Source organism: Acinetobacter sp. 22512, assembly GCF_052044755.1.
GTDB lineage: Bacteria > Pseudomonadota > Gammaproteobacteria > Pseudomonadales > Moraxellaceae > Acinetobacter > Acinetobacter pittii.
The window spans coordinates 1-57,510 of record NZ_JBQENP010000003.1 but is presented as its reverse complement, the minus strand read 5'-3'; the positions used below and the strand labels follow the sequence as shown (position 1 = coordinate 57,510).

The 57,510-nt window shown below is 39.2% G+C and carries 57 protein-coding genes (1 of these 57 only partly in view); 34 read left to right on the top strand and 23 right to left on the bottom strand.

Features of this window, described 5'->3' with window-relative positions; all coding sequences use genetic code 11:
• Positions 1-627, top strand: the final stretch of a protein-coding gene (locus tag ACTJJG_RS04665) for an NAD(P)(+) transhydrogenase (Re/Si-specific) subunit beta (RefSeq protein ID WP_017387605.1). Its footprint begins 828 nt before the window's first position; 627 of the gene's 1,455 nt are visible here — the last part of the coding sequence; its start codon lies beyond the left edge, outside the window; its stop codon occupies positions 625-627.
• Positions 628-680: 53 nt separating this feature from the next.
• Here ACTJJG_RS04665 and ACTJJG_RS04660 read toward each other — a convergent pair whose 3' ends face one another.
• The 6 genes from ACTJJG_RS04660 to ACTJJG_RS04635 all read right to left on the bottom strand — a co-directional run bounded on the left by ACTJJG_RS04660 (position 681) and on the right by ACTJJG_RS04635 (position 7,570).
• The gene (locus tag ACTJJG_RS04660) at positions 681-1,502 is read right to left on the bottom strand and encodes an SDR family NAD(P)-dependent oxidoreductase (protein ID WP_032057529.1); all 822 of its coding nucleotides are present in this window, start codon (positions 1,500-1,502) and stop codon (positions 681-683) included.
• Between the two features lie 205 nt (positions 1,503-1,707).
• Positions 1,708-2,109 carry a ribosome silencing factor gene (gene rsfS / locus ACTJJG_RS04655; protein WP_001047580.1) on the bottom strand — a complete coding sequence of 134 codons (402 nt, stop codon included), beginning with the start codon at positions 2,107-2,109 and terminating at the stop codon, positions 1,708-1,710.
• An 81-nt stretch (positions 2,110-2,190) separates the two neighbouring features.
• Positions 2,191-2,985 (bottom strand): hydroxypyruvate isomerase family protein, encoded by a 795-nt coding sequence (locus ACTJJG_RS04650; RefSeq protein ID WP_017387608.1) that lies wholly within the window; start codon positions 2,983-2,985, stop codon positions 2,191-2,193.
• Positions 2,986-2,998: 13 nt separating this feature from the next.
• Positions 2,999-3,868, bottom strand: coding sequence for an NAD(P)-dependent oxidoreductase (locus tag ACTJJG_RS04645; protein WP_017482395.1), 870 nt, complete (start codon positions 3,866-3,868; stop codon positions 2,999-3,001).
• 12 nt (positions 3,869-3,880) lie between these two features.
• Positions 3,881-4,669 carry a crotonase/enoyl-CoA hydratase family protein gene (locus ACTJJG_RS04640; protein WP_069120354.1) on the bottom strand — a complete coding sequence of 263 codons (789 nt, stop codon included), beginning with the start codon at positions 4,667-4,669 and terminating at the stop codon, positions 3,881-3,883.
• A 93-nt stretch (positions 4,670-4,762) separates the two neighbouring features.
• The gene (locus tag ACTJJG_RS04635; RefSeq protein WP_069120352.1) at positions 4,763-7,570 is read right to left on the bottom strand and encodes a GacS-like sensor histidine kinase; all 2,808 of its coding nucleotides are present in this window, start codon (positions 7,568-7,570) and stop codon (positions 4,763-4,765) included.
• A 172-nt stretch (positions 7,571-7,742) separates the two neighbouring features.
• On the opposite strand from ACTJJG_RS04635, the gene cysM reads away from it, so the two are divergent.
• Genes cysM through ACTJJG_RS04615 form a run of 4 tightly spaced genes read left to right on the top strand, consistent with a single transcriptional unit; the run spans position 7,743 to position 13,244 of the window.
• Positions 7,743-8,675: a cysteine synthase CysM gene (cysM, locus tag ACTJJG_RS04630; RefSeq protein ID WP_002117176.1), complete on the top strand. Its 933-nt coding sequence runs from the start codon at positions 7,743-7,745 to the stop codon at positions 8,673-8,675.
• Between the two features lie 12 nt (positions 8,676-8,687).
• Positions 8,688-9,506, top strand: coding sequence for a 3'-5' exonuclease (locus ACTJJG_RS04625; protein WP_005066255.1), 819 nt, complete (start codon positions 8,688-8,690; stop codon positions 9,504-9,506).
• Between the two features lie 9 nt (positions 9,507-9,515).
• The gene (gene rlmD / locus ACTJJG_RS04620) at positions 9,516-10,907 is read left to right on the top strand and encodes a 23S rRNA (uracil(1939)-C(5))-methyltransferase RlmD (protein ID WP_032057525.1); all 1,392 of its coding nucleotides are present in this window, start codon (positions 9,516-9,518) and stop codon (positions 10,905-10,907) included.
• A 30-nt stretch (positions 10,908-10,937) separates the two neighbouring features.
• A complete protein-coding gene (locus ACTJJG_RS04615; protein ID WP_002117181.1) occupies positions 10,938-13,244 on the top strand; it encodes a RelA/SpoT family protein in 2,307 nt (768 codons plus the stop codon).
• A gap of 46 nt (positions 13,245-13,290) precedes the next feature.
• Here the strand turns inward: ACTJJG_RS04615 and ACTJJG_RS04610 are convergent, their stop codons facing one another.
• Complete coding sequence (locus ACTJJG_RS04610; RefSeq protein WP_014208394.1) at positions 13,291-14,064, bottom strand: SDR family oxidoreductase; 774 nt, start codon at positions 14,062-14,064, stop codon at positions 13,291-13,293.
• A gap of 112 nt (positions 14,065-14,176) precedes the next feature.
• On the opposite strand from ACTJJG_RS04610, the gene mazG reads away from it, so the two are divergent.
• The 9 genes from mazG (at position 14,177) to yjgA (ending at position 20,811) form a co-directional block, all read left to right on the top strand.
• Entirely contained in the window at positions 14,177-14,983 is an 807-nt protein-coding gene (gene mazG / locus ACTJJG_RS04605) for a nucleoside triphosphate pyrophosphohydrolase (RefSeq protein ID WP_032057523.1), read from the top strand.
• Entirely contained in the window at positions 14,952-15,356 is a 405-nt protein-coding gene (locus ACTJJG_RS04600; RefSeq protein ID WP_032057521.1) for a ComEA family DNA-binding protein, read from the top strand. The genes mazG and ACTJJG_RS04600 overlap by 32 nt, the downstream gene beginning before the upstream one ends.
• Positions 15,357-15,481: 125 nt before the next feature.
• Complete coding sequence (pcnB, locus tag ACTJJG_RS04595) at positions 15,482-16,945, top strand: polynucleotide adenylyltransferase PcnB (RefSeq protein WP_032057519.1); 1,464 nt, start codon at positions 15,482-15,484, stop codon at positions 16,943-16,945.
• Positions 16,942-17,424 carry a 2-amino-4-hydroxy-6-hydroxymethyldihydropteridine diphosphokinase gene (folK, locus tag ACTJJG_RS04590; RefSeq protein WP_069120349.1) on the top strand — a complete coding sequence of 161 codons (483 nt, stop codon included), beginning with the start codon at positions 16,942-16,944 and terminating at the stop codon, positions 17,422-17,424. Before pcnB ends, folK begins: the two co-directional genes overlap by 4 nt.
• Before the next feature lie 45 nt (positions 17,425-17,469).
• The gene (gene panB, locus ACTJJG_RS04585) at positions 17,470-18,279 is read left to right on the top strand and encodes a 3-methyl-2-oxobutanoate hydroxymethyltransferase (protein ID WP_002117298.1); all 810 of its coding nucleotides are present in this window, start codon (positions 17,470-17,472) and stop codon (positions 18,277-18,279) included.
• A 3-nt stretch (positions 18,280-18,282) separates the two neighbouring features.
• Positions 18,283-19,131 carry a pantoate--beta-alanine ligase gene (gene panC, locus ACTJJG_RS04580; protein ID WP_002117191.1) on the top strand — a complete coding sequence of 283 codons (849 nt, stop codon included), beginning with the start codon at positions 18,283-18,285 and terminating at the stop codon, positions 19,129-19,131.
• 23 nt (positions 19,132-19,154) lie between these two features.
• On the top strand, positions 19,155-20,006 hold the full coding sequence (gene rapZ, locus ACTJJG_RS04575) for an RNase adapter RapZ (protein ID WP_005066272.1): 852 nt from the start codon (positions 19,155-19,157) through the stop codon (positions 20,004-20,006).
• A complete protein-coding gene (locus ACTJJG_RS04570) occupies positions 20,003-20,272 on the top strand; it encodes an HPr family phosphocarrier protein (RefSeq protein ID WP_000567533.1) in 270 nt (89 codons plus the stop codon). Before rapZ ends, ACTJJG_RS04570 begins: the two co-directional genes overlap by 4 nt.
• A gap of 2 nt (positions 20,273-20,274) precedes the next feature.
• Positions 20,275-20,811: a ribosome biogenesis factor YjgA gene (yjgA, locus tag ACTJJG_RS04565; RefSeq protein ID WP_032035266.1), complete on the top strand. Its 537-nt coding sequence runs from the start codon at positions 20,275-20,277 to the stop codon at positions 20,809-20,811.
• A 46-nt stretch (positions 20,812-20,857) separates the two neighbouring features.
• Here the strand turns inward: yjgA and ACTJJG_RS04560 are convergent, their stop codons facing one another.
• Entirely contained in the window at positions 20,858-22,495 is a 1,638-nt protein-coding gene (locus ACTJJG_RS04560; RefSeq protein WP_372552488.1) for an acyl-CoA synthetase, read from the bottom strand.
• Between the two features lie 392 nt (positions 22,496-22,887).
• Here ACTJJG_RS04560 and thrS point away from each other — a divergent pair, with 392 nt between their 5' ends.
• The 4 genes from thrS to ACTJJG_RS04540 all read left to right on the top strand — a co-directional run bounded on the left by thrS (position 22,888) and on the right by ACTJJG_RS04540 (position 26,698).
• Positions 22,888-24,810, top strand: coding sequence for a threonine--tRNA ligase (gene thrS, locus ACTJJG_RS04555; protein WP_002117224.1), 1,923 nt, complete (start codon positions 22,888-22,890; stop codon positions 24,808-24,810).
• A 5-nt stretch (positions 24,811-24,815) separates the two neighbouring features.
• Positions 24,816-25,367, top strand: a complete 552-nt coding sequence (gene infC, locus ACTJJG_RS04550; RefSeq protein ID WP_075383312.1) for a translation initiation factor IF-3 — start codon at positions 24,816-24,818, stop codon at positions 25,365-25,367.
• A 228-nt stretch (positions 25,368-25,595) separates the two neighbouring features.
• Positions 25,596-26,216, top strand: coding sequence for a glutathione S-transferase N-terminal domain-containing protein (locus ACTJJG_RS04545; RefSeq protein ID WP_002117212.1), 621 nt, complete (start codon positions 25,596-25,598; stop codon positions 26,214-26,216).
• A gap of 53 nt (positions 26,217-26,269) precedes the next feature.
• A complete protein-coding gene (locus ACTJJG_RS04540) occupies positions 26,270-26,698 on the top strand; it encodes a YqaA family protein (RefSeq protein ID WP_019767966.1) in 429 nt (142 codons plus the stop codon).
• A gap of 40 nt (positions 26,699-26,738) precedes the next feature.
• On the opposite strand, the gene nreB is transcribed toward ACTJJG_RS04540, so the two are convergent.
• Complete coding sequence (gene nreB / locus ACTJJG_RS04535; protein WP_002117292.1) at positions 26,739-27,989, bottom strand: nickel resistance MFS transporter NreB; 1,251 nt, start codon at positions 27,987-27,989, stop codon at positions 26,739-26,741.
• Positions 27,990-28,027: 38 nt separating this feature from the next.
• On the opposite strand from nreB, the gene ACTJJG_RS04530 reads away from it, so the two are divergent.
• From ACTJJG_RS04530 to ACTJJG_RS04510, 5 genes are all read left to right on the top strand, one after another.
• A complete protein-coding gene (locus ACTJJG_RS04530; RefSeq protein WP_017482380.1) occupies positions 28,028-28,216 on the top strand; it encodes a hypothetical protein in 189 nt (62 codons plus the stop codon).
• 11 nt (positions 28,217-28,227) lie between these two features.
• On the top strand, positions 28,228-28,422 hold the full coding sequence (gene rpmI, locus ACTJJG_RS04525; RefSeq protein ID WP_002054552.1) for a 50S ribosomal protein L35: 195 nt from the start codon (positions 28,228-28,230) through the stop codon (positions 28,420-28,422).
• Positions 28,423-28,433: 11 nt separating this feature from the next.
• Positions 28,434-28,793, top strand: coding sequence for a 50S ribosomal protein L20 (gene rplT / locus ACTJJG_RS04520; RefSeq protein ID WP_000124858.1), 360 nt, complete (start codon positions 28,434-28,436; stop codon positions 28,791-28,793).
• Between the two features lie 91 nt (positions 28,794-28,884).
• Positions 28,885-29,442 carry an NADAR family protein gene (locus ACTJJG_RS04515; RefSeq protein WP_017482379.1) on the top strand — a complete coding sequence of 186 codons (558 nt, stop codon included), beginning with the start codon at positions 28,885-28,887 and terminating at the stop codon, positions 29,440-29,442.
• Between the two features lie 57 nt (positions 29,443-29,499).
• Entirely contained in the window at positions 29,500-30,003 is a 504-nt protein-coding gene (locus ACTJJG_RS04510; RefSeq protein ID WP_025468544.1) for a GNAT family N-acetyltransferase, read from the top strand.
• 3 nt (positions 30,004-30,006) lie between these two features.
• Here ACTJJG_RS04510 and ACTJJG_RS04505 read toward each other — a convergent pair whose 3' ends face one another.
• Positions 30,007-30,999, bottom strand: coding sequence for a hypothetical protein (locus ACTJJG_RS04505; RefSeq protein ID WP_032070382.1), 993 nt, complete (start codon positions 30,997-30,999; stop codon positions 30,007-30,009).
• Between the two features lie 158 nt (positions 31,000-31,157).
• Between ACTJJG_RS04505 and pheS the strand changes: the two genes are divergently transcribed.
• The 3 genes from pheS to ACTJJG_RS04490 are packed head-to-tail and all read left to right on the top strand — an operon-like array spanning position 31,158 to position 34,845.
• Positions 31,158-32,138 (top strand): phenylalanine--tRNA ligase subunit alpha, encoded by a 981-nt coding sequence (gene pheS / locus ACTJJG_RS04500; RefSeq protein ID WP_069120342.1) that lies wholly within the window; start codon positions 31,158-31,160, stop codon positions 32,136-32,138.
• 32 nt (positions 32,139-32,170) lie between these two features.
• On the top strand, positions 32,171-34,552 hold the full coding sequence (pheT, locus tag ACTJJG_RS04495) for a phenylalanine--tRNA ligase subunit beta (RefSeq protein WP_017482376.1): 2,382 nt from the start codon (positions 32,171-32,173) through the stop codon (positions 34,550-34,552).
• Positions 34,549-34,845, top strand: a complete 297-nt coding sequence (locus ACTJJG_RS04490) for an integration host factor subunit alpha (RefSeq protein ID WP_000126166.1) — start codon at positions 34,549-34,551, stop codon at positions 34,843-34,845. Before pheT ends, ACTJJG_RS04490 begins: the two co-directional genes overlap by 4 nt.
• Positions 34,846-34,984: 139 nt before the next feature.
• On the opposite strand, the gene ACTJJG_RS04485 is transcribed toward ACTJJG_RS04490, so the two are convergent.
• Positions 34,985-35,227, bottom strand: coding sequence for a hypothetical protein (locus tag ACTJJG_RS04485; protein WP_002117215.1), 243 nt, complete (start codon positions 35,225-35,227; stop codon positions 34,985-34,987).
• Between the two features lie 94 nt (positions 35,228-35,321).
• On the opposite strand from ACTJJG_RS04485, the gene ACTJJG_RS04480 reads away from it, so the two are divergent.
• Complete coding sequence (locus tag ACTJJG_RS04480; RefSeq protein WP_002117184.1) at positions 35,322-35,447, top strand: hypothetical protein; 126 nt, start codon at positions 35,322-35,324, stop codon at positions 35,445-35,447.
• A gap of 191 nt (positions 35,448-35,638) precedes the next feature.
• Here the strand turns inward: ACTJJG_RS04480 and rho are convergent, their stop codons facing one another.
• Both rho and trxA read right to left on the bottom strand, forming a co-directional pair.
• The gene (rho, locus tag ACTJJG_RS04475; RefSeq protein WP_002117304.1) at positions 35,639-36,907 is read right to left on the bottom strand and encodes a transcription termination factor Rho; all 1,269 of its coding nucleotides are present in this window, start codon (positions 36,905-36,907) and stop codon (positions 35,639-35,641) included.
• 322 nt (positions 36,908-37,229) lie between these two features.
• Entirely contained in the window at positions 37,230-37,556 is a 327-nt protein-coding gene (gene trxA / locus ACTJJG_RS04470) for a thioredoxin (protein ID WP_002054512.1), read from the bottom strand.
• Positions 37,557-37,831: 275 nt separating this feature from the next.
• On the opposite strand from trxA, the gene ppx reads away from it, so the two are divergent.
• The 5 genes from ppx to ACTJJG_RS04445 are packed head-to-tail and all read left to right on the top strand — an operon-like array spanning position 37,832 to position 42,931.
• On the top strand, positions 37,832-39,352 hold the full coding sequence (ppx, locus tag ACTJJG_RS04465) for an exopolyphosphatase (protein ID WP_014208409.1): 1,521 nt from the start codon (positions 37,832-37,834) through the stop codon (positions 39,350-39,352).
• Between the two features lie 18 nt (positions 39,353-39,370).
• Positions 39,371-40,192 (top strand): acetyl-CoA carboxylase carboxyltransferase subunit alpha, encoded by an 822-nt coding sequence (locus ACTJJG_RS04460; protein WP_005066304.1) that lies wholly within the window; start codon positions 39,371-39,373, stop codon positions 40,190-40,192.
• Positions 40,193-40,248: 56 nt separating this feature from the next.
• Positions 40,249-41,529, top strand: a complete 1,281-nt coding sequence (gene tilS / locus ACTJJG_RS04455; protein ID WP_017482375.1) for a tRNA lysidine(34) synthetase TilS — start codon at positions 40,249-40,251, stop codon at positions 41,527-41,529.
• Positions 41,504-42,340, top strand: coding sequence for a pyrroline-5-carboxylate reductase (gene proC, locus ACTJJG_RS04450; RefSeq protein WP_005804294.1), 837 nt, complete (start codon positions 41,504-41,506; stop codon positions 42,338-42,340). The genes tilS and proC overlap by 26 nt, the downstream gene beginning before the upstream one ends.
• Before the next feature lie 21 nt (positions 42,341-42,361).
• Positions 42,362-42,931, top strand: coding sequence for a YggT family protein (locus ACTJJG_RS04445; protein WP_000501183.1), 570 nt, complete (start codon positions 42,362-42,364; stop codon positions 42,929-42,931).
• A gap of 54 nt (positions 42,932-42,985) precedes the next feature.
• Here ACTJJG_RS04445 and polA read toward each other — a convergent pair whose 3' ends face one another.
• The gene (polA, locus tag ACTJJG_RS04440; RefSeq protein WP_005078979.1) at positions 42,986-45,757 is read right to left on the bottom strand and encodes a DNA polymerase I; all 2,772 of its coding nucleotides are present in this window, start codon (positions 45,755-45,757) and stop codon (positions 42,986-42,988) included.
• A 154-nt stretch (positions 45,758-45,911) separates the two neighbouring features.
• Between polA and ACTJJG_RS04435 the strand changes: the two genes are divergently transcribed.
• The gene (locus ACTJJG_RS04435) at positions 45,912-48,716 is read left to right on the top strand and encodes a DUF2339 domain-containing protein (protein WP_069120336.1); all 2,805 of its coding nucleotides are present in this window, start codon (positions 45,912-45,914) and stop codon (positions 48,714-48,716) included.
• Here the strand turns inward: ACTJJG_RS04435 and ACTJJG_RS04430 are convergent.
• Together ACTJJG_RS04430 and ACTJJG_RS04425 are read right to left on the bottom strand one after the other, a co-directional pair.
• Positions 48,706-49,623: a mechanosensitive ion channel family protein gene (locus tag ACTJJG_RS04430; protein WP_005066312.1), complete on the bottom strand. Its 918-nt coding sequence runs from the start codon at positions 49,621-49,623 to the stop codon at positions 48,706-48,708. The two genes, ACTJJG_RS04435 and ACTJJG_RS04430, sit on opposite strands and share 11 nt — an antisense overlap.
• Before the next feature lie 9 nt (positions 49,624-49,632).
• Positions 49,633-50,454 (bottom strand): hypothetical protein, encoded by an 822-nt coding sequence (locus ACTJJG_RS04425; RefSeq protein WP_002117309.1) that lies wholly within the window; start codon positions 50,452-50,454, stop codon positions 49,633-49,635.
• A gap of 96 nt (positions 50,455-50,550) precedes the next feature.
• Here ACTJJG_RS04425 and gspE point away from each other — a divergent pair, with 96 nt between their 5' ends.
• The gene (gspE, locus tag ACTJJG_RS04420) at positions 50,551-52,041 is read left to right on the top strand and encodes a type II secretion system ATPase GspE (protein ID WP_005066314.1); all 1,491 of its coding nucleotides are present in this window, start codon (positions 50,551-50,553) and stop codon (positions 52,039-52,041) included.
• 56 nt (positions 52,042-52,097) lie between these two features.
• On the opposite strand, the gene ACTJJG_RS04415 is transcribed toward gspE, so the two are convergent.
• From ACTJJG_RS04415 to ACTJJG_RS04385, 7 genes are all read right to left on the bottom strand, one after another.
• Complete coding sequence (locus ACTJJG_RS04415) at positions 52,098-52,529, bottom strand: organic hydroperoxide resistance protein (protein ID WP_005066315.1); 432 nt, start codon at positions 52,527-52,529, stop codon at positions 52,098-52,100.
• Positions 52,530-52,617: 88 nt separating this feature from the next.
• Positions 52,618-53,055, bottom strand: coding sequence for a MarR family winged helix-turn-helix transcriptional regulator (locus ACTJJG_RS04410; protein ID WP_005804299.1), 438 nt, complete (start codon positions 53,053-53,055; stop codon positions 52,618-52,620).
• A gap of 165 nt (positions 53,056-53,220) precedes the next feature.
• Positions 53,221-53,595 (bottom strand): DUF4951 domain-containing protein, encoded by a 375-nt coding sequence (locus tag ACTJJG_RS04405; protein WP_005066318.1) that lies wholly within the window; start codon positions 53,593-53,595, stop codon positions 53,221-53,223.
• Positions 53,596-53,609: 14 nt separating this feature from the next.
• Positions 53,610-54,434 (bottom strand): carbon-nitrogen hydrolase family protein, encoded by an 825-nt coding sequence (locus ACTJJG_RS04400; protein WP_005066320.1) that lies wholly within the window; start codon positions 54,432-54,434, stop codon positions 53,610-53,612.
• 29 nt (positions 54,435-54,463) lie between these two features.
• Positions 54,464-54,985 carry an anti-anti-sigma factor GigB gene (gigB, locus tag ACTJJG_RS04395; RefSeq protein ID WP_002117273.1) on the bottom strand — a complete coding sequence of 174 codons (522 nt, stop codon included), beginning with the start codon at positions 54,983-54,985 and terminating at the stop codon, positions 54,464-54,466.
• A gap of 102 nt (positions 54,986-55,087) precedes the next feature.
• The gene (gene gigA, locus ACTJJG_RS04390; protein WP_002117221.1) at positions 55,088-56,056 is read right to left on the bottom strand and encodes an RsbU family protein phosphatase GigA; all 969 of its coding nucleotides are present in this window, start codon (positions 56,054-56,056) and stop codon (positions 55,088-55,090) included.
• Positions 56,057-56,166: 110 nt separating this feature from the next.
• Positions 56,167-57,045 (bottom strand): MlaA family lipoprotein, encoded by an 879-nt coding sequence (locus tag ACTJJG_RS04385; protein ID WP_002117157.1) that lies wholly within the window; start codon positions 57,043-57,045, stop codon positions 56,167-56,169.
• Between the last annotated feature and the right edge of the window lie 465 nt (positions 57,046-57,510).

The window sequence follows — 57,510 nt, the reverse complement described above, 5'->3', positions numbered from 1 at the left end:
ATGAACCGTTCGATCATCAATGTATTGTTTGGTGGAGCAATGGGTGGTGCAGCAGTTGCATCTGCAGATAAAGGTGAACAAGTTCAACGTAACTACCGTTCAGGTTCTGCTGATGATGCTGGCTTCTTAATGTCAAATGCGGACAGCGTTGTGATTGTACCTGGTTATGGTATGGCGCAAGGTCGTGCACAAAATGCTGTAAAAGAGTTGTGTGAACTTTTGAAAGAGCAAGGTGTTCGCGTTCGTTTTGCAATTCATCCGGTTGCAGGTCGTATGCCTGGTCATATGAACGTACTACTTGCTGAAGCAGACGTAGCATATGAAGACATTTTGGAAATGGATGAGATCAACTCAGACTTCCCTGCAACAGATGTAGTACTTGTAATTGGTGCAAACGACGTTGTAAACCCAGCTGCAAAAGATGACCCAAGCTCACCGATTTATGGTATGCCGATTCTTGAAGCTCATAAAGCGCGTACAATCATGGTGATTAAGCGTTCTATGGCAACTGGTTATGCTGGTCTAGACAACGATTTGTTCTATAACGAAAAAACAATGATGATCTTTGGTGATGCTAAGAAAGTTGTTGAAGATATGACAAAAGCAATTAACGGTACAGGCCACTAATTTGCTTTGAAATAAAAAACCACCTTCGGGTGGTTTTTTATTTGGGCTGATTTTTAAAGAAATTTTTCTACAAGATCCATAGATTGTTGATATAAGTCACGTGCCAGTTGCTGATTTTTAGCATGTGAGGATTTCCAGTCTGGCATATGTGCACTCACATATTCACCATTACGCTTCTGCCATGCATCTCCAGTTGCCATTTCTGTAATGAGTTTGGCTGGAACTGAAGTTGGTACTAGGCCTAATTTCATCGCCGCATAGACAGGTTTGGGTAAGTCGCGATAAATATCAGAAGCAACACCACCCGGGTGTAATGCATTATTGGTAATTGAACTTCCAGCTAGCTGTTCTGCTAATGCATTACTAAATAATAAATTTGCAAGCTTCGATTGCCCATAATAGAACAGGGGATTGTAAAAACCTTCTGCACGAAACTTGTTGGGTTTAATTGAGCCCACCCAGTGGGCAATAGATGCAAGATGGATAATGCGCGCTTTAGGAGATTGTTGTAAAACTGGGAGTAGTTTTTGAGTTAATAAAAAATGACCTAAATAATTAACCCCAAATTGTTGCTCAAAGCCTTCACTGGTCAACTGTTTGGTTTTGGCAAATAAACCTGCATTATTAATAAGTACATCAAGGTTGCCATAGCGATCAGCAATTTCATCGGCGGCTTTTCTAGTTAATTCAAGACTATTTAAGTCGATAGAAACGACATCGACTTGTCCTTGGTTAAGTGAGCTTAGTTTGTTTTGTGCCTCTTGCGCTTTTTGAGGATTTCGACATGCCAAAATCACATGTTGTCCTTGTTTAACGAGTTGTTCTGCTGTGGCGAAACCTATGCCCGTATTAGCACCTGTAATTAATATCTTCACTTTCTGTACTCTGGTTATGCTATTTATTGGTGGGGACTTCAAGAATTTGTATAGTGCTGTAAATTTGACAATTTGTCATGTCAAATTTAGATATATGTGATGATTGGTGTTTTGGGATAGGGTATGGTATTTGAAAGTGCTTAAAATAGATGTGGATAAATAAAAAAAGCAGCTCAAAAGAGCCGCTTTTTTTAAAAGCAAAATTTTAAGCAACCGACTCTGGAGCCGTACGCCATAAGCTTTCTAAATCATAGAATTTACGAGCTGTTGGTAGCATTACGTGTACTACAACAAAGCCGAGATCAATTAAGATCCATTCTGCATCTCGTTCACCTTCAACGCCAATCGGGCGGAAACCGGCTTTTCGAGCTTCTTCTGCAACATTGTCAGCAAGTGCTTTGACATGGCGAGTAGAAGTACCACTTGCAATTACAATAGCATCAGCGACATTGCTAATTGAGCTAACATCTAACTGGAGAATATCTTTTGCTTTTACATCAACTAAAGCATCGTGGACGACTTTGAGACAAGCTTGTACGTCTTTATTTGAGGTGTTCATTGCGAAATCGTGAGAATTAGACACGCTGGGCGATGGTTCTAAATTCATATAGGGTATATTTTCCTGACAATTACTCACTATCTAATATAGTGGTTTTCGCACTAAATTTCAAACAGAAGTCGTAACAGTTTATATATTTACATCATCAGAAAAGTATTTTTTCTTCCATGTAAACGACTGATTTGAACCATTTTCAGGTTTATATTCCGCTGCAATATAGTTCTGATATGAACTTTGCTTTAACCAAGAAAAAATTTGTTCATAAGGAATTTGAGCTGTATCAGGCTCATGGCGGCCCGGACAGTCTGCAAATTGAATATGTCCAATTAAGTTAATATTCTCTTGCAAACCCTCAAGTACATCTTCCCCCATCATGGCCATGTGATAGCAGTCATATTGCATTTTGAGGGCAGGATGATTGACTGCTTCTAGCATTTCTTGGCCCTGCGCAATGTTCTGCACCAAAAAGCGAGGCATATCCGTGCCATTAATCATTTCAAAAACGGGTTCTATATCATGTTCACTGAGTAAGTTGCAGGCAAGTTTTAAATTGGCTGCTAGTGTTTTTAAACAAGGAAGTAAGTCAGCATCTAGTGGTTGCTTACCCGCCAAAATATTAACACGAGGAACGTTTAAAGCCGTGGCATAGCTAATAGCCAATTCTAATGCCTCATGGAATGCTGTTTCTTGGCCGGGAATGCCTGCTAAACCGTTTCCGCCTTGCATAAGATCACCTGCAGGCACATTAATTAAACAAAGGCTGAGGTTATAGCGTTCGAGTTGAGTTTGAATATCTGCAATAGACAATTCATAAGGGAATTGAATTTCGACATATTCAAAGCCCTGAGCATGGGCCAGAGCAAAGCGTTCAATTAAAGGAACTTCGGTAAAAATCATGGATAAATTGATTGCAAGACGACCCATACTCAAACTCCGTTTATTTTTGCTCTATTAATTGAATCATAGTAGCTAAATCTTTCTCGGCAAAGCCATTTTTTTGGTGAGTTTGTAGCTGTAATAGAGCTTTTTGTGCAACTGGGATATCTAAATTAACATTGTTAGCCAATGTTACTGCGTTGTTAAGATCCTTTGATAATGTTTGAACTTTCCATTGAACAGGTTCAAAGGTATGAGTTGCCATACGTGGGGTGAGAATTTGAAAAGGTTTTGAATCTGCAAATCCACCTGCTAAGGCTGGAGCGAGCAAAGTCGTATCTACACCAGCTCGGTCTGCAAGAGCAACAGCTTCTGCAATAAGAGCACTGTTGGCTGCAACAATGAGTTGATTGCAGATTTTGGTGGCTTGGCCAGTTCCTGTGTCTCCCATTCGTGTTACACGTTGAGATAAGACATTATAAACAGGCGTTAATTCTGTAATGGTTTGAGCATCACCACCTGCAAAAATAACAAGTGTGCCTTGTTCGGCACCAGCTGTTCCACCTGATACGGGTGAATCAATCCATGTAACGTCATGCGCGGAAGCTGCTTGAGCAAGTGTTTTTGTTGCAGCAACAGATAAGCTTGAGAAATCCACAATAACTTGTTTAGCTTTTAAGTTGGGCTGAATTTTTTCAAATACTGCCTCTACGGCTTTGTCGTCTGCTAGACAGATTAAAATAACAGGATATTCGCCAATATTTATAAGATCTAGAGGCTGTGCGCCGATATCAATCAGTTCTTCACATGCAGAAGGGGTTCGATTCCAAACCGCAACTTGAAAGCCAGCTTGAATAAGGCGGGTTGCCATGCGGCTCCCCATAAGCCCTATACCTAAAAAAGCAATAGGGGTGTTGCGATCAAAATTCATAATCTAAGCTCTTTATTTATATTGGCGTGGTAAAAAATTAACTTCTGGATGTTTGTCTTTTTTACGAGCAAGTTTGCTATTTTTACCAAGTAATAATTTAAGTTGCCAGATTTTTTCTAGACGCAATGACTTTTCAGGTTGGTGTTCCATTGCATCAAGTACACGTTTTGCAGCAGTGAGAGCATCAGGTGAGCGTTGTAACATTTCAGTGGCAATTTCATTTGCTTTTTCTAGCGGAGAGTCGCTTAAATGAGTTACAAGACCAATTTCTTTTGCATAATTTCCATCAAAAACCCGAGCGGTTAAGGTGAGTTCTTTTGCAAGATCAACGCCAATTAAGCCTTTTAATGAACGAGTAAGTCCCATATCTGGAACTAAGCCCCAACGGCTTTCCATAATCGACATTTTTGTGTGTGGATGAGAAATTCGAATATCAGCTGCTAAGGCAAGTTGCATTCCGGCACCAAAACAATATCCTTCAAGTGCCGCAATTACAGGTACAGGTAAATTTTGCCAAATAAGAAATGCTTTTTGGAATAAGCTTTGTCCAGGTTTAACAAGCTCCCAAATGGCAAAGGCAGAATTTTTTGGATTATTCAGATCAGATAAATCAATTCCGGCACTAAAAACTTGTGCTTCACCTGTCAAAATCACACAGCGGATATCTCTATCTTTTTTAATGGCTTTTGCTGTTGAAACGAGTTCTTTGAGAAGGACAAAACTCATGGCGTTACGTTTATCAGGACGGTTTAGATAAACTGTTGCAATGCCATTATTCTTTTCAATACGTAAAAGTGCCATGAAATTCCCGCTTATTTTTTTATCGATAAGCGGAGCATAACATGGCTGTAATTTGGAAACATGACAGCTCAGTCATACCATTTGGTAGATATGCTAGTCAGGAATCACCAAGATTTGATGAGCAGCACTTTCAACTTCTTTAACAACAAGTCCTAACTCATCAAAGCGTCTCATAACTTCTTCAATAAAGCTTTCATCTGCTATACGGCGTTCTTTGCGTAGTGTTGAAATAAATTGCTCAAAATCACCTGTCACTTGTTGCAGTTTTGGAGTACCTACATAGCGGGTAGCACCATAAAGACGATGTAAAACATGCTCAAGTTGAGGGAAGTCTTCAAGCTCGATGAGCTGCTGCATTTCGTCTAGCTCAGTTGGGAAACTATCAACTAACATTTTAAGTAAATCTTGAGCAAGATCTTCTTTATTTGCTGCAAGCTGCAAACTTTGTTGCCAGTTTAGAATTTCTGGGTCTAATGCTTCTACAACGACATGATGGTCTTTATCAGAAGCTTTTGCTGTAAAGTTGTTTTTAGTCCATTGCGTTAAAATCTGGATAATTTGTTCCATTTGAATTGGCTTGGTGACATAGTCATTCATGCCGACTTTGAGGAGTTTTTGTTTTTCATCGGCAAGGGCATGGGCTGTTAATGCAATAATTGGAAGCTGCATTTCTCCATCTAAAGTCGACTCTAATGAACGAATAGCACGCGTGGTATCAATACCTGACATGACAGGCATTTGAATATCCATGAATACTAGATCAAATGGTTTGAGTTTCTGATCGATTCGCTCTTGAATCAGATTAAGAGCTTCTTGACCACTGATTGCTTTAGTTGTTCTAACGTTGAGTTCACCCAGTAGGGCTTCTAAAACAATTAGGTTAGGTAAATGGTCATCCACTGCCAGAATGTGTAAACCCTGACCATTAAAGTCTTGTTGTTCTTCTTCAAATACAGGTTGATCGCTCAACAGTTGAATAAGACCACTTCGGCTGAGTGGTTGATAGAGAGGACGAGCACGATATTCAGTGAGCATGTTTGGCTCAAGCGTCATTTGATAGCCATAAACTGCCAAATTACCTTGATAACGACTACGAATTTCTTTTAATAACGCTTCAGTATCACCACTATGGTCAACAATGAGCCATGTATTATCTTTCTGATCAAGATGTTTTAAACGACTAAATAAGTCCAGAATCGATTGTGTCTCGATATGAGGAACATGATAGTTTTCAAGGTAATAACGTAAAACACTTGCTGTAGCAGGGTGGGCAAGATAAGACACCACTTGTAAATGCTCAAAGTGTGGGTGTTCGATCTCGTAATCTTCATCTACCACAAATTGTGCTGTAAACCAGAAGGTCGAGCCTTTTTCTGTTGGAGCGCGTTCTTGGTTGTCCTCAAAGCCAATTTGGCCATGCATGAGATGGACAAGCTGTTTAGAAATAGCTAAACCTAAACCTGTACCGCCAAATTGGCGTGTAACAGATGCATCACCTTGCGAGAATGATTCAAATAATTTTTTACGATCTGTGCCGCTTAAACCAATACCACTGTCTTGAACACTAAAATGAAGTAGGCATTGTCCGATATCATCATGTTCCATACGAACACGAACAATAATTTCGCCATCTGGAGTGAACTTAATCGCATTTGAAATCAAGTTAGTTAGAATTTGTTTAAAGCGTAAAGCATCACCAATCACTTGTTGTGGAATATTGTCCGCATAATAAAAAGCCATTGCGATATGCTTTTGAGCAGCCAGTGGAGACAGCATATCCATGACATCAAAGACAGCTTCTTCTAAATCAAATGGTGCTGTTTCGAGCTCTAATTTACCCGCATCAATTTTGGAGAAATCTAATACATCATTAATTAACGCTAATAAATGAGCAGATGACTTGCGAATGGTTTGTAGGTAAAGGTTTTGTTCGTTATTTAGATTTTGCTGACGAAGTAATAAATGAATAAAGCCATCAATACTGTTTAGAGGTGTTCGAAGTTCATGACTAATATTAGCAAGGAAAACTGATTTGGCTTGGTTTGAAGAAATCGCTTGGTCACGTGCTTGACGATAGGTAATGTTTTGAACTTCTAAGGTATCCAGCGTTCTGCGTAAGTCTTCTTCGGTTTGTTCGGTGTGTTCTTTTAACTCTAAAAAGCTAAAGTGCAATCGTTTAACAACGTTTGCAATATCACGCTGTAATAAGCGCAATTCACCCGTACTGTTAATGACCATATGCTGGTCCAACGTGTCTGCATTTAAACGTTGCAACTGCATGCGAATTTCGTACATCGGTGCAATCCACCGACGCGAATAAAAATTCAAGCAAAGTAAAAGTAACAGTAAGGTCATTAAGCCAGTAATGACGAGGGCAATCAAAATACGGTAACGTGCCAATTCTAGTGGCTGATTATCCATTTCAATCACAAGCCAGACAGGTGCTTTTCCGGGTGTGTCGCTAATCCGCTGTCCATAAATATTGTTGTGGTTATAAGAGATTGGACCAAAAAAATTATTTTTTTCAGTAAAGTTTGGCCAATAACGATTGTCTCGATAACCGATACTTAAATAAGTCTGACCATTGCTATCAATTAACGCAGCACGTTTTAGATTTTTTTCATTAAACATGCTTTGCATGATGTGCTGAGCATGGTCATATTCATCGGGCTGTAGTTCAACTAGGTGGTATAAATCTAGTGCGATTTGATTATAGCGGGCTAAAATTGCTGAGGCATGATGTAGCTGTTGTTGTTTTACTGAATGCGAGGTTTCAGTTAAAACCAGAAAAGCACCAACACACGTTAAAATCATAATGGGCACAAAAATAAGAGCAATCAATTGCCCATATGCGTGATTCAGACGTAAGCGTTTCGATAAGGTTTTATTGAAATTAGACATGGCTACATCAGATTTATCTCTCTGTAGGGCATCTTATCACGCTTTATTTTAAAACAGACGGCATTTTATAAATGACCGAGCTTTAATCGCTTTCATGAAAAAGCATATTGAAATGGGTGCAGTACCGAGCATTTTTTCATACAATAGGCCCACCTCGATATAGGTGTTGATCATGAGTAATACACAACCTGATTTTTTAGCCGACGAATTTTTGTTAGATCACTATGTAGGTAAGACGCCTCTAGTTCGTTTGCAGCGATTAGCTTCTCATACGCAAGCGATAGTTTTAGCAAAATTGGAAGGTAATAATCCGGCAGGTTCTGTAAAAGACCGTCCTGCATATAACATGATTATGCAGGCAGAAAAACGTGGTCAAATTAAACCGGGTGATACATTAATTGAAGCAACCAGCGGTAATACAGGTATTGCTTTGGCTATGGTTGCGGCAATGCGCGGCTATAAAATGAAACTTATTATGCCGAACAATATGAGCCAAGAGCGTAAAGACGCAATGTTGGCTTATGGCGCAGAGCTGATTGAAGTGACACCACAGCAAGGAATGGAAGGTGCACGTGATTTAGCCTTACAAATGGAAAAAGAGGGTAAGGGGCACGTTTTAAATCAGTTTGGTAATCCTGATAATGTTGAAGCTCATTATCTAACGACTGGTCCTGAAATCTGGAAACAAACAGGCGGTAAAATTACCCATTTTGTGAGTTCAATGGGCACAACCGGTACCATTATGGGTGTTTCTAAATATTTAAAAGAACAAAACCCAGATATTCAAATTGTTGGTTTACAGCCTGCAGACGGATCAAGTATTGCCGGTATTCGCCGTTGGCCAAAAGAATATTTGCCTACTATTTTTGATAGTAGCCGTGTTGATCGTATTATCGATATTCCACAAATTGAAGCTGAAAAAACTATGCGTAAATTAGCTCGTATGGAAGGTGTTAGTGCTGGTACATCTTCAGGTGGTGCAGTTTGGGCATCAATCAAAATCGCAGAAGAAAATCCGGATGCTGTTATTGTTTGCATTATCTGTGACCGTGGCGATCGCTACTTGTCTACAGGTCTGTTTTCAGTACAGGACGATAACTCATAATTGAGAGAAATAATGCGTTTCCCTACCTTAGTTTTTGATATTGAAACTTTAACTGATTTAAAAGCGGGTGCGCATTTATATCATCTTGATTTACCTGAGGCCGATGTAGAGCAAGCATTGACGAAAATCCGTCGCCAAGAATCAGGTATGGATTTTCAGCGTTTGCCTTTACATGAAATTGTTTGTATTTCTGGCCTATGGATCGATGAGTCTGGTTTTAGATTATTTTCTTTTAGTCGAGAACAATATTCTGAAGCCGAAATTTTACAGAAATTTCTATCTATTTTTGATAAGCGCCATCCGACTCTAGTAAGTTGGAATGGTTCACAATTTGATTTGCCAGTTATCCTATTTCGCGCTATGTATCATGGGCTCTCTGCACCCGGTCTGTTTGATCAAGGTGAGATTGATAGCCAGAAGCGTTTTAATAATTACCAAAACCGTTATCACCATCGCCATATAGATTTAATGGACGTGATGGCAATGTTTAATGGTCGTAATTTTCAAAAGCTTGATGATATTGCCTGTATTTTAGGTTTACCGGGTAAGCGTGGTGAGTCGGGTTATCATGTGCCTGAATATGTTCGTAATCAACAGTGGTTAAAATTGACGAGCTATTGTGAAGGGGATGTGCTCAATACATGGTTTATTTATTTGCGTTGGTTAGTACTAAAAGGCCAATTAAATGCAGATGAGCATAACCATTGGATCAGTTCGAGTATTGAATATTTACAGACTATGCCACAGCAGGCCGACTTCCTTGAAGTATGGGAACGTACTTCGAAACATACTGAATTTACTTCTCACTATTTTAATTCTTCAGATTTTTAGGTTCATTCTTTGAAACAACAAGCCAAATCTCGCAACCTTCAACAGCCTGAATATATTTTTCAGGTTGAAACACTTTCTCATGAGGGGCGTGGAATTGCGCATTATGGTTCTCATCCTGAGCACCCTGCAGATAAGCATGGCAAAAAAGTTTTTATTCGTTATGCATTGCCAGGAGAAACTGTAAAGGCTCAGATTACCCATCAAGCGAAGCGTCTTGAAGAAGCTGAAATGTTACAGTTGTTAGGAGAACCTTCAGCACATCGTATAGAGGCAATTTGTCCTCATTATGGTATCTGTGGTGGATGTAGCATGCAGCATATTCATCCTGATGAACAAATCCGTTTAAAACAAAATGTACTCCAGTCACATTTACAGCATTTTGCAGGTATTCAACCTGAACAGTGGCTAGAACCGATTCGATCTTTACAAAGTGATTATCGTCGTCGTGCTCGAATAGGCGTGCGCTATTTGCCAAAACCAGATCGCTTAATCATGGGTTTTCGCGAACATCATAGTAATCGTTTAACTTCGATCCATAGCTGTAGTGTTTTGGATAAAAACTTATCAAATAGTCTGCCTGAGTTACGCACTTTACTCCAAAGTCTAAAAGGCAAAGCGCACATTGGTCATGTAGAATTAGCAAAAGGTGATAATGAAATTTCTTTATTGGTTCGTCATGTAGAAAAATTAAATAATTCTGATGTCAACCAATTAAAGCAATTTGCGTTACACAAAGGGTGGCAGTTGTATTTGCAACCTAAAGGTCCTGAAAGCATTCGTCGTATTGATGATGAACAAGGTGCTTTACGTTTACATTATGCCTTAGAAAGGTTTAATGTAAATTTTGCTTTTTCGCCATTGGATTTTACTCAGGTCAATGCCACAGTAAATGAACAGATGGTTCAATTGGCATGTGAATTGCTTCAGTTGCAACCAGGTGAAAAGGTACTTGATCTATTTTGCGGTTTGGGCAATTTCTCACTCCCGTTAGCACGATGTGTTGGTGAGAGTGGTCAGGTTGTCGGTGTTGAAGGGAGTGAAGAAATGGTGCAGCGAGCAACAGCTAATGCGAGATGCAATAGTTTGGTGCAAGCAACCTTCTTTTCACAAGATTTAACAAAAGATTTTTCGCATCATTCTTGGGCAAATCAAGGATTTGATGCATTATTGATTGATCCTCCTCGTGCTGGTGCATATGAAATTATGCAGTATGTATCAAATTTTGGAGCAAAAAGAATCGTTTATGTATCATGTAATCCAGCTACACTGGCAAGGGATGCGGGTGTTTTGGTCCAATATGGTTACCAGTTAAAAAAAGCAGCAGTGATGGACATGTTTACGCATACCGAACATGTTGAATCCATTGCACTATTTGAAAAAATTCAAGAGATAAACGATTAAAAACATGAGTTACATATTGAGGAGAATGGTATGGTCACAGTACGTGAACAGTTACCTGAACAACTAACCGAGTTGTCAGAGGAAACGACTGTAGAGCATGCCGCCGAAACGCAAATCGGTTTAGCCTCATGGTTGGATCGGGTGCGTGAAATATTAGATGGGGCGGAGCTTGAACAACTTGAAAAAGTCGCTCATTTAACCCTGCAAAAAGAGTTAGATTCAACGGTTAATCATCGTTCCAATACTTTTGCTACAGGCGTTGGAATGGCCGACATTCTGGCACATCTCCATGTAGATGAAGATACTTTATCAGCAGCAATGCTTTATCGTAGTGTGCGTGAAGGCATTACCGATATAGAAGAAGTAAAACAGAAATTCGGGGAGCAAGTTTACAACCTTGTCAAAGGTACTTTGGCAATGGGTAAACTCTCAGAACTTATTGAAAAAAATAAACGGTTAGAAGATCACTTTAATAATAATCAACGAGAACATCTAAGCGGCATTTATAAAATGCTGATTTCGGTGACCGAAGATGTTCGTGTTGTTTTAATTAAACTTGCTGAACGTACTTATTCTTTGCGAGAGCTTGCAAATTCCTCTCGTGAACGCCAAGAACGTGTAGCGCGTGAAATTCTTACTATTTATTCGCCGTTGGCACATCGACTTGGTATTGCTCAGCTTAAATGGGAGCTCGAAGATCTAGCATTTCGCTATTTGGCTCCAGATCGCTATAAAGAGATTGCTTCATTACTCAATGAAAAGCGTTTAGAGCGTGAGCATTATATTCAGTTCGTCATTGACCGTTTGAAAAATGAGTTAGCGTCTTACGGCATTGAAGCTGAAATTACAGGGCGTGCAAAACACATTTATTCGATTTATCGAAAAATGAAGAGCAAAAACCTGAGCTTCGACCAACTTTATGACATTCGTGCTTTGCGTGTGTTGGTCAATAGTGTGCCAGAATGCTACCACTCTTTAGGTATCGTACATCAAATCTGGCGTCATATTCCGCATCAGTTTGATGACTATATTACAAACCCGAAAGCCAATGGTTATCGTTCTTTGCATACGGCTGTAATTGCTGAAAACAAATCTCTTGAAGTGCAAATTCGTACTCATGAAATGCATGATGAAGCAGAGTTAGGTGTATGTTCACACTTTAACTATAAAGAAGGTTCAAAGAATACCGACCATTCCTTTAACCATCGTTTGCATTCATTACGTGCTGTTTTAGAACACTATCAAGAACGTAATGAAACGACGGTACATCAAAACGAAGATGAAACAGAAGGCTTTGAACAGTTACAAGACTTTGAAGGCTTTGAGAAGATTTATGTTTTCAGTCGTGATGGTGATATTAAAGAATTGCCGCGTGGCTCAACAGTTTTAGATTTTGCCTATCATGTGCATACAGAAGTAGGGAATAAGTGTTATGCCGCGCGGGTCAACCAGCGTTATGTGCCACTGACCTATACTTTAAAAACGGGTGAGCAGGTTGAAATTTTAACTAAAAAAGATCGTGAACCAAACCGTGACTGGTTGGTGAACTCTTTGGGTTATATCAAAACCTCTCGTGCACGTGATAAGTTGCGTCATTGGTTTAGACAGCAAGACCGTAGTAAGAATCTTGAAGTAGGCCGAGAACTGCTTAATAAAGAGTTGGCTCGTCTTGCGATTCACCCAAAAAGTATCGACCTAAATGATTATTCATCACATTTTAATGTGAAGACTGGCGACGACATTTTGGTGAATCTGGTCAGTGGCGATATTAGCTTACATGCCCTGATTAATCAGGTGAACCGCCAAATGCATCTAGATCAGGATGAGCCTGAACTAGTACTTAAACCAACGTTAAATCCGCGTGCTAGCCATACGCTATCAGCACATGGCATTTTAATTGATGGCTTGGATAATGTAGAGCTGCACATTGCTCAGTGCTGTCAGCCGGTGCATGGTGAATCAATCGCTGGATATATTACTTTGAACCGTGGTGTCAGCATCCATAAAGTCATTTGTTCTGACTATCAGCGTATGATTAAGCAAGAGCCAGAGCGTGCTGTAGAAGCTGATTGGGAAATGCAGCCAACACGTGGTCAAAGCGTTCAAATTGTGGTGGAAGCTTATGATCGTCGTGGTCTGCTTAAAGATTTAACTCAAGTGATTTTCTCTGACCAAATCAATATTCGGCAGGTTAATACAATTTCTGAGGCAGATGGTATTGCTAATATGAAGTTGCTCATTGAGGTTAAAGGTTTAGCACAGCTTTCTCGCTTATTGGCACGCTTAGAGCAGCAACCTGGAATTATTAGTGCGCGACGCATGATTCAAGGCGTTTAATAAATTGAGTAAAAAGGCTGTCAAATGACAGCCTTTTTATTGCAAATTACTTTCTAGATAAATAAATATTGGTTAGTCGATTTAGAAATTGTGGGCTCAATGTTGAGAGCTGATAAAGCAGTTTGGTTTTTATACCCACTGGAGTATGGGTAGGCATCCAGAAATGAGCCTTTTTCTTTACAAGCGTAAGCACCTGCTGAGCAATATCATTTGGGGTTAAATCTATCCCCATATTTTGAATAGTGCCTGCATCCATATTGTTAACCATTGCAGTTTTTACAAATAGCGGCATCACATCTAAAACGCGAATACCATATTTTTTCCATTCCACATCTAAACCTTCAGTAATCCCGCGAACAGCAAATTTACTGGCTGAATAAGAGATTAAATCAGCTTGACCATAAATTGCAGAAGCCGAAGAGAGGTTGATAACGCGTGCAAAAGACGCTTGCTTTAAGTAGGGTAGAGCAGCGTGACAGCCATTGATTACGCCGTTTACATTAATATTTATTGTTCTTTGGTGAGCTTTAATATCAGTTGCTTCAAATGCACCAGAATATAAAATACCGGCATTATTTACCAAGATATTAAGTTCACCAGCCCATTCGGTAAATTCTTTTAATATGTGTTGCCACTGGCTGTAGTCACTTACATCTAGATAGCCGGCACGGGCATTTGGCCCTAAGTCATTTGCTAGTTCCTGAGCAAGCGATTCATTAATATCATAAATACCTACTTTATATCCTTGTTTGTAGAATACGCGTGCAATTTCAGCCCCAATACCTTGAGCGGCACCACTAATCAGAATACTGTATCTCATCTTTTTTCTCTTTGTCAGTACAATAGTGCGACTGATTTAATCGCTTTGATTTTGATCATAACAAATTAAAATCTTAGTTTGACTGACCGACTTTTTAAACTTGAGGGTTACCATGGATAAATTGCTTAAAATCATGCAAGAGTTACGTGAAAAATGTCCGTGGGATCAACAGCAAACTCCAATGTCACTGACTAAATATGCGATTGAAGAAGCATATGAAGTCGAGGCGGCCATTCGTCAGGGTGATATTAATGAAATTAGAAATGAACTAGGCGATTTGTTATTGCAAGTTGTGTTTCAATCACAAATGTTTAGTGAGCAAGGCGCTTTTAACTTTCAAGATGTTGTTGAGGCAATAAGTGAAAAGTTAATACGCCGCCATCCACATGTTTTTCAGGCAGATCAATTTAATAATTTAAGCCCAGAACAAGTAAGTGAGCTTTGGAAACAAATTAAACAACAAGAAAAACAAGGCAAGCCGCAATCAAGATTAGATGAAATAAAGCATGGGCCAGCATTGTTACAGGCACAAGAAATTCAAACAAATGTAGCTAAGGTTGGGTTTGATTTCGAAACGGTAGAAGATGCCTATGAAAAACTAGAAGAAGAGTTGGATGAGTTTAAGCAGGCCCTAAAAAATCAAAATATTGATGAAATTCAAGAAGAATTTGGAGATTGCCTGTTTTCATTAGTCAATGTTGGACGTAAACTTGCGATTTCAAGTGAAACATCACTTTTATCGACAATACATAAATTTAGAAGCCGTTTTGCTTTTATTGAAGATCAAGCGCAAAAACAGCAAAGAACATTAGAGGACATGACCCTGTCTGAAATGGATGAATTGTGGAATCAGGCAAAGCGGCAGTTAAAGTTAGGGGAAAAAACACATGCAGCTCAGCATGAATCTTTGGAAGAATAAGCACAATATTTTCATTGTTTTATTTTGGAGCCTGATTTCTTCAACCTTTATTCAGGCTCAATCTTTTGATCAAAATTTTAAGGAGTGGAAGACTAAACAGCAGAGGTATGATCAGAAGTTGAGCATGCAGCATTCCTCTCATTCTAACAGTCCAAAAAGTTCAGTTATGACTGATTCGTCAGGGCAAATTCACTTGAATCAAGCCAATATTGATGAGCTCCAAAAGCTAAAAGGTATTGGTGAGAAAAAGGCTCAGGCAATTGTGGAATACCGTCAAAAGAATGGTGGCTTTAAAAATATTGATGAATTTAAAAACGTAAAGGGCATTGGTCCCGCCATTTTTGAAAAGAATAAAACGCGTTTGACTTTATAAATCATCTGTCTGTCAATTATCATTTCATGCGCAAACTACAGAGAATCAAATTGCCCTTTGTGTGCGTTAGAGCTATGATTAGCGACAACTTGTTATTTACGTCCTGACGTAGGAGACAGCGTCTTTTGCAAACCTTGCGAGCGTCAAAATGTGGTTTGTCCACAGCCCAACTTCCTTCTTCGATTTTAGATGTGATCGATAGCCTGACTAAAGCTGGCTATGAAGCTTATATTGTTGGGGGTGGTGTCCGTGATTTAATGCTAGGGCTTAATCCTAAAGATTTCGATGCAGTCACTAATGCAACACCTTCCCAGATTAAAGAAGTTTTTGGTCGACGTTGTCGAATCATTGGCCGTCGATTTGAATTAGCACATGTCTATTCAGGGCGTGAGCTTATTGAAGTTGCAACTTTCCGTGCTCCTCCAAAAAAAGCAGTCACTAGTGCTTCAGGCATGATTTTACGTGACAATAACTGGGGAACCATCGAACAAGACTTTGCTCGCCGTGACTTTTCAATCAATACGCTATATTACCAACCGCGTAAGAGTATTGTGCTTGATTTCTGCAAAGCAATTGACGATGTAAAAAATAAAACTCTACGTTTATTAGGCGATCCGGCACAGCGCTTTGAAGAAGACCCTGTGCGTATGCTGCGGACTTTACGTTTTGCAGCGAAGTTAAATTTTAAAATTGATTCAGATATTCTCGATATATTTGATGCAGAGATGACGCAACTATTGCGTGATGTTTCTCCGCATCGTTTATATGATGAATCTCAGAAGCTCTTTACAATGGGACATTTGGCGCGTGTTTTGCCAATGTTGATTGAGTTTGGTGTTTGGAAACAACTCTTTGCTGATATTCAGCCTAACCTCACTCCATTTATTTTAAGAGCAGCAAAGAATACAGATCAGCGTATTCAAGTGGGTAAAACAATTAACCCAGCATTTTTCTACGCAGTCTTATTGTGGCAACCATTTTTAGAGCGTTGTGAATTTTATTTATCTAAAGGTGTGGTACCAGCTGAAGCGCGTGCACAAGCTGGTTTAGATGTCTTAAAACGTCAGGCAACCCGCACTGTGATTCCTCGTTTTGCAGAAACTTTTATTCGTGAAGTTTGGGAAATGCAGACCCGTTTGCTTAACCCGAAACCACAGCAAATTGAAGCATTGGCTGGACATGCGCGTTTCCGTGCTGGTTTTGACTTCTTGTTACTTCGTGAAAAGTCAGGTGATGACACAACACAGGGGATGGGAAGCTGGTGGGAAGCCTACCAAGAAATGTCGAATGACGAAAAAGAAGCTGCAATTAGCCAGTACAATCGTCAGAAAGCTAGAAACCGTCGTAAAGCCGTTGCTGAACCTGTTGAAAACAATAAAGTTGAGACGGAAATCGAACCTTTGGTTGATATTCCTGAACCACGCAGCCGTCGTGGGAAAAAAGAACGTGCTCGACAAGAACAATCGATGGGTCGTTTCGTTGAAAAAGCCTCTGCTACAGAAACTGGGGTGATGAGCGACCATCCGATTTTGAAGCGTAAGCGTGTACAACGCGATTTAAGCCAAGTTATTTTTGGGCCAACGCAATGACAACGAAGACCTATATTGGTTTAGGAAGTAATTTGGGTGATTCACGCCAAATCTTATCTGAAGCCATTGCTAAGCTTAAAACTTTAGGTGGAGTGAAAGTTTCTAAACTTTATCAAAGTCCACCTATGGGTCCTCAAGATCAACCAAATTATTTAAATGCAGTTGCAGAGCTAAATACCGATCTCACTCCTTTAGATTTGTTAGATCAGTTACAGCGATTTGAGCAAGAAGCTGGTCGTGTACGCCTTCGTCGTTGGGGAGAGCGTACCTTAGATCTGGATTTGCTTATATATGGTGATGAAAAAATTCAAAATGAGCGCTTAACTGTGCCACACATTGGAATTATAGAGCGAGATTTCGTTGTAATTCCTTTATTAGATTTAGACGCTGATTTACATATTAACGATCAGCCACTTAAAAATTTAGAACTCATACAGCAGCCCACGCTGACTGTACTTGCTGATGAGTCTTGGGCTTAGAGCCTGACTTATTACGTTCTGCAAACTCCTGTAGAGGATACCATCATGATTAGTCTAAGTGACTTAAGAAAATTTAAAGCCGAAGGACGTAAGTTCTCTTGTCTAACTTGTTACGATGCGAGTATGGCAAAAGCAATGGAACTTGCTGAAATTGATACAATCTTAATTGGTGATTCTCTTGGAATGGCAATTCAAGGTCGTGACTCAACTTTACCTGTAACTGTTGAGGACATGGCTTATCATACGGCGGCGGTGCGTCGTGGTAACCAGCATGCTTTGATTATGACTGACTTACCATTTATGAGTTATGCCACCTTAAATGATGCTTTGCAAAACGCAAGAACAGTTATGCAAGCTGGTGCTCAGATGATCAAAATCGAAGGCGGCGCTTGGCTAAGTGAAACTGTACAAGTGTTAACTCGTAATGGTGTACCTGTGTGCGTACATTTAGGTTTAACTCCTCAATCTGTACACGTATTTGGTGGTTACAAATTACAAGCTAAAACACGTGAAGCAGCTGATCAACTTATTGCTGACTGTACGGCAGTGGTTGAAGCAGGCGCGGCAGTCCTATTGCTTGAATGTGTTCCTGCTCAGTTGGGACAAGAAATTGCTGAGTTATTTCCAAATACACCTGTGATTGGTATTGGTGCGGGTAATGCGACTGATGGTCAGGTACTTGTAGTACAGGATATGTTGGGTTTAACTTTTGGTCGAGTTGCGCGTTTTGTCCGTAACTTTATGAAAGAACAATCTGGCGAAACAGCAATCCTAGACGCTTTTAAAGCTTTTCATGCTGCTGTGCAGGACCAGTCATTTCCAGCCAAAGAACATACTTTCCACGTTGAGCTGTAATTCATGAAAACAGAAACCACCATACAAGGTCTTGCAGCTTCTTTAAATCCTGCTAGAGCTGCGCGTAAAATTATTGGTTTTGTCCCAACAATGGGAAATCTACATGAAGGACATCTCACACTTGTTCGTGAAGCGAAAAAGTTATGTGATGTTGTGGTTGTTAGTATCTTCGTAAACCCAACTCAATTTGGACCGGGTGAAGATTTTGATAACTATCCTCGTACTTTAGAACAAGATAGTCGTCTATTAGCTGATGTAGGTTGTGACATTATTTTTGCACCATCAGTTGAGCAAATGTACGGTACTCAGCCACGTTTAACCAACATAAGTGTCAGCCAAATTACCGATGCTTTATGTGGTAGTTCACGTCCTGGGCATTTTGATGGCGTAGCTTTGGTGGTCACTAAACTCTTTAATATTGTACAACCTAACTATGCTTTCTTTGGTCAAAAAGATTACCAGCAGTTAGCAGTGATTCGTCAGTTTGTACAAGACTTAAATATCCCGCTAGAAGTAATTGGTGTGCCAATTGTTCGTGCAGCAGATGGCTTGGCTCTTAGTTCAAGAAATGGTTATTTAAGTCCAGAGCAACGTCAGGTCGCTCCGGTTATTTATCAAAGTTTAAAGCAAGCTGAGCAGCAGTTACATCAAGGCAAAGATTTACAACAAGTTTTAGAAGATATCAAAACTCAGTTGACAGATAATGGGTTTGTTGTGGATTATGTCGAAGCTCGTCAGTCAAATCTGTTACCTGCTACTCAGTTTGATCGTGATATTGTGTTGTTCATCGCGGCAAAATTGGGTGCAACTCGTTTGATTGATAATTTAGAAGTTGCCTTTACACCCCAATAAACAGATCAAAGGACAGCCATGCCATGAAGCGTATACTTATCGTGACAGGACAGTCTGGTTCAGGAAAATCTTCGGCTCTCCAAGTGTTAGAAGATTTGGGCTATTACTGTATTGATAATTTGCCTTTGGCATTGCTGCCCGAAATTGTGGCAAAGCTAGATCATGAAAATAATCTAGAGCAGTTGGCATTAGGTGTGGATGTTCGAAGCACTCGTGCAGATATGCAAGAGTTCGATCATGTTTTTGAGCAACTACAAAAACATGGCACAGTTGATGTGATTTATCTGACTACGCAAGATCAGGATTTGATCGCACGTTTTAGTGCATCACGTCGTCCGCATCCATTGGCCAATCGTTTTAAAAGTCTGTTGCAATGTATTCATGAAGAAAAGCAGTTACTGCTGCCAATTCAGTTCCGCGCTACGGTTCATATTGATACAACAGATAAAAGTGTTCATGATCTAAAGCATATTTTACTGTCTAAATTGGGGCAGTCGGATAAGCTTATCGTGATATTGCAGTCATTTGGATATAAACATGGCATTCCTTTAGATGCTGATTATGTTTTTGATGTACGGCATTTACCAAATCCGCATTGGGATTTAGAATTGAGACGTTTTTCTGGTTTGGATGAGCCAGTAAGACAATTTTTAGAAGCAAGTCCGCAAGCAAACGAAATGTTTGATGATATTCTTCACTTCTTAAAAAAATGGCTTCCAGCATTTGCTGAAGGACATCGTCACTATATGACGATTTCTATTGGTTGTACTGGCGGTCAACATCGTTCCGTTTATATCGTAGATAGACTAAAACAAGCACTTGAGGCAGAATGGTCTGTTCAGGTCTTACACAGAGAAATGAAGCACTGGTCATGATAGACACAACTGTTGATGTAATTAATAAACTCGGTTTACATGCTCGTGCATCAGGAAAACTGATAGAGGTCACTACAAAATTTCGTTCGTCGATCCAAATTGGAAAAGGCGATCATTTAGTAGATGCAAAAAATATTATGTCTTTGCTGATGTTAGGTGCAGGTAAAGGGACCACTTTACGATTGGTCATTGATGGTACCGACGAAGAGCAGGCATTAAATGAAGTACAGGCGTTATTCGCCGCAAAATTTTATGAGGCAGATTAATCGTGGCACGTCGTCCCCAACGTTATACTGAAGAAGATTTTGGCTCTTTAGAAGGACGTGCAAGTAAGACAGAGCAGAAAAAAGCAGTTCAACGTATGGCTGCTTTAGGTGAGCAATTAGCACAACTTTCTGTTAAACAGATTCAAAAACTCCCAGTTGATGAACGTTTAATTGATGCGTTAATGGAAGTACAGAACATTAGTTCTTTTGAAGCTCGTCGTCGTCAGTTTCAACGTATTGGTAAATTATTGCGTAATGAAGATGAGACCGTTATTTTGTCTTATCTAACTCCGCAGCAAGGCGCAAAAAAGCAGGCTCAATTGATGCGTTGGGTTGATCGTATGATCGAACAAGGCGACCCTGCAATTAATGAATTTAGTAAAATTTATAATGCTTCGGAACGTCACACCTTGCGTCAGCATGTGTTGAGAATCAACCGTGATAAGAGTCAGCAAGTGAGTGAAGCAGAGCTTGAGGTATCAAAAGGTAAATTTGTAAACTATGTACAGCAAATTGCCCTATTGTCTGATCAAGGCTAAATGCTCTTCTATAAAAAAGCGACGCTCAAGGCGTCGCTTTTTTTATTTATACATTTTCAGCCCGTTCTCTTGCCCATTCACGCAAGATAAATTTCTGTAATTTACCTGTCGATGTTTTCGGAATTTCTGTAATAACCACATCTTTAGGCACTTTAAAGCGCGCTAATTCTTTTTGGCAGTGTGCAATAATTTCTTCAGGTGTTGCTGTAGCACCCATCTTTAGCTCAATAAATGCGCATGGTACTTCTTGCCAACGTGCATCGGGTTTGGCGACTACCGCAGCGGTTAATACAGCAGGATGTTTATATAAAACATCCTCTACTTCTAAAGATGAAATATTTTCTCCACCGGAAATAATGATGTCCTTCGAGCGATCAGTAATTTTTGCATAACCATCTGGGTGACAAACGGCTAGGTCGCCTGTGTGAAACCATCCGCCAGCAAAGGCTTCTTGAGTCGCTTTAGGGTTCTTTAAATAGCCTTTCATGACAATATTACCACGGAACATGATTTCTCCCATGGTTTGACCATCATTAGGCACAGGTTCCATAGTCTCGGGATCTAACACACGCATGCTGTCTTGCAACGGGTAGGGTACGCCTTGACGGGAATGAAGTTGGGCTTGTTCAGCAATTGATAGTTCATTCCATCCAGATTGAGAAGCGCATAGTGCAGAAGGTCCATAAGTTTCTGTTAGGCCATATACATGGTTTACGTTAATCCCCATGTTTCGCATCCCTTCAATAATGGCAACAGGTGGAGCTGCCCCAGCAACCATGACTTCAACATGATGATCAAAGCTCGTATGTTTTTCTTTAGTTAAGTTAAGAATCATTGAAAGAACAATAGGCGCACCACAGAAATAATCAACTTTATGTGCTGCAATCAATTGCATGACTAATTCTGGATCGACTTTGCGTAAACAAATATTGGTTCCACCACTTGCTGCTATGCTCCACGCAAAACACCAGCCATTACAATGAAAGAGGGGTAGTGTCCATAAATACACAGCACGCGGTTTCATTCCACAAGCCAAGATATTGCTTGCAGCATTAAGATAAGCCCCACGATGATGATAGACTACACCTTTAGGATTACCTGTAGTTCCAGATGTGTAATTTAAGCTAATCGCATCCCATTCATCTACTGGTAAATGCCAAGAGAAGTTAATGTCGCCTTGAGCGATCCATTCTTCATATTCAAAAGAACCTAAAAACTGATTTTCACCTTCATATTCTGTATCGGCTACATCAATTACAATAATGTGCTGGTTAGGAATAAGTGAGAGGGCTTCTCTTGCCAAATTCACAAATTCAGGATCAACCAACAGCACTTTACTTTCAGCATGTTCCAACATGAAAGCGATTGTTTTTGCATCTAAACGTGTATTGAGGGTATTAAGTACCGCACCCGCCATAGGAACTGCAAAATGTGCTTCAATCATGGCTGGAATATTTGGCAATAAGACAGATACCGTATCATTTTTCTCAATTCCCAGTTGCTTGAGCTGAGATGCAAATTGACAGCAGCGCTGATAAGTTTCTTTCCATGAAATTTGACGCTTACCATGAATAATTGAAGCTTGATCTGGGTAAATATAAGCCGCACGCTCTAAGTAGCGTAGAGGTGATAACGCAACAAAGTTTGCGGGTGTGCGTGGTAACTCATCATAAGCACTAACCATGTGAAACAACTCCGTGTTCTATTTTTAATTCATTCTTTGAACATATGATTTAATATTAATCAAAGCATCTATGCTTTAGTCTTAAAGAGCGATACCCTCCAGTCAAAAAATGAGCAGAAATGCTATTTTCTTCATCTTAAACCACTTGTGTTAAACATGTTTAAAAATCATCTCAATATATTTTTAAGTCATTTATTGCTGTTTACGCGATAAGCAAAATGTATTTATGATTTTATGGACTCAAAGGTTTTCACATTGCTTGAACAAGTGTAAAATCTTTCAGGTTTTTTAACTTTGATTTACACCGTTTTTATATTTTGAGGTTCGCCTCGATCATAATCTCGCGGTGAAATGCTCCTTCGTATAGGGCATCACTCCTTAAGGATTTTTTTATGCCAATTATCACATTGCCAAATGGCGATCAAAAGAGTTTTGATCACGCTGTATCTGTTATGGAAGTTGCCCAAAGTATTGGGCCTGGTCTAGCAAAAAATACTGTTGCTGGCCGTGTAAATGATCGCTTAGTTGATGCATGTGACTTAATTACCGAAGATTCGACCTTACAAATTATCACTCCAAAAGATGAGGAAGGTCTTGAAATTATTCGCCACTCTTGTGCACACCTTGTAGGGCATGCTGTTAAACAGCTTTTCCCGGAAGCCAAGATGGTGATTGGTCCAGTCATTGAAGAAGGTTTTTACTACGACATCTGGATGCCACGTCCTTTTACATTAGATGATATGGCAGCTATCGAAGAGCGCATGAAAAAGCTCATCGATCAAGATTATGATGTCGTTAAAAAAATGACACCACGTGATGAAGTTATTGCTGAATTTACTGCGCGTGGCGAAGAATATAAATTACGCTTGATTGCAGACATGCCTGAAGAAACACAAATGGGCTTGTACTACCATCAAGATTATTTGGATATGTGTCGTGGTCCACACGTACCGAATACCAAATTCTTAAAATCGTTCAAGCTCACTAAAATCTCTGGTGCATACTGGCGTGGTGATGCGAAGAACGAACAGCTTCAACGTATTTATGGTACAGCTTGGGCAGACAAAAAACAGCTCGCTGCATACATCAAACGTATCGAAGAAGCTGAAAAGCGTGACCATCGTAAAATTGGTAAAGCTTTAGATTTGTTCCATATGCAAGAAGAAGCACCGGGTATGGTGTTCTGGCATCCAAATGGCTGGACTATTTACCAAGTACTTGAACAATACATGCGTAAAGTTCAGCAAGACAACGGTTACCTTGAGATTAAAACACCACAAATTGTAGACTTTACATTGTGGGAAAAATCAGGACATGCGGCGAACTATGCTGACAACATGTTTACGACTCATTCTGAGAATCGTAACTATGCAGTTAAGCCAATGAACTGCCCATGTCACGTGCAAGTTTTCAACCAAGGTTTGAAGTCTTACCGTGATCTACCGATTCGTTTAGCAGAGTTTGGTTCTTGTCATCGTAACGAACCATCAGGTTCTTTACACGGCATTATGCGTGTACGTGGTTTTACACAAGATGACGCGCACATCTTCTGTACTAAAGAACAGATCGGTCAAGAAGTTGCAGACTTTATTAAGCTGACTTTAGAAGTTTATAAAGATTTTGGTTTTGAAGAAGTGCAAATGAAACTTTCTACACGTCCAGAAAAACGTGTGGGTGATGATGCACTTTGGGATATGGCTGAAAAATCTTTAGCAGATGCTTTAGATGCAGCGGGTCTCGAATGGGAATTACAACCTGGTGAAGGCGCGTTCTACGGTCCGAAAATTGAATTCTCATTGAAAGACTGTCTCGGACGTGTATGGCAGTGTGGTACTATTCAGTGTGACTTCAACTTGCCAGAACGCTTAGATGCGTCTTATGTGACTGAAGACAATGATCGTGATCAGCCTGTGATGTTGCATCGTGCAATTCTTGGCAGTTTTGAGCGTTTTATTGGTATACTAATTGAACACTACGCTGGTTTCATGCCACCTTGGTTGTCGCCGTTACAAGCATGTGTCATGAATATTACGGACTCTCAAGCTGAAGCTTGTGAGAAAGTCGTAGCAAAACTCAAAGAAAATGGCCTTCGTGCTATTTCTGACTTGAGAAATGAAAAAATCGGATTTAAGATTCGTGAGCGTACTCTAGAGCGTATTCCTTACCTATTAGTTCTTGGTGATCGAGAAGTTGAAGAAGGTACAGTGAATGTGCGTACCCGCTCAGGAAAAAATTTAGGTACTATGTCAGTAGATGCATTCATTGACTTAGTGAAGTCTGCCGTCGCCGAACGTGGCCGGTATATTGTGGAGTAAGAAAGATTAAACAGCCTGACCGTAACCAACAACAAGGTGCAAAAAGCAACCGTCCAGCAATTAACGACGAGATCCGTGCAAAAGAAGTACGCCTCGTTGGTGCTGACGGTGAGCAAAAAGGAATTGTTTCATTAAATGAAGCACTGCGCGCTGCTGAAGAGGCAGATCTTGACCTAGTTGAGATCGTTGCAAACGCCGAGCCGCCTGTTTGTAAAATTATGGATTACAACAAGCACTTGTTTGACCTTAAGCAGAAGCAAAAAGATGCGAAGAAAAAACAGCATCAAGTGCAAGTGAAGGAAATCAAACTGCGCCCTGCAACTGATGTTGGTGATTATCAAGTTAAGCTTCGTGCTATTTTGAAATTCCTTGAAGAAGGAAACAAAGTGAAAATCACTTTACGTTTCCGTGGTCGTGAAATGGCTCACCAACAACTTGGCTTAGCTCAATTACAAAAAATTGAAGCTGATGTTGCTGAGTTTGGGGTTGTGGAACAAGCACCTAAAATGGAAGGCCGTCAAATGGGTATGTTACTTGGACCTAAAAAGAAAAAGTAATACTCAAAAAAAGCACTGCAAAAGCAGTGCTTTTTTATATCCTTATCATAATAAAAAAGATGATTTAATTTTCTCTGTTCAGTTTTATTTAAGACAATTGCTATATCTTTTAAAAGAAATTCAATTCTTGAATTTTATGTATTTTTTAGTGTTGGAAATCTCATCGCCTCTCTTAAAACATGCTATAACGCAAGACGCAGTCATGATAACGATGAATAGGAAAATAGAATGATTGATCTATATTATTGGGGAACTCCCAATGGACATAAAATCACAATTGCCTTAGAAGAAATGGGACTGGACTACACTCTTTACCCAATCAATATTTTAGAAAATGATCAATTTCAACCAGACTTTCTGAGAATTTCTCCAAATAATAAAATTCCGGCAATTGTTGACCAAGATGGACCTCGTGGTGAGCCAATTTCAATATTTGAATCAGGCGCGATCTTGCAATATCTAGGTCGAAAAACTGGATTATTTTATCCAACTGATGAGCAAGAGCGAGTTGAAGTTGAACAATGGCTCATGTGGCAAATGGGTGGGCTAGGGCCTATGCTAGGGCAGAACCATCATTTTAACCGTTTTGCACCAGAAAAAATTCCATACGCTATAGACCGCTATGTAAATGAGACTAAGCGCTTATATGGTGTGCTGAATAAGCAGCTCATTGGCCAGAAGTTTGTTGCAGGTGAATACTCGATTGCTGATATGGCAATTTTACCTTGGATTTTGCGCTATGAATGGCAAGGTATTCAGTTAGAGGATTATCCTTATGTACAAGAATATATTGTTCGCTTGACGGCACGTCCTGCGGTACAAAAAGCACTATCAATTAAAGTCATCTAACTTTTATTGGTCGCGTAATGAATAAAGTGAAAGGTGATTTGGTCTAATTTAATATGCTAAGTTACTTTTTACTTTTTTTGAGCGCGTTTGGGGCGGCTACATTATTACCGTTACAATCAGAAGCTGTACTCGCCACCTTATTATTAAAAAAAGAATATTCTGCTTTTCTTCTAATTTCTTTCGCCACTTTCGGAAACGTACTGGGCTCGTGTGTGAACTGGTGGCTTGGTTTAAAAATAGAGCACTTTAAACACAAAAAGTGGTTTCCTGTTTCTGAAAAGCGTTTAGAGCAAGCTCAAAGCTTTTATCATAAGTATGGGTTTTATTCGCTGTTGCTAAGTTGGACACCTGTGATTGGTGACCCAATTACTTTAGTTGCAGGTTTATTCAAAGAAAATTTTTGGCGCTTTTTAATTATCGTTTTGATTGCTAAAGCAGGGCGTTATATTTTTATTTATTGGGTAATTACAGGTTTTATTTAAAATAAAAGCATCCGAAGATGCTTTTAATAAAATGGTCTAACTAGTCTTCTGAGCTTTTGGTAATATCGACTTTAAATAGATCATTGGTTTTTAGCCAACAGAAGGTGACCACTGCAAGTGTCATACAACCCCCAAAAATAGTGGCTGCAATTGTTCCTAAATATTTGGCTGCTAAACCTGACTCAAATGCACCAAGCTCATTACTTGATGAAACGAACATTCCGTTTACAGCAGCAACGCGACCACGCATATTTTCTGGTGGAAAAATTTGCAAAATGGTTTGTCTAACCACAACTGAAATACTGTCACAAGCGCCTGTCATAGCCAACGCAAATAGTGATAACCACATGTTGTTTGAGAATGCGAAAAGAATCGTGAAAACACCAAATCCTGCAACAGCAAGTAGCATGTTACGCCATGCATGTTGAGTTGGCGGGAAGCGAGTCAAAGCAATCATAGTGACGAGCGCTCCAATAGATGGCGCCGCACGCAAATATCCCAGTCCTTCTGGGCCGACTTTTAAGATATCTTCTGCAAAAATTGGCAATAATGCGATGACTCCACCAAATAAAACAGAAGCTAAATCAAGAGAAATTGCCCAAAGAACAATTTTAGTTTTCCAGATAAAACGGAATCCATCTCCTAAACTTTCTAAAACATTAGCAGTTTCAATTTTAGGAAAAGTACGCTTATGCAATAGGTTAATTAAGATGAAACAAATACCAAGTAAAACCGCAACACTAAATAGACTTGTTTCTCGGCCTAAATAGGCAAGCATGAAACCACCAAGCATTGGCCCGATAATTACTCCACTTTGCCAACCGATTGTCGTCCATGTTGCACCATTTGCATACAGTTCACGAGGTATCAAAAATGGTTTTAAAGACGTTGCAGAGGGATTATAAAACCCACGTATAGTACCTAAGCCAAAAATAACAGCATAAATACCCCAAGAAAGGAAATTTACGCTGATATGACCTAACCCATGCAGATGGAACAGCGACCACAGCACTAAAGGAAGAGGAACCGAGAAAAACAAACAGATTTTCATAATAATCTGTTTATTAAATCTATCTGCAAAATAGCCACCCCAAAGCGATAGGGCAATAAATGGAATGGCTTCTGCTAATCCAATTAAGCCTAAAGTTAGAGGATCTTTGGTAATTTGATAAAGTGAATAAGCAACAATAATTTCTTGAATCAAAATTGCTAACGTTAAGCAAAATTGATTAATCGTAACAATTGAGAAATCTCTGTAGCGTAAGGCTGCAAATGCATCATGTTTCTGCATTAGAAATATCGTATGTTGATAATTTGATCGTATTATAAATGGAAAAAAGCATAGGCGCTTTATTTATTATTGATATTGCTGACAAGGTTGAATTTGGAAAAGTCTTTCTTGCAACCATAAAAACAGTAACTAATAGTTTTAATTTTGCTCAGGTTGCTATAAAATACGCGCTTCCTTACCTGCAGGTCGATTTTGCAATGGTGCAATCGCGCCGAACAGGTGCCTAAAAGAGGTTACTATGGCTAAGTTAAAAACTCGCCGTGGTGCAGCTAAACGCTTCAAAGCGACTGCAAACGGTTTTAAGCGTAAACAAGCGTTCAAGCGCCACATCTTGACCAAAAAATCTGCTAAACGTATCCGTCAATTACGCGGCTGTGTAATGGTTCATGTTTCTGACATGAATTCAGTTCGTCGTATGTGCCCATACATCTAAGGAGATTATAAATGGCTCGTGTAAAACGTGGTGTAGTGGCTCATCGTCGTCACAAAAAAATTCTTGCTCGCGCTAAAGGTTACTACGGTGCTCGTTCACGCGTTTACCGCGTAGCATTCCAAGCGGTAATCAAAGCTGGTCAATACGCTTACCGTGACCGCCGTCAAAAGAAACGTCAATTCCGTGCTCTATGGATTGCGCGTATCAATGCTGGTGCTCGTCAAAACGGTTTGTCTTACAGCCGTATGATCGATGGCTTGAAAAAAGCTCAAGTGATCATCGACCGTCGCGTATTAGCTGACATCGCTATGCATGATGCAGTAGCATTTGCTGCTTTAGCTGAAAAAGCTAAAGGTGCATTAGCTGCATAAGCTTAGAGATTTAAAGAAAGACCGCTTTTTAGCGGTCTTTTTTATTTTTAGCGGTTCTATTTTAAAAAGAGATAACAATCAGAGATAAAAGATGAAAGACGAAAAATTTCTTAATGATTTAATTAAAAAAGTACAGCAAGGTCACCAGTTCAAATATTTATATTTCTGGGGGCATACTCCTAAGAAAGCTGATCTTGTTGATAAGAGTTGTTTTAGCCAGTGGTTTCCTGCGCAATTTGAAGTAGAGAGTATCGAGTACTTTACTGCTGAGCACTATATGATGGCGCAAAAAGCAAAAATATTTAATGATGAAGAAATTTTTGCACGGATTTTGCAAGTTAAACATCCTAATGAGGCGAAACAACTAGGTCGCAAAGTACGTAATTATGAGGAACAGATATGGCAAGAAAAACGGTTTGATATTGTCGTACAGGCGAATTTTGCCAAATTCTCACAGCATCCTGAGTTGAAGAAATTCTTATTAGCAACGAAAGACCGTATTTTAGTTGAAGCATCTCCAGTCGATAAAATTTGGGGAATTGGTATGGCGCAGGACCATCCATATATTCAAGATCCATCTCTATGGCAAGGACTAAATTTGTTGGGTTTTGCTTTAATGCATGTTCGAGAGCTACTTTTAACTGAGTAGGTTGGTGTGAGACCAATCAATGCTTCACTTTAAAAGTAGTGACGTGAGGGAAGTAAATTGAAATCATTAAATGATATGGATATTCGTATAGCATCACTCAAGGATGCATTATCTATTGCAGAAGTACATATACAGGGGTGGAAAGAAACCTATACAGGTATAATTAAGCAAGAAATATTAGATGAGCTTAAAATCCTAGATAAGGAGTTATTATGGAAAGAAATAGCAAAAAGCCCTGATCATAAGTTATTTGTCTATACTGAAAATGGGGCAGTGAAAGGCTTTCTCGATGGTTATTTAAACCCAGAAAATAATATTGCTGAAATTATGGCTTTTTATCTTTTAAAAGAAGTTCAAAAGCAAGGCATGGGACGTGAGTTATTTCAAAAGTTCTACCAATGCGCTTTAAATCAAGGATACAGTTTTATTCGCTTAGAAGTTTTTAATAAAAATCCAAGTCGTTTCTTCTACGAAAAAATGGGAGCTAAATTAATTGGGGAAACCGAACTACTTGAGTTCGGTCCCGAAATAACAGAGTTACTTTATCAATGGGAACTCTAATCTTTAAAGTCCAAAATAATAAGCCAAAGCACAAATAATAATCGTTAGAATAACCAGTTTAATAACGCCTGAACCAGTGCCTTTATGGTGCTGAGACTTGAGATGCTGTGGATTTTCATTTGATTGCTCAAATGGAGATGCTTTAACTACAGGCACCATCTGAGCTGTCTGATAATGGTTGGCAACTTTCACAATAAGCTTGGCAAACAAATCATCAGTTTTTTGTGTAAAGTTTCTTAAATTGATGAGTTGCTCTTGGTCTAGTTCTTCTCCCAAAGGATCATTTGCAATACGTTTCTTTTGTTCTAAGTAGTCAGCTAATGCTTGAGTGCGAGATAAAAGTTGATGGGCATAATCTGCGGGATAATTCTCTGGAATTAATGCAAGTTTTGGCTCTAAGCTTTTAATATTTGTACCATCAAAAAGAGCATTTTGAAGTTCTGGCTCCTCAAAGCCTGCTGCATATTTACTATGAAATAATTCACTATCCATAAAATCAGCTATTTCTTGCCATGGCGGATTTTTTAAATCAGCTTCAATTTTTTTTGATAATTTTTCATTGAGTTCAAAACGCCAGAAAGTTTCTAAACGAAGCTCACAGGTTTGTGAAGCAGGAGCTTCAAACTCATTATCATTGTTATACCATTCGGCAAGCTCATGGCCAAAAATCCAAGCAAATTTCTTATCATTTTGATGGGTCACGATAAAATGAGTATAAGGTAAGAGCTCGACATTGCTATTTGGATTTTGTTCTTCATTGAGAAGGCTTGATAAATGTAAGCTGAGCTTTGAGGTACCTTGTTTTTTTAATGCTTCTAGCCAAACTTGGAAGTGTTGGGCCAACAAATGTTGAGAAGTTAAGTCACGAAACTGAAAACTATGATGGTCGAAAATATGATGTTGTCGCCATTGGTTAAAGCTTAAATTCTGACGGAGGTATTCATTACCATATGTCACAAGCGTAAGTTGTTGTTTCCAAATCTGATTAAGCGCCATAATAGTTGATCTCATTGACGATACTACTATCTTATACGTTTTATCTTTTTGTTGCCTAATACATTTTTCATGATGGATAAACTTCATCAATTCAATGAAAAACTGTTAGAATGCAGTGTTTTATTATATTTTTTAAATTTGTTGCTTTGAGAGTTAATATGTCACTGGAAGCCCTGAACACAGAAGCGCTTGCTGCCATTGCAGCAGCTCAAGACCTTGTTGCACTTGATCAGGTGCGTGTGCAATTTACAGGGAAAAAAAGCCAGCTTGCAGAACAATCGAAAGCATTAGGGAAAATGGACCCTGAAGAACGCAAAGTACAAGGTGCTGCGATTCATGCTGTTCGAGAAACAATTAATACTGCATTAACAGAACGTCAAGCGGCACTACAACAGGCAGCACTTGCACAAAAGCTAGCAAGTGAAACGATTGATATTACATTGCCGGGCCGTGGTCAACGTATTGGTACAGTTCATCCTGTTACTCAGGTACAAGAGCGAATTTGTCAGTTCTTCACTAAAGCTGGTTTTACAGTTGCAACCGGTCCAGAAGTTGAAGATGACTATCACAATTTCGAAGCATTAAATATTCCTGGTCACCATCCGGCACGTGCTATGCACGATACTTTCTACTTTGATGCTACTCACTTGCTACGTACGCATACCTCTGGGGTACAGATTCGTACAATGGAGACGAGTGAGCCGCCAATTCGTATCGTATGCCCTGGCCGTGTTTACCGTTGTGATTCGGATCAAACGCATTCACCAATGTTCCACCAGATCGAAGGCTTATATGTTGCTGAGAACACAAGCTTTGCTGAATTAAAAGGTTTATTGATTAACCTACTGAATGAATTTTTTGAGAAAGATTTAAAAGTACGTTTCCGTCCTTCATATTTCCCATTTACAGAGCCTAGTGCAGAAGTAGATATCATGGATGAGCGTGGACGTTGGTTAGAAGTTTTAGGCTGTGGCATGGTACATCCAAATGTATTGCGTGCTGCGGGTATTGATCCTGATAAATACAAAGGCTTTGCTTTTGGTTTAGGGGTAGAGCGTTTTGCAATGTTGCGTTATGGCATTAATGATTTGCGTATGTTCTATCAAAATGATGTGCGTTTCTTACGCCAATTTGCCTAACATTTTTTCAGGATTAAAAAAGGTTTATAAAGATGAAGATTAGCGAAAATTGGCTACGCACATGGGTTAACCCGGCAATTGATAGTGAGACATTGTCTGATCAGTTAACTATGCTTGGTCTTGAAGTTGATGAACTTGCACCTGTTGCTAAGCCATTTACTGGCGTCGTGGTCGGCGAAGTTTTAACAGTTGAGCAGCATCCAGATGCAGATCGTTTGCGTGTAACGACAGTTAATATTGGTTCGGGCGAGCCTTTACAAATTGTTTGTGGGGCACCGAATGTTCGTGCTGGCATGAAAGCTCCAGTTGCAACGATTGGTGCTGTATTACCGGGTGATTTCAAAATCAAAAAAGGTAAACTTCGTGGAGTTGAGTCACAAGGCATGCTTTGTGGTGCTTCTGAAATTGATCTTGAAGATAAAATCGATGGTTTGCTTGAGTTACCTGCTGATGCTCCAGTAGGGATAAATATCCGTGAATACTTAAAACTCGATGATAACGTCATCGATATCAGTATTACACCAAACCGTGGTGACTGTTTCAGTATCCGTGGTATCGCTCGTGAGATTGCAGTAATTAACCAACTGCAAATGAATGAACCTGATATTAAATCAGTTGAAGCGACAATTGCTGATGAGAAGAAAGTAGTGATCAGCACTGAAGGTACTCCACGCTATTTAGGACGTGTAATTAAAAACGTTAATGTAAAAGCTGCTACTCCTGAGTGGATGGAGCAGGCTTTAGCTCGTTCAGGAATTCGCACGCACAGTATTTTGGTTGATGTGACGAACTATGTCCTTATGGAACTGGGTCAGCCAATGCATGCTTTCGATTTAGCTAAAATCGAAGGGACTGTACATGTGCGTCAAGCTCAGCCACAAGAAAAATTACAACTCCTTAATGATCAAGAAGTTGAATTACAAGAAGATATTATGGTGATTGCTGATGACCAGAAAGCTTTGGCAATTGCTGGAATTATGGGTGGTTTAGCATCAAGCGTAACTGATGATACTACCGATATCTTCCTAGAAAGTGCTTTCTTCGCGCCACTTGCTATTGCTGGACGTGCTCGTCGTTTTGGCTTGCATACTGATTCTTCACAGCGTTATGAACGTGGTGTAGATTTTGAGTTGCCGTTAATTGCCATGAACCGTGCTTCGCAGCTTATTCAAGAGTTGGCAGGTGGTGAATTTGGTCCAATTACTGTGGCTGAAAAAACTGAAATTTTACCAAAGCGTGAAGCAATTGAACTGAAACAAGCTCAGGTAGACCAATTGTTGGGATATCAATTGACGGCTGATTTCATTGCAGATGCTTTAACTCGACTAGGGTGTGAAGTAACTGTTAAAGCTGAAGGTGAGTGGAATGTAGTACCTCCATCACATCGCTATGACATGGCTATTTATCAAGACTTAATTGAAGAAGTGGCACGTATTGATGGTTATGACAATATCCAAATTAGCTTACCAAGCATGGATGTTCAATTAGCTAAATATCAAGACCGATTTGAAATTGCAGAGTTACGCCAAACTATCGTGACTTTAGGTTATCAAGAAGCAATTAGTTTTAGCTTTGCTGATGCAAAACTTGAAAAGCAATTGAACCCGCAAGTAAATCCGTTAATGCTAGCAAATCCAATTTCAAGTGATTTGGCTGCAATGCGTAGTACTCTACTTTCAAGTTTAATCCCTTGCGTACAATATAATCTCAATCGTCAACAAAGTCGTGTTCGTTTCTTTGAATTAGGACTTCGTTTTGATTATCAAAATGCTAAGAGTATTGAAGATCTAAAACAGATTCCGACTTTAGCTCTAGTGGCAGTTGGCTCGCAACAACCAGAATCTTGGCATGTGAAGCCTCAACCAATGGATTTCTTTGACTTCAAAGGAGAGATAGAAGAGATTTTGGCTGCTGGTCGTGTCAAAGTTGAATATGTACGTTCTGAGCGTGCATGGTTGCATCCGGGGCAGTCTGCTGAAATTTTAGTTGATGGACAATCAATTGGTTATTTAGGACGTTTGCATCCATCTCTAGAAAATGAGCTTGATTTAACAACAACGTGGGTTGCTGAACTCGATCAAACAGCCGTTTTGCAATCTTATGTATCTAATTTTACAGAATTATCACGTTTTCCTTCGATCAGACGTGATATTGCGCTTTTAATCTCTGATAATATAAATGTTAGAGATATTCAGCAGTTAATCGAAAAAACTGGTGGAGAGCTTTTAGACTCTACATGGTTATTCGATGTGTATACGGGGCAGGGTGTCGAAGAAGGTAAGCGCTCATTGGCGTTTGCATTATTATGGCAACATCCTTCACGTACGCTTGAAGATGCTGAAATTAAATCTGGTATGGACAATATAATCCAAGTGTTGGAAAACACTTATCAAGCGACATTGAGGGCCTCATGACAGCATTAACTAAAGCAGACATGGCTGATCATTTAAGTGAGTTAACCAGCTTAAATCGCCGTGAAGCAAAACAAATGGTCGAGTTGTTCTTTGACGAGATTAGCCAAGCACTTATTGCAGGGGAGCAGGTTAAGCTTTCTGGTTTTGGTAATTTCGAGTTAAGAGATAAACGCGAACGTCCAGGACGTAACCCTAAGACAGGTGAAGAAATTCCAATTTCAGCACGTAGGGTAGTGACCTTCAGAGCGGGTCAGAAGTTTAGACAACGCGTTGGAAATGAGCAGATCGATTGATCTGCTTTTTTTATATTTTAAATAGCTTTATATAGTTTATTGGGCAGCAATATAGGACCGCTTAATCTTAGAAAATCAAAATTTAGATATAAAAAAGAGGACAAAATGTCCTCTTTTTTTATCTAATCTAGAATATAGATTAGTGTGCAGCAGAAGCAGCAGCAACGTCAGAAGCAGCAGCAGCAACGTCAGAAGCAGCGGCAGCAGTTTCAGAAGCAGCAGCGTCAACAGCTACAGCAGCTTCAGAAGCAGCTTCAGTAGCTTCAGAAGCAGCAGCTACAGCTTCAGAAGCAGCAGCAGGAGCTTCTTCTTTCTTAGAACAACCAACGAAAGCTAAAGTAGCAGCAACAGCAGCAGCAACAGCGAATTTTTTGAATAACATGGCATCACTCTCACAAAAAAGATTTGAGATTAAAAAAACCTAAGTTGGACTGTTTTGCTTTTATTATTCCTAAAACGTAGCTAGGTAACAACGCATGGAGCAGTCTAACTGGTCTGCCGCTATGCTATCACTGCAAATGCTGAAATACTACTGTCGTCTGTCAAAAAAACGTATGAAAAAGAGAAAAACAGACTGTTTTTTAACAGAAAAAAACAATTAATCAGCTCGTGTATATTGGAAAAGGTAGAGGTAAGCTACTAAAAAAACTAAGCTTTTTTATGCAAAAATATTTATTATCAAAAGCTTATAAATAATTTTACATAAAAATAAGCAAAATGTATTTTTGTGTAAAGCTTGTCAACCAAATAAAAAGCCACTCAAAAGAGTGGCTTTTTTTGAAGGCTTAATTACTTAAGTTGAAGCTTTACGTTTCATTTGATCAAAGAAATCATCATTTGTTTTGGTTTCTTTCATGCGGTCAAGTAAGAATTCCATTGCTGCCAATTCATCCATAGGGTGAAGTAGCTTACGAAGAATCCATACTTTACGTAATTTATCTTCATCCATTAAACGCTCTTCACGACGTGTGCCAGATTTTTTGATATTCATAGCAGGGAAGACACGTTTTTCAGCAATACGGCGATCAAGCGTAATCTCTTGGTTACCTGTACCTTTGAACTCTTCATAAATTACATCATCCATTTTACTGCCTGTTTCAATCAAAGCAGTAGAGATGATCGTAAGTGAACCACCTTCTTCGATATTACGTGCAGCACCAAAGAAACGTTTAGGGCGCTCTAATGCATGAGCGTCTACACCGCCAGTTAACACTTTGCCTGATGATGGGATTACTGTGTTGTAAGCACGTGCAAGGCGGGTAATAGAGTCAAGAAGAATCACAACATCTTTTTTATGTTCAACAAGACGTTTAGCTTTTTCAATTACCATTTCTGCAACTTGTACATGGCGAGCTGGTGCTTCATCAAAGGTTGACGCAATAACTTCCCCGCGAACAGTACGCTCCATTTCGGTTACTTCTTCTGGACGTTCGTCAATTAATAGAACGATCAGGAATACTTCTGGATTGTTTCTAACAATCGATTGAGCAATATTTTGAAGTAACATTGTTTTACCCGCTTTCGGCGGTGCAACAATAATAGAACGTTGGCCTTTACCAATTGGCGCAACTAAATCAACGACACGAGCAGTTAAGTCTTCTGTCGTACCATTACCTAATTCCATAACCAATTGTTCGGTCGGGAAAAGGGGAGTTAAGTTTTCAAATAAAATTTTATTACGAGAATTTTCTGGCGTGTCGTAGTTAATCTGGTTAACTTTGAGCAACGCAAAATAACGCTCACCTTCTTTTGGAGGGCGAATAGTACCTGTGATGGTATCACCTGTACGCAAGTTAAAGCGTCGGATCTGTGAAGGACTCACATAAATATCATCCGGACCTGCTAAATACGAACCTGCGGCAGAACGCAAAAAACCAAAACCATCAGAGAGAATTTCGAGAACGCCGTCACCAAAAATTTCTTCGCCATTCATCGCATGGCGTTTCAAAATGGCAAAAATAATATCTTGCTTTCTGTTACGAGCCATACCTTCCAGGCCCATAAATTCAGCAATTTTAATTAGTTCGCCGATTGGTTTTTTCTTGAGTTCAGTTAAATTCATAAGGGTCAGAATTAGGAAAGAGTAGAGTGTGGTTTAAAAAGGAGAAAAATCGCTCGCATACAAAAAAGATTATCGCAATTGTATTTACACAATAACAATTCAGAAGTCTGATTAATTGTTTCGAAGAGAAATGTGAAAAAACAATTTCTGTTGCCGAGTGGCGATCTTTATGTTTGTGTCTTGTAAGAAGCCGGACGAAGATGATTCCCTTCAGTGCCTCTTGAGCATGCAATATAAGCCAGCCTAGCAAATTTGTCAATTTATAGGCGAAAAAAATACGCTATAAAAAAGTATAGCGTATTTTCTTTTTTAGCATTTTGACTTAAACGTTTTCATCAATAAAGCTAACAAGTTTAGAGCGAGGTACAGCACCAATTTGTTGAGCTACAACTTCACCATTTTTGAAAAGTAGTAAAGCAGGAATGTTACGGATGTTGTATTTCACTGCTGTATCTTCGCAAGAAGTCACATCAACTTTAACAATTTTTACTTTACCAGCATATTCACTTGATAGGTCTTCAAGAACAGGTGCGATCGCTTTACAAGGTGCACACCATCCTGCCCAGAAGTCAACAAGTACAGGGGTTTCAGCATCTAAAACATCTGCTTGGAAGTTATCATCAGTTGTATTTACAATAGTCGCAGACATGGTACGGCTCCAATTTTTAGAAAAAAGTGCTATTACAGGAGAAATTATCTCTATCAGTATTACATAGCTACTTAGTTCAATGTAAGGGTTTGATGCTATTATTCAAGGCTTAACTAAATTTGTCTAATGGATGCTCACGATATTCATCATCGACTTGTACAATCAACTAATAAATAGAAAAATTTAAATCACAGCTAATTGTTGATGAAAATGGCTTTTCAATTGCATTCTTGTGAATTACTCTAGGCGTGAATTGTTATGGGTTTAGTTCAATAATGTCTGATTTTCTGATTGATGAAGAATTACTTGCCGCCATAGATATGGGGTCGAACAGTTTTCACCTTGCAATTGCACGGGTAGATCATGGCGAAGTTAAAAAAGTTGCTTCGATGTCAGAAAAAGTACAGCTCGCAGCTGGTTTAGATGAGAATAAAAACCTAACAGAAGCCGCTCAGCAACGAGGCTTAGCCTGCTTGGCTCGTTTTGTAGGGAGATTAAGTTCTGTTCAACCAAATCGCTTACGAATTGTGGCGACCAATGCTTTGCGTCAGGCAAAAAATGGCCATGAATTTATTCAAAAAGCAGCAGAAATTTTGCCTAAACCTATTGAAATTATTGCTGGGCGAGAAGAAGCACGTCTGATTTATCTTGGCGTATCGCATACCATGGCAAATGGTGGTCGACGTTTAGTTGTAGATATTGGTGGTGGTTCTACTGAGTTCATTATTGGTGAAGAGTTTGAACCTATTTACACTGAGTCATTGCAAATGGGATGCGTGGCTTATACAAAAGCTTACTTTGCCGATGGCGAAATCACACAAAAAGCCTTTGATAAAGCAGTAGTTGCTGCCCGTAAAGAACTTTCAGCTATTGCAACAACGTATAAAATGGAAGGTTGGGATACTGTAGTTGGTTCTAGTGGAACCATTAAAGCTTGCCGCCAAATTATGGTGAATATGGGCTTGAGTGATGAACAAGAAAACGTTACTCGAGAAGGCTTATATAAACTCAAAGATAAATTACTTAAGTTTAAAAATATTTCTGAAATTGATTTTGAAGGGTTAAGAGAAGACCGACGAGCAGTTTTGCCAGCCGGATTGGCAATTTTGTACGCAGTTTTCGAAGTTTTAGAAATTGATCGTTTGGCATATTCTGATGGTGCATTACGTGAAGGAGTCATGTATGACCTATTAGGTCGTTTTAAACATGAAGATATCCGCGATCGCAGTGTACAAGCTTTAATGGGACGTTATAACGCTGATCCAAAACAAGCAGAAAGAGTCGTAAATACAGCACAACAATTATTTGATGGTGTTGCAGAATCGCTTAATTTAACGAGTGAAGACAGTGACTTACTGCGCCGAGCTGCCTATTTGCACGAAATTGGTTTGGCGATTAGCCATGGTGGGTATCACCGTCATGGTGCTTATTTATTGCAGCATTCTGATATTCCGGGCTTCTCACAAATTGATCAAAATCACCTTTCACATTTGGTCGCTCACCACCGTCGTAAATTGCGAAATGATGTAAAAAATGAAATTTTGAAGGCTGGTGGTAATAAATTACTTTATCTATGTTTATTACTTCGCCTAGCAGTTTTACTCAACCATAGTCGAAGTGATCAGATGCTTCCTGCCATTGAACTGACCATCATAAATGATCAACAATGGCAACTTAGTGTTTCTGGTGATGCCAAACAATGGCCATTGTTAGTTGCCGACTTGCATGATGAGCAAGAGCAGTTTAAGCATTGGGACATTGAATTGAATATTCAGTCGGAAAAATTTATCGATTAAAGGGATAATATTCGACCTATGAAAAAAGCTACTCAGTCCAAAGCGTGGACAACGGTTCAAATTGCACGTCATCCTGATCGTCCGCAGTTTCTAGATTATGTCGGTGAAATCTTTACAGAGTTTGATGCCTTGCATGGTGATCGTTTGTTTGGTGACGATGGTGCGATGGTAGGTGGTCTTGCTCGTTTTGATGGTCAGCCTGTGATGGTTATTGGCCAACACCGTGGTCGTAGTACCCGTGAAAAATTAAAGCACAACTTCGGTATGGCTAACCCAGAAGGTTACCGTAAATCTCAACGCCTATTAGATATGGCAGAGCGTTTTAACCTTCCGGTCTTCACATTTATTGATACTATGGGTGCTTATCCAGGTGTTGGTGCTGAAGAACGTGGACAAGCTGAAGCAATTGCAACTAGCCTTGCTCAGCTTTCAAGTTTGAAAGTTCCTGTTGTCGCAACAGTACTTGGTGAAGGCGGTTCTGGTGGTGCTTTAGGTATTGGTGTTGCTGACCGAGTAATTATGTTGTCGCATAGTATTTATTCTGTGATTTCACCAGAAGGCTGTGCATCTATTTTGTGGAAAACTGCTGAAAAAGCGGCTCAAGCAAGTGAAGCTTTAGGTTTGACAGCAGATAAATTACAATCTCTAGGTATTGTTGAATACGTAGTAGATGAAGGCGAAGGGGCTCATTTAGACCCTGAGCAAGTTATGCAAAACCTAAAAGTAGTTTTGAAGCAAGCTTTGGATGAGTTGCTACCAATGGATGCAAATGAACGATGCGAAGCACGTTATCAACGTTTAATGAAGTTTGGCAGCGAAAATTTAGGCATTGCGTCTTAAAACAGGCTCAAGAGTTTTCAGAAAATAGTACTTTTCTTATTGGATGTAGTGGCGGCATGGATTCAATGCTGCTACTACATTTGATGTCTCAAATTTTCCCTCAAAAGATCCGAGTAATTTATATAGATCATCAACTGCAATCAAAAAGTGTAGAGTGGGGCGAACTCGTTGCTAAACAAGCGACTCGTTTAAATATTCCTTATACCATTCAAAAAGTTCAAGTTACTGACGGTAATTTGGAAGCTCAAGCACGTCAGGCACGTTATCACGCTTATCTACAACATTTACAAGCCAACGAAATTTTATTGCTTGCTCATCACCAGCAAGATCAAGCTGAAACAGTAATATTGCGTTTATTGTCGGGTGCGGGTGTTGATGGGCTTGCTGCTATGCAGTGTATTGATCATCGTGTAGATATGACAATTTGGCGCCCTTTTTTGGATTTAACCCGTGAGCAGATTGCCGAGTGGACTACTCAACTTGAAATTGAGTATATAGATGATCCTACAAATTACGATATCCATTATGATCGGGCGTGGTCGCGTGAAGAACTTTGGCCCTTCTTACAAAACCGTTTTCCAAAAATGCAGCAAGCACTTAGTCGTACCAGCTATCTGATGCAAGATGCTTCTGAAATTTTAGAAGAAGTTTTAAAAGTTGATTTGCAAAATTGTGGTACGGACGAATGTTTGGACTTAAATCAGCTATTAAAACTATCTTCTGCCCGTCAGCGTCAATTGCTTTCGGTTTGGATGAAAGGTGATGGGCAATATCGACCTGCATTTGAAATGGTTGAGCGTTTAAAAAATGAAGTAATTAATTCGAAGTCTGATGCACAAGCGGCATTACACTGGAACCAGTTTTATTATGTTCGTTATCAACATCATCTTTATAGGTTGAGTAAGCAAGTTTTTCTTGTTGAAAAATTAAATCCAGTTGAAACCGAGACAGAGCATTATTTCCAAATGGGGGAAATAGTGCATTGTGCTTCAGGATATTTTCAAATTACTCAAAAAAATATGGGTTTGTCTGCATCTTTATTAAATAAAAAATTAAAAATTATTCGACGCCAAGGTGGTGAAAAGGTCCATTTATATGGTCGTGTTGGGCAATGGCCATTAAAAAAAGCAATTCAAGAAGCACATATTTTGCCTTGGCTTCGTCATACAATTCAAATATTAGTCATAGATAATGTTATGCTTGGGGTTTTTACACCGAAAGGATTTTGGTTGGCTCAGTCTCCGTATTGTGAGCAAGGAGGATGGCAACCAGATTTAATTTCTTATTCTTGTAATCTGGTAAATGGCGAAGATGGTTATGACAAGTGCAGTAAATAGTAATATCTGTTTTATTGGTGGTGGTAATATGGCCCAAGCTTTGATTGGTGGGCTCATTTCAAGAGGTTTACCGCCAACACGTATTACCGTTTCAGATCCTGTTGAGCAAATACGTCAATTATTGCAAGAAAAAGAAGTCCATGTGACACAAGATAATGTAGCTGCAATTAAAAATGCTGATGTCGTTGTACTGGCAGTAAAACCACAAGTTTTGGCGACTGTTTTACGTCCTTTAAAAGGACTGTTATCAGATAAATTGGTTATTTCAATTATTGCTGGTGCTGAAATTCAAACGATATCAAACTTAATTGATAGCAATCGAATTGTTCGAGTTATGCCAAATACGCCAGCTCTAGTTCAGACGGGTGCGCATGGTATCTATGCAAATGATGTAGTAGGTACTTCGGATCGTGAATTAACAAGTCAGATTTTAGCAGCCACAGGCTTAACAATTTGGGTAAACTCCGAAGCTCAAATTGATGCGGTAACAGCGGTTTCTGGCTCAGGTCCTGCATATTTCTTCTATCTCATGGAAAGTATGATCCGTGCGGGTAAAAATTTAGGACTTGATGAAAAAGTTGCAACTGCGTTGACTCTTCAAACGGCATTAGGTGCAGCTCAAATGGCAATTACGAGTTCAAACACTCCTTCTGAACTTCGTAAGAATGTGACATCGCCAAATGGCACAACTCAAGCTGCACTTGAAGTTTTTGACCGTGCACAAATCTCCCAAAATATTCAATCTGCATTGGCTGCTGCACAGAAGCGTAGTCAAGAATTGGCTCAAGAATTGAGTGACAGTGCGAAATAGCTTAAATAGGATAAGACAACTATGGGTGCAAATTCTGCGCTAATTTTTGGAATTTTAATTAATGTCGCGATTTTATTGGTCTTTTTCCGTTTTTTAATGCAATTGGCGGCAGTAAGTCCTTATAATCCTGTGGTTTTATCGACCGTAAAGGCGACTAAAATTGTTGATATTTTTGGCCGAATTTTTCCGACGGTCGCAAAAGGCCGATTTAATTTGGCTGCGTTGGTTCTTTTAATTATTTTATATTTGCTGAAAATTTTTGGCGTGATGTATCTTTCTGGTTCTATGCCAAATAGTCCGGTTCACTTAGTGATTCTGACATTTGTGACTATGATTCAGGACCTGATCCGTTTCTGCCGTTATTTAATTTTCGCGACAATTATTTTGAGTTGGGTGGTTATGTTCACTCAATCGCGTTCACCTTATATTGAAGTGATTCAAGATTTAGCTGAACCATTACTCGCACCATTCCGTCGTTTATTGCCTAATATGGGAATGATTGACTTATCTCCAATTTTGGCCTTTTTAGCGCTTTATATTGCCGAGATCTTAATGAATGAAGTTGCAAAAGTTCTTTTAACAGGACTTTAACTTAACGCAATAAAAAAAGGGCTGTTAATACAGCCCTTTTTTTATTTCTATTAATTAATGGGCATCATCCCAGTTTTGCCCTTGCCCAACTTCAACAACTAAAGGTACAGAAATTTTTACTACAGATTCCATGACAGTCGCGATTTGCTTAGAGAGCTCCTCGGCAATGTTTTGATCTGCTTCAAATACTAATTCATCGTGTACTTGAAGAAGTAACTTGGCTTGATCTTTTGGCAAGATTTTATCGACTTCAATCATTGCGAGTTTAATGATATCAGCAGCACTACCTTGTAAAGGCGCATTAATTGCAGCACGTTCAGCAGCCTTACGTACCATTACATTTCGTGCATCAATATCAGGTGTATAAAGACGACGACCTAAAATAGTTTCAACAAAACCTTGCTCTGATGCAACTTGACGTGTGCGTTGCATATATTCATAGATGCCAGGATAGCGTTGGAAATATTGCTTAATATAGTTTTGCGATTCTTGACGTGTAAAGCCTAATTGACGAATCAAACCAAACTCAGACATACCATAAAGTAGGCCAAAGTTAACTGCTTTCGCTTGACGGCGTTGGTCATTGGTCACATCTTCGATAGCAATACCCAATACTTCTGCAGCAGTACGGCGGTGAACATCTTGTCCGTGCTGGAACGCATGTACTAACGCATCATCTTGAGAAAAATGAGCCATTAAACGTAATTCAATTTGCGAGTAATCGGCAGCCAATAATACTCGACCTTCTGGCGCAATGAATGCTTTACGAATTTGGCGCCCAATTTGTCTACGAATTGGAATATTTTGTAAGTTAGGATCTGAAGAGGAGAGGCGACCTGTTGCTGTAAGTGCTTGGTGATAACTTGTATGTACACGATGCGTGTCGTTATGAGATTGCTCAACTAGACGATCAGTATAGGTACTTTTTAGCTTTGCTAAACCGCGATGCTCTAGAATAATTTCCGCTAAAGGATGTTCAATTTTTTCTAAAACACTTTCACTGGTGCTGTATTGTCCAGTTGCAGTTTTTTTACCGCCTTTGATTCCTAATTTATCAAATAGGATTTCACCTACTTGTTTAGGAGATGCAATATTAAAAGTTTCATCTGCAATTTCCATCGCTTGATTTTCAAGCCCTTCCATCGTTTTTGCAAATTCAACGCTTAATTTATCTAAGAAGGCATGATCTAGACGAATACCATCTTCTTCCATACCCGATAAAATACGGGCAACTGGCATTTCGATGTTATATAAAATATTTTCTAGCTCAGGAAATGGCTTAAGTTTGTTTGAAAGCACTTCATACAAACGATAGGTCACATGAGCATCTTCTGCAGCATAGTGAGCAGCAACTTCAATCTCAATTTGATTGAAAGTCTTTTGTTTAGCACCCTTACCAGCAATTTGTTCAAAAGTGGTGGTTAAGTGGCTTAAGTAGACACGAGCTACGTCATCCATGCCGTGACGAGTGGCCGCTGCATTCAATACATAAGATGCAAGCATGCTATCGAAATACCAGCCTTTAAGTTCTATGCCATGATTGGCAAAGATATGGGCATCATATTTAAGGTGATGCCCAATTTTTTTAACTGCTTCATTTTCTAGCACAGGCTTAATTTGAACCAGAATTTGATCACGATCTAGTTGCTGCGGCGCATTTTCATAATTATGCGCTAATGGAACATAGTAGGCATCTTTCGCATCAAATGCGATTGAAAAACCAACCATCTCTGCAATACGGTAATCAAGGCTTGTAGTTTCTGTATCAATAGCAAAATGATCGGCATTTTGCATGCGTTGCCAGAGCTGATCCCATGCTTCTTGGGTTAAAACAGTGTGATAATTTGCAGTTCCAAGCTGGTCATCTTGACTGGTTAAGCTTGCTTGATCTTCAGTTTCTATAGATTCAGCAGGTTTAACTTCATTTTGAACAATAGTCTGTGAAGCTTGTTGTTTATAGCTTGAGCTATTTGGATTGTTTGGATGATCAAGCGACTGTAATTGGTTTCTAAACTCAAGCTCAGTATAAAGATTACGTAGAGCTTCTACGTTTGGATCGGTAAGCTTTAACTCATGCCAATCGAGTTCTAAAGGAAGATCACAGACGATACTAGCTAACTGGTGGTCAAGCTTAATATTGTCTAAGTTATCTTTAATATTTTGGCTAAGTTTGCCTTTAAGTTGGTCTGCATTGGCAATAATATTGTCTAAAGTGCCATATTCAGTTAGTAACTTAGCTGCTGTTTTTGCACCTACGCCAGGTACACCCATGATGCCATCAGACGCATCGCCCATAAGGGTTAAGTAATCGATAATTTGATTTGGCCAAACACCAAATTTTTCAAATACCCCGTCGGTATCCATGACACGATCTTTAAAGCTATCTTCAAGTTTTACATGATCATTGACGAGCTGAGCCATGTCTTTATCGCCGGTTGAGATAAGTACATGGTGGCCTTCGAGTACGGCACGTTTAGCGAGTGTACCGATAATGTCATCTGCCTCTGCACCCGGAAGACTATATAAAGGAATCCCCTGAGCTTTAATCAATGCATGCAAATATGGAATCTGTTGAGATAACTCTTCCGGCATGGTAGGGCGATCACCTTTATAAATAGGTGAAAGCTTGTGGCGGAAAGTTGGCTCAGGCGTATCAAAAATGACAGCCATATGTGTCGGCTGCATACGGCGCATTAATTTTTGAATGGCAGAAATTGCCCCACGTATTGCATTGGTATGTAACCCTGTAGAGGTCGTCAATGGTGGTAATGCATGATATGCACGAAATAAAAAATAGGACCCATCAACCAAGACAAATGGTGGCATTGAACAATTCCTTAATCTGAATTACAGGTATTTTACGTGAAAACGGCTATGAATGCAGGTTTATGATTTTTGCAGTATTTTGTATGTATAAATATACGCTTGTATTGGCTTGAAGTAAGATGACCTGTAATGAAGGTGTCATATTGCTAAGCCCATGTATAAAAAAGACAAACAGGGAATGATCATTGTTTTGATCGCTTTGACTTTGTTTTTAGCCATTTCAATTGGTTTTAAATTTCAGAGTGTCGTGATTGCTTTATCTATTGCGCTTACTGTCATTCTAGTTCAATTACTGTCAAATCTACATGAGCGTTTAACTCATTTAGAACAGCAGTTTTCTCGGCAGAAAACGCCACTTTATTCTATTCACATGCAAAGAACAGTGATTTATGCAGCAGCCTTGGTTGCATTAGTTGCTTATATCAATCATTGGATGTGGATGGCTGGTGGGGCTTTACTGGTTTTATTGCTATGTTTGATTCAAACCATCAGTGCATTTCATACTCGACTATTATACCTCGAGTCAGCAAAACAAACTGTTCATGTAAATGAGACCATACAAACAGAAGTTATAAATCCTGTAATAGAACAAGTTAGTGCCAGCAATACGGACACGCTAGTCCCAGCAGAAACGGCACCTTTAAATCAAACAGAACAATCAGCCCATGTACAGACTGCATGGTGGCAACCAGCCGTGGATTGGATGATTCATGGCAATCCAATCTTAAGAGTTGCTGTTGCTGTGCTTATGGTTGGGGTAGTGTTGCTATTACGTTTTGCAAGCGAGCGTTGGCAACTTAGTTTAGGTGTGAAACTTGGATTTATTGCGATTGCTGGAGGTGTGTTAACGGCATTTGGGTATACATTGCAAAAGAAAAATCAGCTTTTTGCTGTGGCATTGCAAGGTGTCGGGCTGGCTGTTGTATTCCTGACACTTGTGTTCTCACATCATTTTAGTGTAATTGCCAACCTAACTACAGCGAGTATTCTGTTTACTATTTTATTAGCTATTACGGTATTCCTGAGCTTAAAACAACAAGCTATTTATTTGGCAATATTAGCACTTGGTATGGCTTATGCGGCTCCTTTAGTTATTCCGCAATATCGCCCTGATGTAACCTTCCTATTTAGCTACTACTTAGTAATTAACTTAGCAGTTGCTGCGGTTAATTTTATTCAGCCTTGGAAAATCTTAAATCAAATTGCTTTCTTTGCCACAATGTTTATTGGTGGTAGTGCAATCGCATTTTATGCAGAACCCGAAAAATTTAATACATTAGACTGGATTTTGTGGTGCCATATCGCACTGTTTATTTGGCTTAGTGTTCGTTATAGCCAAAATATATCTCGGACGTCAGCAAGTGAAAAACAAGAAGGTATTCGTTTACCTCCGCTGTTAGATGTGGGTCTTATTTTTAGTGTGCCTGTGCTGGGCTTTACGCTACATGCTTACTTAGTACATGAGTCTACACAAGCGTTGACGATTGGTGCTGCTGTCTTGGCGGGTACATATGCGCTATTAACTTTTTGGATTAAAAAAACTCATCCTCAGCTTTCAGTTCTTGCCAAAAGCTTTTTCATCCTCGCCGTTGCATTTTTTGCCTTAATCTTTCCACTTGCAAAAGGAGCACATTGGACAGCAATTGGTTGGGTAGCTCAAGGTACAGCTTTAATTGTGTGGGGAGTAACTGAGCGCTACCGTTTAAGCCGATATATTGGCGTAGTTTTAGTTTTACTCAGCTCTATTGCGCTGTTTTATCAGGTTTGGGCCAATGAAGAGTTCCCAACGCTAAGCACAAGCATCTATGCAATTGCCCAATTTATTTCTGCCTTTTATTTATTGCAATACAACAGTAAAGAGCAACGCTATTTTAGCGCAAGCATGTTTAGTGGCATTTTCTTGTGTTTAGGAATGTATGCGGGTGCTGTAGCTGGTGTAGAAATAATGGCATGGCATCATCATTCTTTGAGTCCATATTTGATGTTCGCCGTAGTTCTAATCGCAATATTTAGCGCAGTCGTTCACTATAAACTTCGTGTGCAATGGCAAAGTTTGCAGTTAATTTTAATTAGCCTGTTACTGTTGTTAGTTTTGGGTGAAGCCTTTACTAGTCAAGTATTCATTCTGTTTAAATGGACCGATCTATTACAGCAGAGTTCTTTCCTGGTCGCTACCATTATTCTAAGTGCCTTATTTCTTATGGCTCAACCGCAGTCGGATGAGTCTGGGTACTTAAATGTCTGGGCTGGTTTAAGCTGGTTGGCGTTAGCAGTAGTTGGTTTGGCGATCTTTCCAAAAATGCCAGTTGTTGCTCTGGCTTTTATCCCTGTGGTTTATTCGCTTTGGACGTATAAGGCTCATAAAACTACATTGTTGCATCAAATTCCGGTTTGGTGTTTAAGCTTAATTTGGTTGCTAGTTGTGAGCGTTGATCGCCACTCTGCTGAGTACCTTTATTTTGTTCCTTTATTTAACTTAACTGATTTTCTTTCTATTGTAGTATTTGCAGGTCTGCTCTTTATTATTTATCAACATGCTTTTGAGCAAGATAAATCACTAGAGTGGACTTTTAAAATTACAACAATTTTAGCTGGGTTATTGGTATTCAGTAGTGTGGTCGTTAGGGGCTTACATCATTACTGGGGGACACCACTATGGAGCTTAGCAATTTGGACGAATGGTGAAGTGCAGTTAAGTTTGACATTGCTTTGGGTCATTTTGGCATTTGTATTAACTACATTCTCAAGCCGTAAAATGATTCGTCAACTCTGGTTTGTAGGTGCTGCACTTTTAGGTATTGTGGTATTAAAGTTGATTTTGCTTGATCTATCACAAAGTGCGACATTAACCCGAGTCATTTCGTTTATTGGAGCAGGTGGAGTAATGTTAATTATTGCTTATCTTGCGCCATTACCCCCGTCGTCTACCGCGCAGAAGAATCAAGAGCCTAAGCTTTAGGCTCTCGTTTTAACTCTTTTTGATTGCTATATTGATCGATATCGTCTTCAGCAAAACCGGTAGACGGCCGATCAATCAAGCCCATTTTAGGAACAGGAATTTCAATTCGGTTATCTAAAAATCCATTTCTGATTCGTTCTTGCATTTCATCTCGAACTTTTAAAGAGTTTTCTTGTCGACACCACATTGTGAATAAAAGCTCAATTGATGACTCCCTGAATGCGGTAACCGTAACTGCGGGTTTTGGATCATCCAGTACAAGTGGATAATGAGCTGCTACATTCAGTAGAACCTCACGGACTTTAATAATATCTTCGTGAAAGTTGATTGCGAGCGTAATTGGGATACGTCGTATCGGATATTTAGACAAGTTGTGTACAGGCGCACGAATAAGCTGTTCATTCGGCAAACGAATATAGACATTGTCGAGTGTAAGTAATTTTACCGAAAGCAAATCAATTGAAATGACTTCGCCTTCAATTGTATTACCACGAATGAGAGTAATCTGGATCGTATCACCGACTTCAAATGAACCCTCACCAATCAAAAATAAACCACTAATCAAGTTACTGGCAGATGTTTGCGATGCAAAACCGAGTGCTACAGTTAAAATCCCTGCTGCACCGAGGAATACACTAAGTTTGAACCCAGCTTCTTTCAAACTCGTCATGATGAAGAGTAAGAAAATGAAATAAAAAATACCACGGCGCCATACAAGGCGTTGGTGAGCATTAAAACGTGAGCCAATGGTTCTAATAAACGTATTGGAAATAATACGGGCAAGAACAAAGCCAATGAAACACAGTACAACAGCGACTAAAATTTCACTAATACGTTCGGTATTGATATTGGTAAATATGCTTTTGAGGCTATCAGCGATATCTTTTGGAATATTTGAATCAGCCATATAAACCTCTTAAAAGAATGAATCAAACATATTGAATAATGCTCCACCAGGTGAACGTGGTGGGTGAACATAGGTCACTTCACCAGCAAGAGGTGGCGTACGATTTTCAATACGAATACGTGCCGGACGATCAGAACCCTCATAATAAACTTTAATTTGTGAAGTCCATAAACGACCTGTACTTTCACTATAAAAAAGAGGAAGGGCGGTAACTGGCACATTCATACGATCAAAGCGTAATTGATGATTACTTGTGTTGTGAAAGTCGATTGGAGTAACAGCACGGAAAGCGCGTGGTGTTAATAGATTCAAATCAGTACGGCCATCCACGGAAGTGGCATAACAGATTTCACCTTGCTGTGCATTAGGACCAAACCACGTATCTTTAGGCTGAATCACGGGAATCTCAAACAAAGGTTCATGCTGACTTTCAACTAAGCCTGCAATCCATAATGGTGTGCTGATATATAGAGTCCCACGTTGACCTGCTGGAATGTAAATAGGATCAACAGGTTTTATGACCACAGAACGATCTGCCAGACGTGGCATCAGTAAAAATTCTGGATTAGTCTTTCGAAACATGTAACGTTCTACTTGAACCGTATGCGGAAAGGCAAAATGTGGATCGGCAATTGGGTGCCAATCTTGTTCATTATCATCTTGGAGAGATGGACGATAATATTCGATGCGCCATTCTTTTATGCCACGTGTTAAACGAAAGAGCATTGAACCGAATTGCCATGCTTTGGACTGGTTAATTTCAAAGTGCTGTTCACCCCACCATTTTAAAGAATTCTGGGGGCGAGGCTGATATTCATTATTTTCAAACAAGACGCAAAATTCCTCTACCGAGTTGTTAAACAGACTTCACGCTGTAATCTGCTTAGAGTACACTCAAAATCATCTTACTCATCATTATAAATTGTGATGCAAATATTGAAACAAATACAAGTTCCATATAGTTTTGCCAAGCGTCATGGTGTTTTATTTCGTTATGACGGTGATCAGGTATTTATTATTAGACGTCAAAACACTGAAAAAATTGCATTACAGGAAGCAAGACGCATCTTGGGTAAGCCAGCTCATTATCAATTATGTACTGAACAAGAATTTAATACGCTCTTAAGTACGAGTTACGCAGGTGATACAGGGGAATCACAACAAGTTGCAGCTGGTTTAGAAGATCATCCGGATTTATTGAGTTTGGCCGATCAGGTTCCTGAAACAGAAGATTTGATGGACCAAGAAGATGACGCACCTATTGTTCGTCTGATCAATGCACTTCTCTCTGAAGCAATTCGAGTAGGGGCTTCTGATATTCATATTGAAGCTTTTGAAAAGAAACTATCTGTACGATTACGTGTAGATGGCCAATTGCGTGAGATTGTACAGCCACGCCGTGAATTGGCGCCTTTACTGGTTTCGCGTATTAAAGTTATGGCGAAGCTCGATATTGCTGAAAAACGTGTACCACAAGATGGTCGTATTTCTTTACGTCTTGCAGGCCGTGAAGTGGATGTGCGTGTTTCAACTTTGCCATCGTCACATGGTGAAAGGGTCGTTATGCGTTTGCTTGATAAACAAGCGGGCCGACTCAACATGACTCACTTGGGTTTAATGGCTAATGACTATGAGCGTTTAACTCAGTTAGTACATCGTCCCCACGGTATTATTTTGGTCACAGGGCCTACTGGCTCGGGGAAAACGACCACCTTATATGCAGCCTTATCTGATCTAAATGACAATACCCGTAATATCTTAACTGCTGAAGATCCAATCGAATATCAACTCGAAGGTATTGGTCAAACACAAGTGAATACCAAAGTGGATATGACATTTGCTCGTGCTTTAAAAGCAATGTTACGTCAAGATCCAGATGTGGTGATGGTGGGGGAGATTCGTGATTTAGAAACTGCTGAAATTGCAGTTCAAGCATCTTTAACAGGACATTTAGTTTTATCAACACTACATACCAATACAGCTATTGGTGCAGTTACTCGACTTAAAGATATGGGGATTGAACCCTTCTTATTATCAAGTTCTTTAATTGGGGTGATTGCTCAACGTTTGGTTCGTACTTTATGTCCACATTGTATGACATGGCGTGAAGCAGATACTTTTGAGAAACAGGTTTTTCAGCATATTAATAATGAACCGTTGTTGCAGTTACCTGAAGCTAAAGGGTGCGATCATTGTTCACATTTAGGTTTTAATGGACGTACAGCGATTTATGAAATCGTACCAGTTGATGAACCTATGCGCCGTCTGATTCATGGTAACGCAGCTGAATATGAATTAGAAAATCATGCTCGTGAGTATTCAGGTTCTATTCGTGACGATGGTTTGCGCAAAGTACTTACAGGTAAAACTACACTCGAAGAAGTACTTCGCGTAACCAATGAGGCAAGTGAAGCATAATATTTAAGATGTAAAAAATGCCCGATTTGATTCGGGCATTTTTTAAATATCAAAACTTATTCAGTCACAATATTAAACGTCACATCAATATTATTGCGAGTTGCATTTGAATATGGGCAAACAATATGAGCTGCTGCAACTAACTTTTCAGCTTCTTCACGATCCATACCCACTAAGTAAACATTTAAAGTCGCTTCGATGCTAAAACCTGTAGGAATTGGACCAATACCTACTTCACCTTCTACATAAGCGTCTTTGCTAATGTTAAATTTATCGCGGTTTGCAACAAATTTTAAAGCACCTAAAAAGCATGCTGAATAACCAGCTGCGAATAGTTGCTCTGGATTTGTTACAGCACCACCAGCGCCACCCATTTCTTTAGGTACACCAAGTTGTACATCTAATACGCCGTCTGATGAAGTCGCACGGCCATCACGACCACCGGTTGCTTTAGCTTTTGCACGATAAACAACTTTTTCTAATGACATCGTTTTTATTCCTAAAATAAATTGAATACAAATATATCGTACACGACTTAATTATTTTGACAAGTATATTTTTTAAAAAAATTGCTGTTTATTTGACTAAGTTTGTACGGAGTTTAGTAAGTTGATCTTTAAGGCCGAGTAGTGTTGTCATATCACATGAACTTGCTTCTAATACGCCTGATGGAATATGGATTGCTTGATCTTTTAATTTTTTTCCTTCATCACTTAGCGTAATAATCACTTGTCTCTCATCTTGAGTTGAACGGGTACGATGAAGTAAATGCGAGGCTTCTAACTTTTTCAAGATAGGAGTGAGGGTAGATGATTCTAAAAAAAGTTTAGCTCCAATTTCTGAAACAGTCACTTCATCCTGCTCCCATAACACTAACATCACTAAATATTGGGGATAGGTAATGCCCAAAGGTGCTAGAAGTTTTCTGTAGAGTTGATTAAGCGCTAAATTCGTTGAATAAATGAGGAAACATAATTGATTCTCAAGCTTTAAGTTTTGACAGTCTTGGTCCATATCTTCCTCAAAGAAACTAGTATTGCTTTTGTAGTATATCGCGTTCTATTCAGTTTCTTAAATGTTCATCAGAATAGTTTATGAATAAAACAAATGAGCGCACATAAAAAATGGAATAATTAGATCAATTATTCCATAAGATAAAAATATTTTAGAACACTGTATTTACCACAAATCTGCAATCTTTTTCATTAAACGCGCACGATACTTCGCAGTAGGATTATTTGCATTACGTTGCTGCTCTTGTTCATAAAAATCTTGCCATGCAGTAATCATTTCAAGCGTAGTTCCTTGTTTTTTAATTACAGAAACATCTGCTGGCTGAATATTTTCTAAACGTTGTCTTGCACCTTCTGCGCCTGTACCCCAACCAATAATTCTTTGGCCAAAAGCGGGCAAGGGGATATTTTTAGGAGTTTCTGGAAGAATATCTGATTTGAGCTGTGCAGTAGGCGAAACAAAATGGTTTGTTGTACCAAGCTCTGCATAACAATGAATATTTGCCCCCAAGCAAAAAATGCTAAATAAGTATTTCCACATGAATAATTAAACTTTTAATAATGAATCAATTTACGGTGAGTCATGAGAGGCATTGAAGAGCGGACGAGTTCTTGTGCTGTTAAATCAAAGGGTACAGTGATTAAACCACTCCCTTCATATCCAATCATACTTAAAATTTGACCACGACTATCTGTTGCCCCAGAGTGTCCCCAGGTTTGTCGTTTTTCACCATGCCAGCCCTGTTGTGCTGCGCCTAAAACATAACATTGGCTATCCATTGCCCGAGCTTGTAGCAAAAGCTGCCAGTGCATTTGTCCAGTTGTATAAGTAAATGCAGCAGGGGCAGTAAGAATATGAGCGCCTTGTTGTCTCAGAGTTAGAGCAAGCTCTGGAAAACGTAAGTCATAACATACCATTAAGCCAATATTGCCAAAAGGGGTAGATGTGACTACTACGTCTGTTCCAGGTTCAAAGAAACGAGACTCTTGATAACCACCGACAGCATCACCCACTTGTACATCAAATAAATGGATCTTGTCATAACGTGCTTCTGTACGCTCAGGGCTAATACAAAGACTAACCGTCCGGACTCGACCATCTTGAATGGTAGATCCATCTGGACGAAATGGGCATGGTAAGGTACCGGCCACAATCCAGATTTGATATTGATGTGCTAGTTTCTCAAGCCGTTGTTGAATAGACTCAAATTGCTCAGCTGTTTCGCGTTGTTTTCCAGCTGCAAAACATACAAAGTTTTCGGGGAAAACAATCAGGCTAGCATTTTGCGCCTTACTTTGTTGAATCAACGACTCAATGACTTGAAAATTATTTTCAATATCATCTTGAGAGTTCATTTGAGCAACAGAAATAAGGGTCATATTCTAATAATCCGGCTTAATGATTAAAGTCAGGCATTTTGCTTATCTGATACCTGTTCAAGCGTATCTTGTTCTTTCTGTAACTGCTTCACAAGTGGCTCAAACATATTCTGATTGTTTGCATTGAGTTTCATCAATGTCTTATGTGCATCCAGAACTGTTCTTAGCATTGCATTATGAGTGATCTGTTCATCAGTTAACGTTAATGTGCAAACGTTGGGATCGCCACAGTAATTCAAAATGACAAAAACCTGCCCTAGCCCCATACTGTTGGCTAAGGTTGTGATATCTGGATTGGTAGATAGCATCACAGCTTGAATATGATGAGTTTGTTTAAGCTTTAAACCTAGCTTAGCTAGGATGCCTAACACCGTACTATCAATAAATGTTGTTTGGGTTAAATCAACGATTGCACCAACAACATTCTCTTGCTGTTCAATTCTGTTTAAAAGTTTGTCTAGACTTATACAAGAATGGGCTCGCACTTCACCAATAAGTTTGAAAATATGCGTTCCATTTAAACTTGCATATTCAACATGACCTGTTGACATATAAATGCCATTTTCAGAGAAGGATAGAAAAATTATCACATAGTGCCATCGCAGACTCAAGAGTCCTTAAGTCGTATATTATGTAATTAATTGATTTGTAAATTAATTCATTCGACAAAGACTGAAAATGGCAATGTCATCAGCCACATGATCGGGTGCTTGGAATGATTGATTTTGCAAATGATGAACCAATTGTTGGAACTGATCATTTAACCCACCATCAAAAGGTTCAAGTGCTCCATCTGAGCAAACAATGAAGCGTGCTTGATGATTTAATGTACAAACATGCTCTTCAACTTCGAGTTCATCAGTCAAGCCTAATGGGAAACTACTTGTTGTTAAAATTTTTGGAGCTTGATTTGGTTCAAAAATGATAGGAGGAGGGTAGTGCCCAGCACTTGACCAGCGAAGTGTATGTGTTTCAAGGTTTAAAATACCCACCACAATCGTAATGTGCTTTTCAATATTCTCTTGAACCAACATTCCATTTAATTTTTTTATTAATTGTCTTGGGGTTTTAGAGCGGCCATGGAAAGCTGCCATCCAAGAAGTTAATAAACTACTGGTCACACCATGTCCTGAAACATCGGCAAGATAAAATAAAACTTCCTTATCGTTTAATTTCCAGTAGTCATACCAATCACCAGAAAGATAAGCTGAAGGCTGAAAGAAAGTTTCGACTTGATAATTTAATAAATCAATTGGATTAGGTAATAGTCTTTTTTGTAGTTCAGCAGCTGAAGGTAAATCACGACTATCTTGATTACGTTTATATTGAGCATCGATTCTTGATAATGCTTTATTTAAATCGTTAGGTAGTTGATTCCATACCCAACCTGCAAGAGCACCCGCTTCCCAAGCTTGAGCTAAAGCACTACCTTCATGTTCAAAAGCAATGACAATCGTTGGTAAATTCCATTTATATGTCAGGAAATCTTGTACATCTGCTATTGCAATGATGGTTGGATCATATAAATCTAAATCATCTATGTTAATGACTTGTAAGCCTGGCAATTTATCCAAAGCTTGCTCTAAATAAGGGATAGAGCGTGTCGGTTTAATAAAATACATAGAAGAGATGGTAGTCCTTTTATATGATCACTTTATTCATCATAGAGTATGTTTGATCAAAATCAAGGTATTGCCCAACTCTTATCCGGGCAATACCTCGATTTCATCTTTTAAGGGTTTTGATTCTCATCTGGTGTATCTTCTGAGTCATCATCAATGAAAGATACATCAGCTGAGTCGCCCTTTTTCTCTGCAATTTGGAATGCTTTACGTTGCAGATATAAATCTCGAATCATGGCATATTGATCACCTTGTAAGGTCTGATCTAGGTCTAGATATTGAGCGCGTGTATCAACCGCTTGTAACATATTACTTGACCAATAAAGACCCTCTTGATCATCCATAACATATTTCTGTGGACGTGCTTGGGCGTCTACTGCTAAACCAAAACCATCACGTAAGGTACTTGGCCCGAAAAAAGGCAACATCAGGAATGGGCCAGAAGGAACACCATAGTAACCAAGAGTTACACCAAAATTCTCTTCTTCAGTCGGTAAACCTAAACGGCTGGCAGGGTCAGCTAATCCAAGAGTCGTTAATGTATTAATTGTAAAGCGACCTATGGTTTTTGCTGCACGACCAGGGCGACCTTGAATAAGCTGGTTAACAGCATTCCAAGGTTCTCCAAGATTTTTACGGAACTGACGATAAGAACCACGGACATCTTCTGGAGTCTTTTCTCTATATTGCACAGCAACTGGGCGTAAAAAATTTCGATCCAACATGTCGTTAAATGAGTAAATTGGACGATTTAATGATTGTAATGGGTCTTTTACAGGATCTGGTTGTGCTGCATTCGCATTAATTTTTAAATCTTTAACTTTAATATTTTTTAAATCTTTAATAATTTGTGAGCGCGTATGAGTCGGTGCTGTTTCTTCTAGTGAGCTAGCATCAGAAGATTCACTTATAGTATTTTCTTGAGCATATAGAGAGGTACAAACACCTACAGATAATACGCTTAGTAAAATTAAATTAGAATAATTCATATAATTCCTTAACCGCCAGCCAGGCTAATACTTAAATGTGCAGTTGGGTGGAGATATGTTTTAATACAAAATTGATAACCTATTATCAATGTAAAATTGATCAAATAATATAGATAAAATGCTAAAAAGCTTAAAAAGTATCCAGTTGATGATATTGATTTAAAAAAAAGGTTGCAAAGGGGATGAGATGGTCTATAATGCACATCCATCGGCGGTGATGCAGATAGAAACTTGTTGAAAAACAGTTACTTGTGATTAAGTTGGTTGCTTTAAGTGATGAATTTGATGGTAAGTTGGTTTGAGAGATAAGTTTTAAAAATATCGAAATTACCTGTTGACTTTTAAGAGATTAAGAGTAATATAGCCGACCTAGCTTGCTGGTGACGAACCAGGAAGAAGATCATTAAGAAAATTGAAGAACAACTTGTGTGGATTTTTACTGATTGATTAATCGAAATAATTTTC

What these genes read in the sequence shown, in the direction of transcription:
- gigB (WP_002117273.1), bottom strand. Translation starts at nt 54,985, where the DNA reads ATGTCAACAGGTCATGTTGAATATGCAAGTTTAAATGGAACGCATATT.
- panC (WP_002117191.1), top strand. Translation starts at nt 18,283, where the DNA reads ATGAAAACAGAAACCACCATACAAGGTCTTGCAGCTTCTTTAAATCCT.
- gspE (WP_005066314.1), top strand. Translation starts at nt 50,551, where the DNA reads ATGCAAATATTGAAACAAATACAAGTTCCATATAGTTTTGCCAAGCGT.
- rplT (WP_000124858.1), top strand. Translation starts at nt 28,434, where the DNA reads ATGGCTCGTGTAAAACGTGGTGTAGTGGCTCATCGTCGTCACAAAAAA.
- ACTJJG_RS04490 (WP_000126166.1), top strand. Translation starts at nt 34,549, where the DNA reads ATGACAGCATTAACTAAAGCAGACATGGCTGATCATTTAAGTGAGTTA.
- pheS (WP_069120342.1), top strand. Translation starts at nt 31,158, where the DNA reads ATGTCACTGGAAGCCCTGAACACAGAAGCGCTTGCTGCCATTGCAGCA.
- ACTJJG_RS04405 (WP_005066318.1), bottom strand. Translation starts at nt 53,595, where the DNA reads ATGTGGAAATACTTATTTAGCATTTTTTGCTTGGGGGCAAATATTCAT.
- cysM (WP_002117176.1), top strand. Translation starts at nt 7,743, where the DNA reads ATGAGTAATACACAACCTGATTTTTTAGCCGACGAATTTTTGTTAGAT.
- ACTJJG_RS04515 (WP_017482379.1), top strand. Translation starts at nt 28,885, where the DNA reads ATGAAAGACGAAAAATTTCTTAATGATTTAATTAAAAAAGTACAGCAA.
- panB (WP_002117298.1), top strand. Translation starts at nt 17,470, where the DNA reads ATGATTAGTCTAAGTGACTTAAGAAAATTTAAAGCCGAAGGACGTAAG.
- gigA (WP_002117221.1), bottom strand. Translation starts at nt 56,056, where the DNA reads ATGTATTTTATTAAACCGACACGCTCTATCCCTTATTTAGAGCAAGCT.
- tilS (WP_017482375.1), top strand. Translation starts at nt 40,249, where the DNA reads ATGGATTCAATGCTGCTACTACATTTGATGTCTCAAATTTTCCCTCAA.
- ACTJJG_RS04600 (WP_032057521.1), top strand. Translation starts at nt 14,952, where the DNA reads ATGCAGCTCAGCATGAATCTTTGGAAGAATAAGCACAATATTTTCATT.
- ACTJJG_RS04505 (WP_032070382.1), bottom strand. Translation starts at nt 30,999, where the DNA reads ATGGCGCTTAATCAGATTTGGAAACAACAACTTACGCTTGTGACATAT.
- proC (WP_005804294.1), top strand. Translation starts at nt 41,504, where the DNA reads ATGGTTATGACAAGTGCAGTAAATAGTAATATCTGTTTTATTGGTGGT.
- ACTJJG_RS04400 (WP_005066320.1), bottom strand. Translation starts at nt 54,434, where the DNA reads ATGACCCTTATTTCTGTTGCTCAAATGAACTCTCAAGATGATATTGAA.
- ACTJJG_RS04625 (WP_005066255.1), top strand. Translation starts at nt 8,688, where the DNA reads ATGCGTTTCCCTACCTTAGTTTTTGATATTGAAACTTTAACTGATTTA.
- polA (WP_005078979.1), bottom strand. Translation starts at nt 45,757, where the DNA reads ATGCCACCATTTGTCTTGGTTGATGGGTCCTATTTTTTATTTCGTGCA.
- ACTJJG_RS04415 (WP_005066315.1), bottom strand. Translation starts at nt 52,529, where the DNA reads ATGTCATTAGAAAAAGTTGTTTATCGTGCAAAAGCTAAAGCAACCGGT.
- ACTJJG_RS04545 (WP_002117212.1), top strand. Translation starts at nt 25,596, where the DNA reads ATGATTGATCTATATTATTGGGGAACTCCCAATGGACATAAAATCACA.
- rapZ (WP_005066272.1), top strand. Translation starts at nt 19,155, where the DNA reads ATGAAGCGTATACTTATCGTGACAGGACAGTCTGGTTCAGGAAAATCT.
- ACTJJG_RS04540 (WP_019767966.1), top strand. Translation starts at nt 26,270, where the DNA reads ATGCTAAGTTACTTTTTACTTTTTTTGAGCGCGTTTGGGGCGGCTACA.
- ppx (WP_014208409.1), top strand. Translation starts at nt 37,832, where the DNA reads ATGTCTGATTTTCTGATTGATGAAGAATTACTTGCCGCCATAGATATG.
- ACTJJG_RS04530 (WP_017482380.1), top strand. Translation starts at nt 28,028, where the DNA reads ATGGAAAAAAGCATAGGCGCTTTATTTATTATTGATATTGCTGACAAG.
- ACTJJG_RS04560 (WP_372552488.1), bottom strand. Translation starts at nt 22,495, where the DNA reads ATGGTTAGTGCTTATGATGAGTTACCACGCACACCCGCAAACTTTGTT.
- ACTJJG_RS04640 (WP_069120354.1), bottom strand. Translation starts at nt 4,669, where the DNA reads ATGGCACTTTTACGTATTGAAAAGAATAATGGCATTGCAACAGTTTAT.
- ACTJJG_RS04615 (WP_002117181.1), top strand. Translation starts at nt 10,938, where the DNA reads ATGGTCACAGTACGTGAACAGTTACCTGAACAACTAACCGAGTTGTCA.
- ACTJJG_RS04480 (WP_002117184.1), top strand. Translation starts at nt 35,322, where the DNA reads ATGGAGCAGTCTAACTGGTCTGCCGCTATGCTATCACTGCAAATGCTG.
- ACTJJG_RS04635 (WP_069120352.1), bottom strand. Translation starts at nt 7,570, where the DNA reads ATGTCTAATTTCAATAAAACCTTATCGAAACGCTTACGTCTGAATCAC.
- ACTJJG_RS04385 (WP_002117157.1), bottom strand. Translation starts at nt 57,045, where the DNA reads ATGAATTATTCTAATTTAATTTTACTAAGCGTATTATCTGTAGGTGTT.
- ACTJJG_RS04645 (WP_017482395.1), bottom strand. Translation starts at nt 3,868, where the DNA reads ATGAATTTTGATCGCAACACCCCTATTGCTTTTTTAGGTATAGGGCTT.
- ACTJJG_RS04460 (WP_005066304.1), top strand. Translation starts at nt 39,371, where the DNA reads ATGAAAAAAGCTACTCAGTCCAAAGCGTGGACAACGGTTCAAATTGCA.
- rpmI (WP_002054552.1), top strand. Translation starts at nt 28,228, where the DNA reads ATGGCTAAGTTAAAAACTCGCCGTGGTGCAGCTAAACGCTTCAAAGCG.
- ACTJJG_RS04410 (WP_005804299.1), bottom strand. Translation starts at nt 53,055, where the DNA reads ATGGACCAAGACTGTCAAAACTTAAAGCTTGAGAATCAATTATGTTTC.
- nreB (WP_002117292.1), bottom strand. Translation starts at nt 27,989, where the DNA reads ATGCAGAAACATGATGCATTTGCAGCCTTACGCTACAGAGATTTCTCA.
- mazG (WP_032057523.1), top strand. Translation starts at nt 14,177, where the DNA reads ATGGATAAATTGCTTAAAATCATGCAAGAGTTACGTGAAAAATGTCCG.
- thrS (WP_002117224.1), top strand. Translation starts at nt 22,888, where the DNA reads ATGCCAATTATCACATTGCCAAATGGCGATCAAAAGAGTTTTGATCAC.
- ACTJJG_RS04445 (WP_000501183.1), top strand. Translation starts at nt 42,362, where the DNA reads ATGGGTGCAAATTCTGCGCTAATTTTTGGAATTTTAATTAATGTCGCG.
- ACTJJG_RS04430 (WP_005066312.1), bottom strand. Translation starts at nt 49,623, where the DNA reads ATGGCTGATTCAAATATTCCAAAAGATATCGCTGATAGCCTCAAAAGC.
- trxA (WP_002054512.1), bottom strand. Translation starts at nt 37,556, where the DNA reads ATGTCTGCGACTATTGTAAATACAACTGATGATAACTTCCAAGCAGAT.
- ACTJJG_RS04485 (WP_002117215.1), bottom strand. Translation starts at nt 35,227, where the DNA reads ATGTTATTCAAAAAATTCGCTGTTGCTGCTGCTGTTGCTGCTACTTTA.
- rho (WP_002117304.1), bottom strand. Translation starts at nt 36,907, where the DNA reads ATGAATTTAACTGAACTCAAGAAAAAACCAATCGGCGAACTAATTAAA.
- rsfS (WP_001047580.1), bottom strand. Translation starts at nt 2,109, where the DNA reads ATGAATTTAGAACCATCGCCCAGCGTGTCTAATTCTCACGATTTCGCA.
- pheT (WP_017482376.1), top strand. Translation starts at nt 32,171, where the DNA reads ATGAAGATTAGCGAAAATTGGCTACGCACATGGGTTAACCCGGCAATT.
- ACTJJG_RS04435 (WP_069120336.1), top strand. Translation starts at nt 45,912, where the DNA reads ATGTATAAAAAAGACAAACAGGGAATGATCATTGTTTTGATCGCTTTG.
- ACTJJG_RS04570 (WP_000567533.1), top strand. Translation starts at nt 20,003, where the DNA reads ATGATAGACACAACTGTTGATGTAATTAATAAACTCGGTTTACATGCT.
- ACTJJG_RS04650 (WP_017387608.1), bottom strand. Translation starts at nt 2,985, where the DNA reads ATGGGTCGTCTTGCAATCAATTTATCCATGATTTTTACCGAAGTTCCT.
- ACTJJG_RS04610 (WP_014208394.1), bottom strand. Translation starts at nt 14,064, where the DNA reads ATGAGATACAGTATTCTGATTAGTGGTGCCGCTCAAGGTATTGGGGCT.
- folK (WP_069120349.1), top strand. Translation starts at nt 16,942, where the DNA reads ATGACAACGAAGACCTATATTGGTTTAGGAAGTAATTTGGGTGATTCA.